The following is a 57,671-nucleotide window of genomic DNA, read 5'->3' as shown; positions in this document are numbered from 1 at the left end:
TATAACGGAATTAACGCTTGATCTTCACCTAATAAAATTTGTTCCGCTTCAACTAATGCATTCCAACGTGCTTCATAATCCGTTGCTAAATCCCCTGATTTTGCTGAATTAACTAACTCATCATATTTAGCATTTGAATATCCAATATTATTATGTCCCCCACCTGTGACGAACATATCTAAGTAAGTCATTGGATCAGCATAATCTGGGCTCCATCCTGATAACGCTAATTGATAGTCACCAGAAGAAACACGTGCTAATTTTTCTGGGAATGGAATCGGTGAAATCGTAACTGTTACACCAAATTCTCCTAAAACTTCTTGCACATCATTTTGAATCGCTGATCCCATTTTAATTGCTGAATCTGCTGATTGAATTAAAATTTCTAAATCAACTGGTCCTGTTACTCCAGTTTCTTCCATGGCCTCTTGCCATAATTTTTTAGCTTCTTCTTTATTATAAGTGTTAAATCCTTCATATGTCGTACGGAAATCTTGTCCTTCAACTGATGTTCCTTCAGGTCCGTATGCTAAGTTTTTTGGTACTAAATAATCAGCAACCATTGATCCATTAGCTAATACTTCATCTGTAATAAATGATTTATCAATCGCCATATTAAGAGCTTTACGCGCTTTAGCATTAGCTAATAATTTAGTTACTGGTGTTGCGGCACCATTTCCTTGGTTAACTTCTAAATAGAATACGCCTGGATCTCCCTCAGCCACTGCATCTGGACGTGATCCATAAGTGGCTACGTTTGTTCCACTTAGATTCGCTTCCATTACACTACCGTCTGTATATAAGCTTACCCATGTATTATTATCGATGTTTTCATTGACAACAAAATCTACACCATCTAACGCTACATTTTCAGCATCCCAGTAAGATTGGTTTTTAGTTAAATAGAAGCTTTTTGAAATTTTCCACTCTGTAAATAAGAAAGGACCGTTATATAAGAAATTATCAACTGTTGTTCCAAATTTATCTTCTGTCACTTCATTAACAAATTTTTCATTAACTGGATAGAATGATGGGAACGCCATTAATGATAAGAAATAAGGTGTTGGAGTTTCTAATTTTACCTCAAACGTATAATCATCAACTGCTTTAAATCCTAATCCATCCATTAATTGTTGCATATTTTGATCTGCTTCCTCAACAGAGGCAAATCCTAATCCTTTAATCGCCTCTTCAGCAGAAGCAATTCCCTCTTCTAATTCGGCTTTTGCTTCATCATATTGTTGTTGTGCTGTTTGAGAATCCGTATCTTTATAATCTGAAACTTTTAATGAAGAAAGATTTTTTGAGTCCGTATTATAAGTCACTAAGTTTGATGCTAATCCTAAGGCATCCCCAGCCCCTTCAATTCCGGCAGTTTCTAACATAAAGTTATACTCCGCCCCTGTATTAGGGTCAATTAATTGATTCCAAGAATAAACAAAATCGTGAGCGGTAACAGGTGCATATTCTTCCCCATTCGCTTTTACCCATTTTGCGTCTTCATTTAAATGGAACGTATACGTTAATTCATCTTCTGAGATATCCCAGCTTTTTGCTACCCCTGGCATGATTTCCCCATTTTCACCGAATGTCACTAATCCCTCTAAAATGTTACCTAACATTAAGAATGATACTGAGTCTGTAGCCTGCCAAGGTAGTAAGCTCTTGATGTTTGACGTTTCTAATAATTTTAAGACTTTGCCACCCGATTTTGCTTCCCCTGCACTCGGGTTTCCGTTACTATCTGCTGGATTTGCATCACCTGATGAACAAGCGGCTAGCCCAAAAGCACAGAAAGCAGCGGCGAAAATTCCTACTAATTTCTTATTCACGCTGTTTCCCCCTTACGTTTTTTATTACCATAATTGGTATTTTTTGTATCGCTCACGATACTTATTTACATTTTAACTTCCAAAATATAGTTTGTAAATCCTAATTTTAGTCTGTAATCGCTTTTATTATTTTTTTTGATTTTTTTTATTGACTATGACAAAAAACGTTCGTAATAAACCGTTCTGATTCTTTGAAATACGTAGAATTATTATAAATTTAGTCATTTTTTATGACAAAGTCTTATTTTAGAGACTATCTCTGCTATAATAGAGAAAATATAAGGGGGGAATCTATGATGCTAAAACAGTATCCTATCTTTTTCAAATCAATTTTATGGATAATAGGAATCACCTTTCTCTTTTTACTGAGACAAGGATTTTCCGCACTTCAATTCACGAATACACTTTTTCTCGTCTCTTTGTTTTTCTTTTGCATCTATGCTTTCAAATGGATTTTAGATCAGGGGACCTTTTATACGTTCCAATACTCGTGGCAAAAAACAAAACGATACGTCCTTTTTTTTCTTCCAAAATATTGGACAACAAAGGATGTCAAAGATAAGAAAAATGATTACGATGAAGCAACTGGGGAGAAAATTTTTCATAGTTTTGAAGAATTTTACGAGTATAAGCAATCTAAAAGATGGTTAGATATCAATCAACTGTTAAGTTCAACACTCATCCTACTGGCCTTAAGCTTTATCCTATCATTTGCTATTCTTTAAAGTATAAAAAAACTCATGCCCAAACGTAAAATGTACCCTAGAGAGTAGACAAATAAAAAAAGTCTACCTTCTAGGGCCTTTTTGTTATAATATTAACTATTAGATTTTAGGAGGATTTTAAATGAGCAAGAAGTTATTTACACCACAAGAGATTGAACAACTCAAACAAAACGAATATGTTAAGTCAGTATCTGAAAAAGGGATTACTTATACGAAAGAATTTAAGGAGAACTTTATTATGATGAGCGAGAAAGGAAAGTTTCCGCGAGAGATATTCGAATACTATGGATTTAATGTTACGGTGCTTGGCATGCAGCGTGTGAATTCTGCAGCTAAACGTTGGAAACAAGCCTTTAAAACCCAGGGCCCATTAGGATTGGATGATAGTCGTACTAAGAATTCTGGAAGGTCCCTAAAACGAGAGTTAACGCTAGAAGAACAATTATTACGCACGCAGGCTAAATTAGAAGTTTTAAAGATTGAGAACGAATTATTAAAAAAGTTGAGACTCATGAGAAAAATGCTCGAATAGTCTCTAAAGAAGTAAAGTTTCAAATGATTCATCAAGTAGTGAATCAGACATCAACTAAATTTAAATCTTTAATTTCTCATTTATGCGATAGTCTTGGTGTTTCAAGATCAGGTTATTATCGTTATTTTTCGTTATGTGCTGAAGAAGCTCGTTTAAAGCGATTAAAGGAGGAACAACATCGTTTAGAAGTTATTCAAAAGGCCATTTGTTTTAAGGGACGAAAAAACAAGGGAATTCGCCAAGTAGCGATGGTTCTTAAAGGGGAATTCAACATTATCTTTAACCTAAAATCTATTCATCGAATCATGAAAAAGTATGGACTATTGAGTCAAGTTCGTCGAAGCAATCCCTATCGTAAACTCGCTAAAGCGACACAAGCACATCGTGTCTGTCCAAATCTTGTTAATCGTCAATTTAGGCCATTAGAACCTTATAAAGTTCTATTAACCGATATCACTTATTTAAAATATGGAAAGGGTCAGACTGCCTATCTCTCGACCATCTTAGATAGTGCAACAAATGAAGTTTTAGCTTTTCAATTAAGTGAGCATTTAAAGATAGATTTTGTTCTCCAAACACTGAACCAACTTCAAGAAAATCCGACTGTCCAATTAACGAAGGAAACGATTATTCACTCCGATCAGGGCGTGCATTATACGAGTCCGCAATTTTCGAATCAATTAAAGGAATTAGGAATTCAACAATCAATGTCTAGGAAGGGGAATTGTTGGGATAACGCTCCACAAGAATCATTTTTTGGGCATCTAAAAGATGAAGCAGATATAACCAATCAACTGACATTTGATGATTTACTCATTGAAATTGAAGAATATATAGATTATCATAACAACTTTAGATATCAATGGAATTTAAAAAAGCTGACTCCTGTAGGATACAGAAATCAGCTTCAAGTTGCTTAGGTTTTTTTCTTTGTCCTTGACAAAGGGTACAGATTAGTTTTTTTTTTTATTTAATTTTTTTCATAAGACAACTCGATATTTCCATCAACGGCATCAACAATCACCGTTGTATCCATCTCAATATCGCCCGCAATTAAGGCACGAGCTAGTTTTGTTTCAATCGTACGTTGGATAAATCGTTTCAATGGACGTGCTCCGTAAACTGAATCAAATCCGGCTTCAGCGACATAGGCATGAGCAGCATCTGTTAATCGAACTGTGATTCGTTGTTCTTCTAAGCGATGATTTAATCCTGCAATAAACTTATCAACGATTTGGTAAATAATTGACTCTGATAATGGATTAAATGTAATAATTTCATCAATACGATTTAATAACTCTGGTTTAAAGTAATCGCGTAAAACTTCGAGCACTTGCTCTTGCGCTTGTTCAAAATCAGGGTTTTCAAGCAAAATATGTGACCCGATATTTGATGTCATAATAATAATTGTATTTTTAAAGTCCACCGTACGACCTTGAGAATCTGTGATACGTCCATCATCAAGGATTTGTAATAAAATATTAAAGACATCTGGATGAGCTTTTTCAATTTCATCAAGTAAGACAATTGAGTAGGGTTTACGGCGAATAGCTTCCGTTAATTGTCCACCTTCTTCATAACCTACATAACCTGGAGGCGCTCCGACTAAACGTGAAACTGCATGTTTTTCCATATACTCACTCATGTCAATTCGAACAATATGTTCCTCACTATCAAATAAAAATTCAGCTAATGCTTTCGCAATTTCAGTTTTACCAACCCCTGTAGGCCCTAAGAATAGGAACGAACCAATTGGACGATGTGGATCCTTAATTCCTGCACGAGCACGAATAATAGCATCACCAACTAAATCAATCGCATCGTCTTGTCCCATCACTCGGCGTTTTAATTCATCTTTTAAGTTTAATAGCTTTTCACGTTCCCCTTGAACAAGCTTAGCTATTGGAATTCCTGTCCAACGGGAAATAATTTCGGCAATCTCTTCTTCCGTTACATTTTCACGCAATAAGCGTCCTTCTTTTCCAGACTCGTCGTGTTGCATCGTTTCCACTTCAGCAATCTGTTTCTCTAAACTTGGAATTTTACCATATTGCAATTCAGCTGCCTTTTCATATTCCCCACGAGCTTGGGCATCCTCTAACGCACGGCGTGCTCCTTCGAGTTCTTTTTTAAGATCCGCAACTCCATGGATGGCTTGTTTTTCTTTTTCCCACTGTAATTTTAACACTTTTAATTCATCTTTTAAATTTGCTAACTCTTTTTGTAAAGTTTCAAGACGTTGTTTACTATTCTCATCTTTTTCTTTTTTCAACGCCGCTTCTTCAATTTCAAGTTGTGTCACACGACGGCTAATACGATCGACTTCTTCTGGTAATGAGTCAATTTCTGTACGAATTGTTGCACATGCCTCATCAATTAAATCAATCGCCTTATCTGGTAAGAAACGATCGGTAATATAACGATCCGATAATGTTGCTGCAGCGACAATAGCTCGGTCAGAAATACTAACGCGGTGGTGGACCTCGAAGCGATCTTTTAATCCACGTAAGATAGACACAGTGTCTTCAACGGTCGGTTCATTGACTTGTACTTTTTGGAAACGACGTTCAAGCGCAGGGTCTTTTTCAATATATTCACGATATTCTTTTAGCGTCGTTGCCCCAATACAATGCAACTCACCACGAGCTAGTAAAGGTTTTAACAAATTCCCGGCATCCATTGCACCATCTGTACGACCTGCCCCAACAATCGTATGAATCTCATCAATAAATAGAATAATGCGTCCATCACTATTTTTAACCTCATTTAATACTGCTTTTAAACGCTCTTCAAATTCCCCACGGTATTTAGCACCTGCAACAAGTGCTGCTAAATCTAACTCAAAAATCACTTTATCTTTTAAACTTTCAGGAACATCCTGTCTCACAATACGCCAAGCTAATCCCTCAACGATAGCCGTTTTACCGACCCCAGGTTCACCGATTAAAACAGGATTATTTTTAGTCTTTCTCGATAAAATTCGAATAGCACGACGAATTTCCTCATCACGCCCGATGACAGGATCAATTTTACCTGACTTAACATCCTCAACAAGGTCACGTCCATATTTTTCTAACACTTCATAAGTTGCTTCTGGATTTTGTGTCATCACTCTTGAATTCCCCCTAATCTGTGAAATAATTTCTTTTAGTTCTTTTTCCTTAATTCCATATTCTTTAATTAATTGCTTCATCTGATAATCTTTCGATTCGAGCATCGCGAGCAACACATGTTCAATCGATAAATAATCATCTTTCCATGCGCGCGCATAATCATCAGCTTTTAATAACGCTCGATTTAAATCAGCCGATACGTAAGGATCTCCTGTGGCACCTGTCACAGAGGGCTTTTTATCTAACATTTGCTTCAATGAATCTAATATATTATTTAAAGGATAACCTGCCTTTGTAAAAACACGAGCAGCTAATCCGTCATGATCTTGTAATAAAGTCGTTAACAAATGCGGGGTATCAATCTCTTGGTGATGTAACGAAGACGCAAGAGACTGTGCACCAACTAACCCCTGTTGCAACTTTTCAGTCATTTTATTAATATTCATAATCATCACTCCAATCCTTCATCATTTCTGATGATACTTTTATTATACGCCTGTTTTAGCACTCAGTCAATGAGAGTGCTAATAATTTTTAATAATAGCGTTTTTATTTATAAACTAACAATTATCTCCATAACTAATAGATTTAATAGCCTCTCAATAACTTTATTTAACTTCATAACCAACTATGATATGATAATTAAATGGAGGTGTTTCAATGGAAACTAGAAAATTAATTGTCACAGACTTAGATGGTACAGCTTTGCAGAACTGGGAAACACTCGACCCAAAAACCAAAGAAGCTTTAATGAAAGCTAAAGAAGAGGGACATATTGTCGTCATTGCAACAGGACGCCCAGCACGTGCGTCAGTCCACTTCTATAAAGAATTAGGACTTGATACCCCTATTATTAACTTTAATGGGGCATATATACATCATCCAGAAAATGAGAACTTTTCCGACATCGTTGCCCAAATTCCAACAGAAGTCATCATCACGCTCTTTGACTCAGAACTGAAAGATCTTATCGTTAATGCCTACTGCGAATACAAAGATCATCTCTATGTGTTAAATCAAGGGGATAGTGTTCGCGATTGGTTCCATATCGAATCATGCACATCTGTTAAATATGGTCCATTTAAAGAAACATTAGACGAACATCCAAATGGATTTATATTAGAAGCTAAAGAAGGATGTACCGAGAAGGTCATGTCTTTCCTTCGTGAAAACTACGGTGACATCGTAACCTGCCGAAACTGGGATGGCGATAATGCCAACATTATTGAAGTATTTAAATCAGATACGAACAAAGCAACAGCGATTGAGCAACTAGCAAAACATTTCAACATCGAACAAAAAGATATTATTGCTTTTGGAGATGGTGATAATGACATTGAGATGCTGACGTATGCTGGAACAGGTGTCGCGATGGATAATGCGATTGATAAGCTAAAAGAAGTCGCAAATGCGACCACAAAATCTAATAAAGAGAGTGGAGTTGCCCACTATATTCACGAATATATCTTAACGCAGAAGTAAAAAAAAGCTCATGGATAAAATCCATGAGCTTTTCTTCTTATTTTACAACAATATTCACTAATTTTTTAGGAACAGCAATTGTTTTAACAATTTCTTTACCCGCTACGAAATTTTGAACATTTTCATGAGCCATTGCTAATTCTAACATTTCTTCTTTTGAAATATTCGCCGCAACATCGATACGTGCACGTAATTTACCATTAACTTGAGCGATAATTGTGATTGTATCAGATACTAACTTCGCTTCATCATAAGTTGGCCATGCTTCGTAAGTCACTGTATTTTCATGACCAAGAACAGACCAAATTTCCTCCGTCATATGAGGAGCAATTGGATTTAATAATTTAACAAATCCTTCTACATACTCACGTGGAATACTTGTTGCTTTATACGCCTCATTCACAAAAATCATCATTTGTGCAATCGCCGTGTTAAAGCTTAATTTTTCATAGTCTTCTGTCACTTTTTTAACCGTTTCATGGTAAACTTTATCTAATTTTCCATCGTTATCAACCGTGATTTTTTCTGTTAATGTGTGCTCTGGTGTGACAAATAAACGCCATACGCGATCTAAGAAACGACGGCTTCCATCAAGACCCTCTGTTGACCAAGCGATTGCTGCATCAAGAGGTCCCATAAACATCTCATATAAACGCAGTGTGTCTGCGCCATGTGATTCAACGATATCGTCTGGATTTACAACGTTTCCTTTTGATTTAGACATTTTCTCGTTGTTTTCCCCTAAGATCATTCCTTGGTTAAATAAACGTTGGAATGGTTCTTTCGTCTCAACGATTCCTAAATCAAATAAAACTTTGTGCCAGAAGCGAGCGTATAATAAGTGTAATACCGCATGTTCTGCCCCACCGATATAAAGGTCAACTGGTAACCACTCTTTTAATAATTGTTTTGCTTCTTCTGTATTTAATCCAACATAATCGTTACCTTGTTTTAAAATATATCCAATGTAGTACCAGCAACTTCCGGCCCATTGTGGCATCGTATTTGTTTCACGACGCCCTTTAACTCCATCTTCACGAACAACTTCTAACCATTCTGTTGCATTAGCAAGTGGTGATTCCCCTGTTCCAGATGGCTTAATATTATCCATTACTGGTAATTCAAGTGGTAATTGGTCCGCCTCGAGTACAGACATTGTTCCGTCTTCCCATAAAATAACTGGGAATGGCTCTCCCCAATAACGTTGACGTGAGAATAACCAATCACGTAATTTGTAGTTAACTTTGCGTGATCCACAGTCGTGAGCTTCTAACCAATCAATCACGGCCGTCTTCGCCTCAGTATTATTCATCCCATTAATAAAGTCAGATTCAATGTGAGCTCCATCACCTGTGAAAGCACCTTCTGATAAGTCTCCTTCAATAACTTGCTTGATTGGTAAATCATATTTGTTTGCGAATTCATAGTCGCGCTCATCATGTGCAGGAACTGCCATTACCGCACCTGTTCCATAGCTTGCAAGGACATAGTCTCCAATCCAAACAGGAACTTTTTCACCTGTTATTGGATGAATCGCATAGGCACCCGTTGGAACTCCTGATTTCTCTTTATTTAATTCCGTACGTTCAAGATCTGATTTCGCCTTCGATGATTCTTGATAAGCATGAACAGCTTCTTGATATTCTGGGGTTGTAATTTCACTTACAAGTGGATGTTCTGGCGCTAAAACGACATAAGTGATTCCAAAAACAGTATCTGGACGTGTTGTAAAAACATCAAATGAAGCATCCGTTCCATCTACCTTGAAATTAATTAATGCCCCTTCACTTTTTCCAATCCAGTTACGTTGCATATCTTTAATGCTTTCCGTCCAATCTAGACCTTCTAAATCTTCTAATAAACGTTCAGCATAGTGAGTAATTTTAAGCACCCATTGCTTCATCGGTTTTTTAATAACAGGATGTTCTCCACGCTCTGAAACCATTTTTCCATTCACGTTTAAAACTTCCTCATTGGCAAGAACTGTTCCTAATCCTTCACACCAGTTTACTTCAATGTCCTTAATTTCAGCAAGTCCCATGTTGTAAAGTTGTGTGAAAATCCATTGTGTCCATTTATAATATTTTGGATCCGTCGTATTTAACTCTTTATCCCAATCGTAAGAGAATCCTAACGATTGAATTTGTTGACGGAACGTATTAATATTAATATCCGTAAATTCACGTGGGTCATTTCCTGTATTTAATGCATATTGTTCAGCCGGTAATCCAAACGCATCCCATCCCATTGGGTGTAAGACACGATATCCTTGCATACGTTTCATACGTGAAACAATATCTGTTGCCGTATAACCTTCTGGATGCCCGACATGAAGTCCAGCTCCTGATGGGTATGGGAACATATCTAATGCATAATATTTTGGTTTTGAAGAATCATCAGATGTCTTAAACGTCTTATTTTCTAACCAATATTTTTGCCACTTTTTTTCAATCTGTTGATGATCGAATGCCATAACATTACCTCCTATATACCCATTTAAGGGTATTCCTGTCACTTTTTAATCGGCAGTCCTTTTACACACAAAGCGATGAAGCGAGTTACCCTTTTTAAGCATAAAAAAAAGTACCTTAAAACGAGCTAAGGACGTCATCGACGCGGTACCACCTTAGTTGCAAAAGCTAACCTTAAAAAGCTTTTACCCCTTCATTGTTTTAACGCCAAACAGGCGGCAGCTCTTACTTCTTTTCACAACTGCAACTCCAAGGTGAGTTCATAAGGGACTCTATACGAATTTCCACCAACCATTCGCTCTCTTTAATAGCCTCGTCTTACTACTAATCCTTTTCATCGTTTCTATCTATCTATAAGGTTATTATAGAAAAAATTATATCAAACATTACCCAAAAAACAAGATTTTTTACAAAAAACCGTTGGAAAAAACGTCCTTAGACAATATCACGTGCCTGCCCCTCCCTTTCTATGATAAAATATAGACGTCTAAATAAGTTTTCAATCGCTTAAAAAATTAGAAAGAACGCCAAACTACAAAGAAAAGTACCCAAAATCCTAGAGAACAGATCCCGCTTCAAACAAGCGGCGCTTATGAGATTCAAGCGGTTCAAGAACGAATGACTGACCGCCTTGATCCGGAGAGCTTGAATCGTTCAGCATACCTGTTATCTTTGATATCATCAACAAGATACTAAATAAACGAAGCATTTAAAGGAGGAAAAAACGATGAATAATCCCTTTCCATATAGTTACTCTGATAAACGATACCACACCTTAAATTATCATTTACGTGAAAAATACCATCAAAAAATATTTAAAGTCATGATCAATGCAGGATTTACATGCCCAAACATTGATGGAACAGTTAAATATGGAGGATGCACATTCTGTAGTACAAAAGGAAGTGGAGACTTTGCCGGAAATCCGGAAGACAATTTAAAAACTCAATTTAACCAAGTAAAAGAAATGATGCATCAAAAATGGCCCGAAGCGGGATATATCGCCTATTTTCAAGCCTTTACGAATACTCATGCCCCGCTTGAAGTTTTACGAAAAAAATATGAAGCTGTATTAGAATGCGATGATAACATCGTCGCCCTTTCCATCGGAACCCGTCCAGACTGCCTGCCAGATGATGTCGTTGAATATTTAGGAGAGCTGAATAAAAAAGTTGACCTATGGGTAGAACTTGGGCTTCAAACGATGCACGACCAAACAGGAAAACTCATTAATCGCGGACATGACTACCAAACACTAGTTGAAGGAGTTCAAAAACTACGAGCAAAAAATATTGATGTCATCATCCATATCATTAATGGCTTACCAAATGAAACACATGACATGATGCTCGAAACTGCCAAAGCAGTTGCCCAACTCGATGTACAAGGGGTTAAAATACACCTTCTTCATGTCATCGACGGAACACCGATGCACAAAATGCTAACAAAAGGCAAACTAAAACTCATGGAAAAAGACGAATATGTAGACTTAGTCGTTGATCAACTCGAAATTCTTCCTCCTCATATGGTTATCCACCGACTAACAGGTGACGCCGTTCGTGAGGAACTCATTGGTCCGATGTGGAGCCTCAAAAAATGGGAAGTGTTAAACGCCATCGACGATCGATTAAAGGAAAGAAATACTTACCAAGGTCGCCTTTACAAAAAGGAGGAAAAGTAACATGGCTCAGACACTAGAACGTATCCTTCCCTTCTCAAAACACTTACTCGAACGGGCTCTATCTCCCGGTGATGTTGCGATTGATGGAACAGCAGGAAATGGACACGACACCTTATTCCTAGCGGAACTTGTAGGGGAAACAGGTCATGTTTACAGTTTTGATGTTCAAAAAGAGGCGATTATCAATACACAACATAAATTAGAGGCTGCCAACCTCACTCAAGTGAGTCTCATTCATGATGGACATGAAAACCTGTCTAATTATGTGACCCAACCAGTGAGTGCTGCAATCTTTAATTTAGGTTATCTTCCTGGAAGTGACCAAGCCATCACTACCCACGGGGAAACGACATGGAAAGCAGTCACTGATCTCCTCTCATTGCTCAAAAAAAACGGGATTATCATCCTTGTCATTTACCACGGGCACCTAGAAGGAAAAATCGAACGAAATCATCTGGAGTCACGTCTTCATGAATTAGATTCAAAAATGTATCAAGTGCTCACCTATCAATTCACCAATCGAAAAACGGCCCCGTTTATTATTGCCATTGAAAAACTCCATTAAAAAAGGTTACCGAAAGGTAACTTTTTTTTATCCTTATATATTAATAATGAATCTAGAGCCTTTTTATGTCCTATCTAAACCGCTAATCGTCCAAAACATTCGATTGCCAATTTCATTTTTTAGAAAAGCTCCACTTAAACAAGTAACTATACTAAAACATTATTTCATCGCGAGACTGTTTTCTCGTTGCCCAAGTTTCAGGGGGGGAGAGACGACAAAGCTCCTCTCCCCCTATTTTTAAGATCGGACGAATTTCTTTGTATGATGAAGTAAAAAGCGTGCCCTTAACCCTAAATTTTTCATGATTTTTTTTTCGAATGTTCTTAGCATTGGATTTTTCCTCAACCCTTCTGCTAAATATAGAGCAAACAATCCATCATTAATCGTTTGGTGAAACACTTTCTCCGGTAAATGCTCCACCTCGCGTTGAACTCGCCGATATAATTCAAGGATTTGATCGATTCCTTCATCGTCATTCTTATAATAAGAAAAAAAGTTTAGCTCGCCATCCGCTAAATCCTCTGGTAAATCAATTACATAATCTAACATGATATGTAGTTGCTGAACACCGGGAAACATGGACTGAAAAATACGGTCTGGAGTCACCTGATACTTTTCTTGATTCATCGCATAGGCAACCATCGTAAAAATTCCAAGCGTTGAACCACACGCCGCACCAAATTCAAACCAAGTAAGTCCTTCAGCTAACTTTTCATTTTCAACTTTTAATTGCTTCAGACGCTCTTCACGTTCGCTCACTTTTAAATGTTTATACACTTGTAAATCCACGTAAAGTCGTGCTAAACGTGAAAAATAAGGTTGGTATCTTTTATAATTATCAATCGTTCTTAAACATCTTTGACAAATTCGTACGAGTAAATTCAAATACCCCGAATCGAGTTGTTGGGTTTGATACTGATAATAATGTTGACTTGGCGGCGTCAATTTAAAAACATCTAATAACGATTGATGCAATCGTCTAAAATTTGTTTCGTTTATAATAGGAGTCTGATCCACTAGATTATCAAGATAATCGCAAATACTTTGATAGGCAGTCATAAAACATAAATAATCAGACTGTTTACTTTGTGGGACTAAGGAGGCATAAAAAGATGCCCCATAACAATGAAATGCCTTTTGTTTGAGACTGGCTAATGCTTCTTTTTTTAATTTAGGATCTGTTATTTGAGTCGCTTGCTTTTCATAAAAAATTAAGCAAGCTTTCGTTTTAGGCTGATAGAATCGATAAAAATTCATCATTAGAGCCGGATAAAACATCTTATCACCTCTTCATGCTACTTCCTATAGTTTAGGCTACCTCTTTAATATTCAAACAACATTTTATAAAAATATTCCTCATTTTAACAAAAAATATTACTCTCCCTATCAGTAACCGATTACAACCTCGCCTCTTTCATGCGAGTTTTCTATTTTTTTCCCCTTAAAGATGATATAATAAATGTGCATTTATGGAAACGGAGGAATAAATAGTGAGGGAGAGTAAATTACAAAAATTATTACATACATTAAGAAAGCATGACCAAAAAAATGACGTTTATAATTACGTGGTTCCAGATTTATGGAATGCTTGGAACTATCAAGGGGAAGAAATGGTGCGCACGAGTTGGGGAGAGCTTATCGTCAATCCATACAACTTCTACAGTGAAGTAATCGAGTCTTACATCTTACCAAAAGCAAAGGAAAACGTGAATTATAATCAGTCAATTAGTCAAATCAATCAAGCATATGAGGCTAAACCTGGCTATTTAGGGGGAGACTGGATCAAAGATTCAGTTGTTTATTCAATGATGGTACGTACATCGACGTCATGGGATCATGACCGCAGCGGTGATTTAGAAAATCATAACTTATACGATTTAAACGAAACGGGAACATTTGTTAAATCATTAGTCTTACTTCCGTTACTTAAAAAAATGGGTGTGGATACGGTTTATATGTTACCTATTTCAAAATTTTCATTAAAAGATAAAAAAGGTGAATTAGGATCTCCTTACGGAGTTTGTAATTTCTTTGAAATCGACCCAAGTTTAAAAGATAATATGACAGGTTCAGACTTAACTGTAGAAGAAGAATTCCAGGCATTCGTTGAAGCATGTCATATTTTAGATATGAAAGTCATGATTGACATCATTCCTAGAACGAATTCGGTTGAAAGTGACTTAATTTTAGAACATCCAGATTGGTTCTACTGGGTATATACCGATACGTTCCATGAATATTACCCACCACATGTACCTGGACTTGGTAATACACTTGCGCCAAAACCTGAATACTTACCACAAGTCTATTCATCACAATCTGTATGGAATCACATTCGTAAATTCTCATACGCACCAAACATCATCGATCCTCAAAAATGGGAACGTGTCGTTGAAGAATACCGTCAAACACCAGGAGCTTCTATTTTAGATATCGTTAGTCGCGAATTTGGTTTAACTGTTGCACCTGCCTTCTCAGACCATATTAACGACGTTCAACCACCTTGGACAGATGTTACTTTCTTCCGTATGTACATGGATCATCCAGTTGAGAGCCAAAAATATTTAGGTGGCCAAGATCTTCCTCCTTATATCTTATTCGATACAATTAAATCAAATTTATATAAAGGTAATATTATCAACGAAGGATTATGGGCAACTTTATCAAATATTATTCCATTCTATCAACAAAATTATGGAATCGATGGGGCTCGTATCGATATGGGACACGCCCTTCCATCTGAATTAATCCATCGCATTATTGAAAATGCGCGTACAAACGATCCAGACTTCTGCTTCATCGCTGAAGAATTACAAGATGAAAATGCAAAAGTATCACGCGATAATGGATATAACATGATCATCGGATACGGATTCTACCAACAACCTCGTACATTTGAACACCGCACACACAAATTCATGTATGAGTCACGACACTTACCATGTCCAGTATTTGCTGGAGGGGAAACACACGATACTCCTCGTTTAGCTGCTCGCGAAGGTGGACGCACGCTATCAAAAATGTTAACAGTGATGAATATGTTTATGCCTAACGGGGTTCCTTTCATTAACTCAGGGCAAGAGGTTTATGAAATTCAGCCAATGAATACAGGACTTGATTGCCGTGATTATGAACAATATATTTTACCGCACAACGATCGTTACTTCGGAAAATTAGCGTTATTTGATAAATTTGCAATTCACTACTTAAATCATATGCGTTGGGAATTACCTGATACATTAGAAGCTGTTTCACAAATTCGTAAAAACCATTTATCAACGTTTAGAAACTTAAGTAACTTCGTTCCACTTGGATTTGATAACTTAGGTGATCCTGCCATTGGATTTGGATACATTGAAGAAGGAAAACGTGGTCACTTCAACAATAACACTTTCATTATTGTAGCAAGTACAGATATGTATCGTCCAATTGACGTAACAGTACACATTGAAGATTTACGTAAAAATTCAGGAAACACATGGTGTACAGGATCATTATTATTCTCAACTCATGAATGGCAACGTGAAGTTCATGAATTTGACAATAACCATAATTTACGTCTTCACTTACAACCAGGGGAAGTTAAAATCATTAAACTATAATCCTAAGAGGGTCAATACAATCGTGTTGACCCTTCTCTTATTCCCTTTTCTTAAATTAGAAAGAGATGGAATCTGACCTAGTTTGACCCTTTTGGTTAATCAATGCTCCCCCTATTTGTTACACAAGTAGAAGAAAGCACGCTTGACTAGCATAAATATCAAATATTTTCATATAATAGGAATAGCTATACCCATATAAAGGTAATTTTCACGAGAGATTGATCATTAAGTGAGAACAAATGATCATGAGGAGGAATCTAATATGTACCGAAATGTTTTAGTCGCCGTTGACGATAGCGAAAAGTCAAAACTTGCTTTTAAATCAGCCGTTGAAACCGCACGGGCATTCAATGCAAAATTAACCATCTGTCACATTAAGAAGAATACCATTATTTATACTCCAATTGACCCTACCGGAATGTTGGCAACGACTTATATCTTTAAACAGGATTTCTCGGATTATATGGAAGACGTACTAGATAAATATAAGGAAAATGCGATTAAAGAAGGCATTCAGGACGTTGAAATCGTTCAAACCTATAGTTCTTCTCCTGGACTTGCTATTGCCGAAGTCATTGCCCCTGGTTATGAAGTCGATTTAATCGTATGTGGAGCAAGCAATAAATCTGGTTTCGATCGATTTTTACTTGGAAGTGTTTCACTTGATATCGTTAAACACGCTACATGCGACGTTAATGTGATTCGTAATGGAGGATCTCATTAATCTTAAAGATAGGGATTCTGGTCTTTAGGAATCCCTATTTTTATAATTAAGTATCAAAAAAGCAAGATTCAGCGTACCTCTAGTGTACAGTCAATCTTGCTTTTTTTCGATACGTATTATAATTCCCTGCTTACGTTCCTTTCTAATGAAATTTGCTCTATCTTCCCTTCTCTCATCAGAAATTGCTCATCGGCAATCTGGTCTAATAAAAATTTATCATGGGTAGAAATAATAATTATTTTTTTCTCTTTTCTAAATTCGATAATAAGCTCTTGAAATTTTTTTATATATTCTTCATCTAATGCATTCGTAGGTTCATCTAGCAATAAAACATCTGGATTTTCCATAAATGCTTGAACGAGTGATAATTTTTGAAGCATTCCTAAAGAATACACCTTCACCTTACGTTTATCATCGGGATTAAGCCCAAAATAACTCATATAATACTTAATATCGTCAAGAGTAGCCACCTTTTTTATATCTGCTAATAGCTTCATATTCTCGAGACCTGTTAGGTGATCAATAAATTGATGTTTCTCAATAATAATTCCGCAATTGGGTAAAAATTCGCGTTTTAATGTTTTCCCATTATAGACTAGCTTTCCCTGACTTAAGCGAACTAATCCTGCTAATGTTTTAAGTAACATCGTCTTCCCACTACCATTTGCCCCTACTAAATTGTATACTTTTCCCTCCTCAAAATGAACATTAATATCTTTAAGTAACTGTCTTTTTCTAATTACCACTTGCCCCTCATGAATGGCTAGCAAAAAAACTCCTCCTTCTAACGTATAAATTGCCGAGATAAAATAAATCGACCTACTAATACCGCACTTAATGACGTAATGAAAAGAATCATACCAGGTATCATTTTAGAAACGACACTTGAAGAATCACTTAAAAAGCATAAAATTCGAGACAAACTCCCCACTTCTGTGAGCTCATTAAAGGCTACAATGGAAATAGAGTAAGATAATCCATAAATAGGGATAAGGAGTAAATAAGTTGTCGATAAATCCAAACTAAAACTATAAATGCAAAAAGATAGACAATTCATACTTATCACAAATAAGACGCTATATACAAAATTTATCGTTGAACTAAATAACAAATCCCCTTGATTGATTAAAATAAACGTAAGATAAGCAAAAATTTCATTTAATAAGATAACCATCGTCGTAATTAATGTCTGATATTTTAACACCCATTTAATAAATGATTCAAGACTTTGATAGCGTTGTCGAATCGAAAAATGATTAATATAAACACTAAATAATAGGAGTGTTGCAAAAATAATATAGGAAATCATTTGTGTCGATACTAAAGAATAGAACACACCCCCTATATCTATCCAATGAAATACGTAACTAGTTCCATTGATCAGGTAGATAATAGAGAAAAATAGACTGAGTAATAAAAGTAGTCTCTTTAAAATAATGTTAGACATATGAATTCCCCCTTCTAATCATAATAGCTAATCCTATACTTATGACGAGATAAAGAATCGTCATTGTTATTAATTGGATTAAAGAGGTATAATTAAGTAAATGAGTCGGGATGGCTAAATGAATATATTGCGAGATAAATGATTCAATCAGATGACTAATGAGTAACGGAATCCCCATCGCAAAAAATAAATTTTTAAATTGCACCACTCTCGTAAATAAATACGTCACTAACGAAAAACTACTCAATAAACATCCATACCCTATAATCGTGCACCAATAATAACAATGATAGTTAGTTGGGGTTAACCATTCTAAAAAAAGTGAATCACTAAACACAAAAGGACTTGAGACTTGAAGAAGCTCAGAAATACTTACATACTGAGATAACTCGAGTAAAACTTCTGGCAAATTCCCACGGCCTTCGTAAAGAAAAAAATAAGTTAAACTATAATCAATGAATCCTGCAACTAACTGAATAATAATTGGAACAGAGATTACGAGCAACAACTGCCGATTAAAGTAGCGTTTTGGACATTGACGAATTAATTTTAAAGAATGAATTCCTTTTGATTGCTCATCATAAAAAATCCATGAAACTGGAATAACCGCGATAAAATAACCTAACTGATTCATTAAAAATTCAATATTAAAATAGGCTATATAATCTGAAGTAAATAATGAATATTCCATATTTAACGTTAATGTTTTTAGTATCTCTTCAACTGGTTCCGTTATCTCAATGAGTCCGCTTATCCCACTTATCCAAAAGGCAGTAACAGATGGGTTATCCACTAACTCAGAAATAGACATGGTAGGCCACTCTAATATAAAGATTAACTTATGAATAAAAAGTACTAAAAAATAGAAAGTAATGACGACAAATGTTGAATATATCCATTTTTTTGACTTAACCCTTTGATACATCTTATCTACCCTTTCTAAAAATCAAACTAACAGAAAGTGGAATTATTAATTCATACGTTAAAACTATGATTAATCCCCTGAGTGATCTGCCTCAAATTTCCCTGATAAAGTTCAATTATATGCCTCATCATTAAATACCCTTAACGACACACGATCCCCTGCATTTATATTTAAATTTTTAAATACGTATGTGGAACCATAAACTACTTTATAAGGTCCCCCCACATTTTGAGAACCATTTCGTACGATTTGAACACGTTGAGTAGAATTTAGTTGAGAAAGACCAACGGCGCGATATGCAGTAGTTTTAGTAACTGCAGATGTCGTTTTACTAGATTGTAATCCTACTGATAAGTTATACTGTGATGATGCTGCTTGACTATGTACTGTTGTTAACATAGTTAATACAAATAAAACACTAAGTTAATACAAATAAAACACTAATTATTTTCTTCATATTTTCCCTCCATATTTCTTGATACTCCAAAAATATACCATATTCTCTCAGCAGAAATATAAATTGTGTGTTAATTTTTGGTTAATAATCATTAATATTTATGCCTTCTAAAATGCATCAAAAAAGCAAGATTCAGCGTACCTCTAGTGTACAGTCAATCTTGCTTTTGTTATAATCTAAACTTCCTTGCTTATATTATCAAGAATATCTATTTGATTACAAAAATCCATAAAACACTTTATATGACTCGAAATATACTTATCTTTGTGAATGGCACTATATAATGATCGCGTAATATGGCAATCCTTTAAGCGATAAACATTAATAGAATTTGATTTTTCTTCTGGTAAAACAGACATGTAGGGCACGCAACTCACCCCGATATTTAGCTTGACATAATTTAAAATCGCCTCTATATTACTTAACTCTATATACGAATCAAAGACCATCTCTTTATTTTCCAAGAAACTCTCAAATCGTTCTCTTGTGCCGCTCCCGCCTTCTCGAATAATGAAGGTATTATTTTTTAAATCATCGAGTTCTAAAAATTCCTTCCCATTCCATTCATGATCAAGAGAGCTCACAAAAACAAGTTCATCTGTCCATATATCCCTTGATATAATCTCTTTAGAATTAATCGAACCCTCTACAAAGGCTAAATCCACCTTATTATGTAATAACAAATCTTCAATATGATCTTTATTGTCGATAATCATTGATATTTGAATATCCTTTTCTTGCTTATTAAACTTATGAATAATGTATGGCATAATATACGTACCAATGGTAGTACTTGCACCAATCACTAGTTTTCCTTTATTTGAATTTGACGTTTGAACGACATTAATCGCCTCTTCATAAATATTTAACATTCTTCGCGTATATTCATAAAAAATCTCCCCCTCATGAGTTAAATAAAGCCTCCTACCAATTCGGTCGAATAATTTTGTACCAATTTCAGATTCAATTTCTGAAATACATTGACTAATCGATGGTTGACTCACATACATCTCTTTTGCGACTTGGCTCATATTTAAACAACTTGCTGTTTTATAAAAAATGTATAATTTTCTAATATTCATTCGTAAGCGCGTAATATAAACGGTTCTTTGTCAAATAGTGTTGCTGATTAATTTGTAACCTGTTACAACGAAAATTCAAATCGAAATCCTAGTAGCTATGCTGCTAGGATTTTCGTTTTAGGCTTTGTTAGATTTTGAACCATGAGAATACGAGATTTAAAGTGATAGAAACTACGATATCCAAAGGCAATACGCTTAATGACCTTAATTTTATTATTAATTCCTTCGATGGGACCATTTGTGTAATGAGTTGAGAGTGTATTTTTAATATAGGATTGATAAGTTTTAAAGGTTTGGAAAGCCGTTTGAAACTCAGGAGAAACAAGCGGATGTTCCGTTTCGAGTAAATGATTAAATCGTTTTAAGTTTTTTGTCTGAAGAGCGAAAAGTAACTCTTGATATAAATCATAGGTTGCTTTTAATTCAGGAGATAAATCAAGTAGAAAGTTTAAGATATCAATTTCACGCATGGGTTGTTTAAAGCAGTAAACTGATCGATAAGTGGTGGTATTAAGTAAAGCGTGAGATTTTAAAAATAAGCGCCAATAACGTTTGAATTTACGACCATGCTTTTTGAACTTTTTCATGAATCGGATTCGAGTTTTGTTCAGTGCACGAGAGAGATGTTGAACGAGATGAAATTTATCAATGATAATTTGGGCATGAGGAAAAAGATCCTTAATGAGGCTGATGTAAGGAGCGTACATATCAATCACAATATTTTTTACTCGATGACGTGCTTCCTTTGTGTATCGTTTAAAATAAGCTTGAAGGGAGTTTAAACGACGATCTTCAACGATATCGATGATTTGTTTTGAGTCAGCATCGCAAAAAATAAAAGACATATGCCCCTCAGCAGACTTAACGGATTTAAATTCATCAAAACAGAGATTTTCAGGTAAATAATTAAGGTTTAAGGTTTGAGATTCATAAAAGCTATGGATGATTCGATTGACGGTTGAATGAGAGACCTGATGGCGACGTGCGATATCACATTCAGAAATTTTATTTTGGGCCTCTAAAGCAATGGCGTGTTTCGTATGATAAGAAATGTAACAGTTCTTTTCAACAATTGAAGTACTTAGTGTAAAAGTAGACTGGCAATGCCCACAATAATAACGCTGTTTTTTTAGGTCTAAGTAGGTATCGTGAAGAGAGACTTTTGGAATGACAATTCGAGAGGTTTTAAATCCATGCTTCTTAAATTTTGAATCAAATAGGGTTCCGCATTTTTGACAATGAGTCGGTTGATACGTAAGAATACCTTTAAAGATAAAGCTAGTAATTCCGTTCAACTTCACTTCCTCAAGATAATCTTCTGAAAATGTAATATTTTTATCTTTAATATTTAAAAGTTTTCTAGTAAAATATGAGTGAGACATTAAATCTTATCCTTTCAATATTGTTTTAGTCGATAACATTGTAACAGGATTGAGACTTGAAGTCTCTTTTTTTTTATCCTATGAAAAAAGTGCTGCTTAATAAGCAACACTAAATATTATAGAACCTCTTTTTTTTATGAAAACAAATCATTTTTCCACCTCTTCAAAGGCATATCGCCTTGAATGACTCATGATTTAGAGTTAAACATATCAAATTCTTCGCAGAAATCCATGAAGCATTTAATCGGCACCGAAATATACTTATCTCGATGAATCGCACAAAATAACGAACGATTAAGTTCATGGCCTTTGAGCCTATACACTTTTAGCGAGTGAAGTCGTTCCTCTCGAATCACTGACATATAAGGTACACAACTAACACCCATATTCAGTTTAACATAATTTAAGATTGCCTCTAAATGGCTTAATTCAATTGTCGAATTGACAGTAATCCCTTGGCTTTCTAAAAATTCCTCAAACCGCTCTCGTGTCCCACTCCCACTTTCTCGAATAATAAAGACATTATCCTGTAAATCTGCGACCTCTAAATACTCCTTTTCGCGCCAATTATGCTCAGTTGAGCTAATGAAGACAAGCTCATCCGTCCAGATATCTTTCGAAATAATCTCTTTTGCACCAATGCTCCCTTCAATAAAGGCGAGATCAACCTTATTCGTTAAAAGTAGCTCCTCAATATGATGCTTATTATCAATAATCATCGATATTTTAATGTCTTTTTCTCGCTTATTAAATTCGTGAATCACATACGGCATAATATAGGCCCCTATCGTTGTACTGGCCCCGATGACTATTTTACCTTGATGCGTCTTCGAATATTGAACTGCATCTACCGCCTCCTCATAAATATTCAATAACCGTCTCGTATATTCATAAAAAATCTTTCCCTCATTAGTCAAATAGAGCTTTTTTCCTATTCGATCAAATAATCGTATACCCATTTCTGACTCTAATTCTGATATGCATTGACTAATCGAAGGTTGACTAATATACATTTCTTTGGCCACTTGGCTCATATTTAAGCACGTCGCTGTTTTATAAAAAATATGTAATTTTCTAATATTCATTCTTATCTCTCCTTAACGACTAAACGAAACAAAACGAGGTGAAAATAAGTAATCACCTCGTTACACAATAATTATTTTTTATAGATTGTGTTACCCTCTTTAATCGTTTCTAACACATTAATTTCTTTGATTTTTGATGACTCTACTTCTAATGGATTACGATCTAAGATGACAAAGTCAGCTAATTTTCCTTCTTCAATCGATCCCTTTGTCTCTTCCTCAAAATATTGGTAGGCAGCGTTTAAGGTTAAAGCTTTAATGGCTTCCATCACCGTTAAACGTTGATCTTCTCCTAGGATACGACCACTCTGTGTTTGTCTATTAACCGCATTATGAATCGCTAAGATTTGATTTGGCATTTTAACAGGGGAGTCTTGATGTAAAGTAAAGTTCATATTTCTTCTTAAAGCCGATTTCGCTGGACTTAATCGATTAGCTCGCTCCGGACCGAAGACAGAATCATAATGATAATCTCCCCAGAACCAGATATGATCTAAGAAAAACGTTGGTATAATTCCTAATTCCTTCATCGCATCCAACTGATCTTCACGAACAGTTTGCGCATGAACCATAACAGGTCTTAAATCCGTTTGACTTCCCGTTTCTTCTAACGCTTTTTTATAACATCTAATAAATTGATCGGCCGCCGCGTCCCCATTACAGTGAACGTTAACTTGAATATTATTTTCAATTAATGATTTAAAATAATCAGTAACCTCTTTATCTTCTTGTGTTCCATAACCACAATAGTCTTTTGATTCTCCTTCAGGAACTTCATAATACGGTTTAGTTAACCACGCTGTTTTACCTTGTGGCGATCCATCTAACCATGTTTTACCGCCTAATAATTTATAATGGTTAACATACTCTCTTTTTGGTGTTCCCTCATTTTTCAATAATTTTAATGTCACGTGCTGAACTGCTTGTCCGACAACATCCATTATTAACTCATTTTTTTGAGCTGCTAAACTTAATAATTGATGAAGATTTTCATCAACCCCGGCATCTTGAGCAGTCGTTAATCCATACGAAGAATAGATTTCTTGTGCTTTTTTAATACATTTTAATAACGTCTCAATCGATGGGGCAGGAATAATTTTTCTTTTTTCAGGGGCTAAGCACGCATTTTCTTCTAAGACTCCATTCGGCTCATTTGATCCTTCGACTGTTCGAACAACCCCACCTTCAGGTACCTCATAGTCTGTTCCAACATACCCCAATGCTTCAAGCGCTTTGGAATTCGTTGTAGAAATATGACCTGAAGCATGACTAACGAAGATTGGAACCTCAGTTGTAACCGTATCTAAATCAAATTTAGTAGGGTGCTCCTCATTTTCAAACTTCGTATTATCATAACCGAATCCAATCACCCATTCACCAGCTTTAGGGGAATTATTTTTGACGTATTCTTTTAACATTGAAATAAATTCTTCCTTAGAATTTGCTTCGCTTAAATTAACAATCATTAACGTTTGAGCGACTGCCGTGATATGACTATGCGAATCAATAAATCCAGGCAACATCGTTTTTCCTTCTAAATCAACAAGCTCTGTCTCACTATCCTTTAACTCAAACACTTCGTCTTTAGAACCTACTTTTATAATTTTTCCATTTTCAATTAAAACGGCCTCTACAGTCGGCTGATTTTCATTCACCGTGATAATAGTTCCGTTAAAATACAATTTTCTCATTTATTTCACTCCTCGTACTGTTTATAAATAAGTCATTCACTAAGTAAAATGATTTGAACAGATAGTTTTCTCAATCATTCCTATATCAAATGAAAATATAGAATAGAAAACAAATACTTAATGACACATTTATCTATAAAGTGTCTAATAATATAATCACAAAAACCGAAAAAAATATTCAAGAAGAACATTTTTTATCGTCTAAAAAATACTCATCGTCTCTTCATTGTTTATCAAGGATATAAAAATAAGTAACTTATTGGCCTACCCTCTCAATCCTATCTATGATTTCTCTATTCGTAAAAAATTAGAGATTTTATTAAAAAATTCTCATAGAAAAAAAGATAAAAATCAATACTATAATAGATTTTATTTTAAAAAATAATGATCAGACATCCATGTTTGATTCATGAGTTTTTTTATAGATTAAGTGTGATTAATCTGATTCTTATACATTTAAATGAATCCAATAATTAGACAACTTTATGAGATGTTTCTAATGAGTCAGATAATGGCTTTCTAAAGTCATACCCTCTTCATCATCATTTTCTCAAAAATTTAACATTTTTATTATAAAATTTTTTCTCAGATTTGTTAAATACATAAATGATATAGTTCTTATAACGAAATACCTATAAGACAGTATGTATAATTAATTCTTATATTTTTCATAAAAATTTTGTATTTAACAATTAATAAATAGGTAGTTACAATTATACTTGATTAAACGAAAGGAATCTCTTTATGAAAAAAAACAAATCAAAATTTATCCAAAATATAATTGACATTATTCCCGGATTTTTAGTTTCCCTCATCGTTGCGCTCATTAGTATGTTTATTGCTACATTCATTCCAAAGTTAGGAGCCGCATCAATCGCTATCTTCCTCGGAATGTTTGTGGGAAATGTATTCCTGAATCAAAAAGTATTTCAAAAGGGATATAAGTTTTCTGAAACAGATTTACTCTCTTATTCAATCGTATTATTAGGAGCAACCTTAAGTATTTCTACCATTTCTGAAATTGGATTTTCAGGTGTTCTATTTATCGTTCTTCAAATGGCGATTACTGTTATAGGTGCTTTATTTATTGGAAAAAAACTAGGGTTTTCAGATAATTTTAGATATATGATGGCCAGTGGAAACGCCGTATGCGGTTCATCAGCCATTGCAGCAACAGCTCCTGTCATCGGAGCCAATGATAAAGAAAAAGGAATTTCCATTACAATTGTCAATGTAACTGGGATTGTTCTTATGTTCTTACTTCCTTTAATTTCCCAAATTTTATATAATAACGAAACAACTCAAACATCTGCAATGATTGGAGGAATCTTACAATCTGTAGGTCAAGTCGTTGCAAGTGGAGCAATGGTCAATGAGCACGTTAAAGATTTATCTACAATTTTCAAAATTGTTCGTATCATCTTTTTAGTCGTTGTCGTATTTGGACTTGGACATTTAAAACATAAGTCAAATAAAGAGATTCTCGAAGAAGAAGTCGAAGAAATTGAAAAAGGGAAAATAAAAATCCCTTGGTATGTTATTGGTTTCTTCATTACATGTGCTTTATTCTCTGCTCACATTATTAGCGATGATATCTCAGTTATGTGTAAGGAAATAAGTAATAAATTTGAAATTATCGCTTTAGCAGCAATTGGTCTTCGTGTTAATGTAAAAGATTTAATTAAACAAGGAAAAGCCGTCTCATTATATGGTTTATTTATCGGATTAATCCAAATATTAACTGCCATCCTTTTAATTGCCGTCTTATTATAAAATATAATTTTCTACGATATGAAAATACTAAGTCATATAGAAAGGTGAGATCGATCTTCTCTATCGATAAAACGAAAAACTCACGTACCAGTCAATCACTATTGTTATTTGATTCATGTGAAAAACAAACGAATAATAAGGTCGTCATTAATTTTCCCCCTAACAAATTTAATGACGACCTAACTAACCTTTCTAAATCTATAAAGAAAGAATGTACGATTTATGAGAAAAAAAACATTTTTCTATGGCTGGATTATCGTTTTAGCGTGTCTTTTAATCCAAGCCGTTCCTTATTCCCTCGTAGCTAATATTTTACCTACGTTTACGAATTTCGTTATCTCTGGAGAAGGGTTTACTTATACCGAATTTGCGTTTTTATTTACACTCGGAACTTTCGTCTCAGCACTCTGCTCCCCCTTTATCGGTAAACTCTACTCACGCCCTAATCCTAATATTAAACGACTTTATACAGTAGGTTGCCTTCTTGTTGGGATTGGATTTGCTGCTATGTCCCTAGCTGGAAAAAATATTATTGTCTACTACGCACTCTCTATCCTCCTTCAAATTGGGGTTTCCATCGTCTCCGCCATTGGGGTCCCAATGCTAATTAATAGTTGGTTCGTCGAAAATAAAGGAACCGCCATGGGAATTGCATTTTGCGGGGGAGGACTTGGAAACATGATTCTCCAGCAGTTAGCAAGTAAATGGCTTTCTAATCCAAGCATCGGTTATAAGGGCGCCTTCCTACGATTTGGGTTCATGGCACTCATCATTTCGTTGCCAATCGCCCTATTTGTTATGCGGCTCCCTCGCTCTAAGAAGGAACTGCAACACACGCCACTTATTCATCCTAAAAAACAGCTCATACACGACGCTAACTGGGGATACTCCTTCAGTGACGTTCAAAAAATAAAATCATTTTGGGTATTCGCTCTTTCCTTTACCTTTATCGGCCTATACGTTGGAGGGATGTCCATTGAATTTATTCCTTACCTTCAAACATTAGAAAAAACAGGTGCCTTCACGCTAGGATCAGCCCTAGTTGCCTCGTTATTTGGATTTTTCTCCATCTTCGGTAATTTATCTGGAGGTTACCTATTTGATAAACTAGGGATTAAAAAATCGCTAATACTGGCAGGAATCCTTGTTGTCACGTGTGGCCTTTCATTAATTTTTGTTCCAACCTTTAATTTTCTTGGAATTATATTTTCCATTTGTTTAGGAATTTCTATGTTTTCATATATCATCGGCCCATCCTATATGACAGGTGCTTTATTCGGTAACCGAGAGTTTGGTACCATCCTGAGCGTGGTTCAAATATTTTTCGCGATTGGATTTGGTCTAGGATCTACCCTTTTCGGAATAGTTGTCGATAAACATGGATTCCCAGTCGCTTGGATTTCAACGATTATTTATGCTATTATCGCCTACAGCGGATTACTCTATTCCACTACGGCTATCATAAAATTAAATAAAGAGGCAAATGTCATCGAAACAAAAAAAATATCATAAAAAAGGGATTCCAACGAAAGGTTGGAATCCCTTTTTTATTGATAATTAACTAAAGCTAAAAATGATTGTGGATCTAATGAGGCACCACCAACGAGCGCTCCATCAATATGTTCTTGTGCCATTAACTCTTTAATATTGTTAGGGTTAACAGAACCACCATATTGGATACGAACCGCTTCAGAAACTTCTGATCCAAATAAACGTTCAATCACTGAACGGATATAACCAATCGTTTCATTAGCCTGTTCTGCCGTTGCTGTACGCCCCGTTCCAATCGCCCAAATAGGTTCATAAGCAATAACAACTTGTTTAGCTTGCTCTTTTGTTAAACCTTCTAATGCTTTAACCGTTTGTGCCTCTACAATTTGATTTGTTTGCCCTGCTTCACGATCTTCTAATGATTCCCCTACACAAATAATTGGAATTAAACCATTTGAAAAAGAAACATGTACTTTTTTATTAATTGCCTCATCTGTTTCATTAAACATTTCACGTCGCTCACTATGTCCCAATACAACATAAGAAACACCAATTGAACTTAACATCTGTGGCGCGATTTCACCCGTATAAGCACCTTCTGATTCGAAATGCATATTTTGTGCCCCAATACGTAAAGAAGCGCCCTGACGCTTAACTAAACATCTTAAATATGGAAATGGTGCACAAATCACAGATTCTACTGTATCTGCTGAAGCTACACGATCTTTGACCGCGTAAATAAATTGCAACGATTCATCTCGTGTTTTATTCATTTTCCAGTTTCCTGCAATAATTGGTTTTCTCATTACTTTACACTCATCCTCTCTTACTTCTCAGACGCTTCCCCTACTGAAACATCCTCTTTTTGTTCCTTAACCGGAACTTGTTTCTCCTTTGTTTTTTTCAACCTAAAGAGCCCCGTCGTATTAAAGATTAACTCGATTAAAACCATCGAGATAACCAATAGAACTAGTCCGTAAAACTTAGACACCATGGTATATAAAATCGCTGTAAATGAAAACAAAGCAGCAATTCCATATAAAACGAGTACACTTTTCACATGCCCAAGATTTCGATCTAGTAATTGGTGATGGACGTGACCACGATCGGGTTCAAAAGGAGACTGCCCATTTAGTATACGACGAATAATAGCCCAAATCGTATCGAAGATTGGAACCGATAGCATAATAATTGGGATAATAAACGACACAAAGGCTGCATTTTTGTAACCTAATAGCGATAAAACCGAAACCGAAAATCCTAAAAATAACGATCCGGTATCTCCCATAAAGATTTTTGCTGGATGAAAGTTATGAACTAAAAATCCCAGCGTCGATCCGAATAGTAAGCAGGCCATCATCGCAACAAATAATTCCCCCTGATATCCAGCAAGAATCGCCATTGTTCCAAATGAAATCGCTGATATCCCCGAAGACAGTCCGTCTAACCCGTCAATTAAATTAATTGAATTCGTAATCCCGACAATCCAAATAACAGTAATAATTCCCCCGAACCAGCCTAAATCAATCACAGGTAAAAACGGTAAATAAATTTTATCAATCATAAAATTCCCGTAAAAAACCATGATTAACGCTGCTACTAATTGAGCCAACGCCTTTGGTTTAGCTGGTAATTCGAACATATCGTCTAACATTCCCGTCACAACAATTAAAAAGGAAGCGATAAAATAGGCATCTATAAAGGCAATCTCATCTTGATCGATGGCGTACCCTTTTACCCTAAAGATCATATAGCCTACTAAAAAGGCGATATAAATGGCAAGACCACCCATTCGTGGCATCACCCGACTATGAACCTTCCGTTTATTAGGTTGGTCCACAGCATCTGTAAAATACGCTAACTTCATCACATACGGTGTAATAAAGCATGCGATAAGAAAGCATAAACTAATTGCTAATAAGTAAATCATGATGGCACCTCACGGTTAAAATTTGATGTTATTATATCACATGACATTTATGAACAAAAGATGAACACTATTATTTTCTATTTTTACGAGTTATTTCTACCTTTTTTCTACATCAAATCGTCATTTTTAATATTATTTTCGGCATTCTAAACGAGCAAGCTCATCCATGACCTCGATAAATTCTTCCATGAAAATACTTAAAATTTCCTCGTAGGCCCCATCCTCTTTCAGTTCCATTTCTAATTCACGACTATATTCGTACAGTTCATCTGCTCCTATTTGACCCGCTAATCCTTTAATCGTATGGACCATACGAATAGCCTCTTCTCGATTAGAATCAATGAGCTGAGGTAACTGTTCAGTCACCATATAGAAATGCTTTCTAAAATTGTGCGCGATGCGTAAATATAATCTCGTATTTCCTGCGACTCGCTCAAGGGCATAAGAAATATTTAACATCGTAGACATCTCAATCAACTGTTCAGGTTTTACTGGTTTAACATCTGTCGATTTAGCTTGTAAAACGCGGTAAACTCCATTTGAAAGTGTATAGTGATCAACAGGTTTAGGAACGTATCCATCCACCCCATGCCTTAAAATGAAATCAAGCTCTTGACGCTGGCTAACACCTGTTAATAAAATCACTTTCGCCTCACTATTAATTAACTTAATGGCTTTAAAGGCCTCCGTTCCACTCATTCCTGGCATAATCACATCTAATAAAATACAATCATAGGTATTTTCGGCCTTGGCGTAATGTTTAAGCGCCTGTTTTGGGTTTGAAAAAGCCGTCACACTATAACCGAATCCTTCAAGGAGCGCCGCCGTAATTTCTAAATTTGATGGTTCATCATCAATTAATAAAATCTTTCCAGCTCCATGTAACACCGATTCTTCAGTCACTAACTCCTCGATTCCGTGGTTAATCGGTAAATATAACGTAAATGTTGTCCCCTTACCGACCACGGAATCCACTTCAAGGGCCCCATTATGATTACGTAACGTTTCAACAACACTCGCTAATCCCATTCCGGTTCCTTTACCGACATCCTTTGTCGTAAAGAACGGTTTAAAGATTTTAGGGAGTAAGCTTTCTTCAATCCCAGAACCTGTGTCCGAAACTTTTAAAATGGCATAATGATTCGGCGTAATCGTCGTATTTAACAAATTGCCCGGTATCTCTTCCAACTGATCATGGGTTAAAGATAAACGAATTTCTCCCTGTCCAGCAATTGCATCACGCGCGTTAATACATAAGTTTAAAATAGCATTGTTTAATTGTGATTCATCACCGAGAACATAATAATCTTCCGGCTCTACATTTAATTCGATACGAATTCGACGGTCAATCGTATGCTTTAACATATTCACTGTATCTTTCACAATTTGAACCAAATCAAGATTCATACGTTTATTTTCAGGCTTATGCGAAAAGTTAAGCAGCTGACGCGTTAATTCCGTTGAATGACGCACCGAGCGCTCAATCCCATCCATATAACGCAATAACGTTTCATCCGTTGTCATCGTCTTCATCAAAGCCACATAACCCAAAATTCCATTTAACTGGTTATTAAAATCGTGACTCACCCCGCTCGTTAACTGCCCAAGCGCCTGTAATTTTTGAAGTTGGCCATCGATTAAATCGTGTTTTTTCTTGGCAGAAGAATCGATTAATAATCCGCGGACAATCACCGAACCCTCTGATTGAATAATCTTTTCGCACTTAATCGTCAACGTCTCCCACGGTTTATGTTTATGACGAATCATCACATCTTGCGTTAACTCCACACTCGGATCCAATAAGAAATTTTCAACAATTTCATTAATCGATTCATTATTATATAAACTTTGACTCTCTTTCGAATCTTCATCAAAATCTAACAATTGCTCAACGACTTCACTCACATACCAAATTTGTTCACTCACGCGGTATTCAAAAAAGCCGCAAGCTAAATGAAGTAACTGTAAATACCAATTTGTTGCCCCTACTTCTAACTCTAATTCAGAACTAAATGTTAATTTATTTATCTCTACAACTCTCATATCTTTTATTCTGTTAAAAAACAGGTACCCCACTTTCTCTAAAGTAACTAATAAAAGTTTCCCCTAATTTAGGAAACCATATACTACAATTATCCTAATTACCTTATTTTACTACACTACACTCTATTCTATTATAGGTCTTTTAATAACAACATTCAATCTCTTCTGTATAAATGCGACATAAAATAACAAAGTTGTCTATTTTTATCCCCAACTTTCCCCCCTTGACATATACTAGATTAGATAGTGACTAACCTCGCATCGTTTAAAACTATCTCACAGTTTTAGATGGGCTCGAAAGACACTTATCCTTTTAAAAACAACACGCCTTCACTTATCCGATGACTTGCCTGCCATTGAAGCCCCCTGTCTTTTAAGACACCGTGACATGACTCATCAAAAGGAGATTGTTATGAAAAACAAACAACAAACTAAAAATAGGACCACTCCCTCTCCTAAACAAAAGGCGCCTCCACAACAACTCACCCACCAATTTATTGAACTTTTATCTGAGAAAATCGATGAAGTTCAGACTATCATTAAGGATACGCCTATTCATTTAACAGAACCAGAGGAGACGGATTCGGACTTTTTAGATGATTTTGATCCGACTGACATGCGATTTCAAACACCAGATGCAGAAACTTTAACCGGTTCAAGTAGTCGTATAGTCATTCAAAATGATGCTGCCTCAAATAGCGGACAAAGTGCGGCGGCCATTGCCCGACGAACTTCCTTTCAATATGCTCCTAAAGAAACGAAATCCTATAATTATGGTTTTACGAACAATGAATTTTTCGCTTTTATCGGATCACTTGATCCCGTTGAATATATTTTGGTCATTACTGTTATTGCTATTATTGTTGGCGTTGAATTTAACGTCTTTGAACTCCAAATTTTAGGGGGAGCACTCGTTGATATCGGGGTTACACTCGGGAATATGGTTGAACAACAACTCTTCCAACAAGCGAGAAAAAGTGAAATTTTCAATCGCGAACGTAATGAGGCCGAACAAAATGACTTTGATACACTCTATGACGATATCGATGCCTTACAGGCACAAATTAACGAACTTAAACGTCAGTTAAATAATCAACCATCTTAAAAAGGACACTCATTTATAAAATGGTGTCCTTTTAATCGCTTATATCTTCCTCATCGTCATAAAGATGAATTAATCTTCTAGTTGATAACCAAAAATAACAACTTGAACCACAACTTCTAAAACTTCTAAAATTGCTTTCATGCATAGCCTCCCTAAAACATAAATAATCGTCATCTACGGTGGTGCTCCATCCCTTTGCTCAATTTCAATGAGATAGAAATAGAACGTTTTCTACCTTTCACTCAACAACGTCGCTCGATGACCTTCCGTTTTATCCATCAGACCTTCATTGACATCGACGTTTTACTTCTTAAATTTTTTCCGGCTTTAAATCACGGATGTTCCTCAAATAGATTCAACCCATTTATTTAAAACTTCCTCCCATCTTGACCGTTGTCATCACGCCGTTCAACTAGCTAGCATCGAAAAATAGTCTCAACTGACGCAGACATCTTCATTCTAGTTCGCCTTCTGTAACGGTCACCCTTATGTTATAGAAAAAAAATCAAACTTTATTCAAATCATTTTTAAAAAAATAAAAAAAGGCGCAACGCCTTTTTTTATTCATTCGTATTTTTTACATGAGTATCAATAAATTGATAGATATGTTGGAAGTATTCTGACTCCATCTTACTATCTGCCTCACAGTGTCCGAGTCCTTCAATATACCACAACTCTTTATTCTCATGCGGAATAGCATCGTAAATATATTGACTACTTTCTGGGGGCGTCACTTTATCTTCCATCCCATGGATCAATAGAACAGGAACCGTAATATTTTTTACAGCATTCACAGGTTGGATATCGTCATACGTTAAATCTTCTTTTGCCTTTAACACGACATTTCCGGCCCATTTCGCAAAGCCAACAGGTAAAAGCGGAATATCCTCGGCAATAATTCCAAGCTCAACGGCACTTTCCATCGTATGGTAAGGGGCATCTAAAATATAAAAATCAACATTTTTGCTCTCTTCATTTAATTCAGTTTGCATCGTTGACGTGGCAGCCCCCATTGAAAATCCATGAACGCCGATGGTCCCATCTTGATACAGTGAGCGCGTGTAATCCGCAACCGCCTCTAAGTCAAAACGCTCATATAATCCAAACGTATAATTATCACCACCCGTTAATCCGGTATTTCGTTGATGATAAACGACCACATTATAGCCATTTTCTAAATAGTTGAACGCGACGTTCAACACTTCATGATAGTTACTCCCAATTCCATGAACAACAATCATCGCGTCAGATGTCTCCTGATTAGATTTGATATGAAGCGTTTCTACGTCATAATCATTGACTTCACTTTTGACAAAAACCGTCTCATGCTGATAACGATTAAGCGTGTCTAAAACCTTATCCTCACGCTCGGCATAAAAAGTTGGCATATCTTCCGCCTTTACGGATGGCTTTTTACCGACCGTTCCATCATAAACCATCCCACCAATAATCCAAGTCGCCGCACCTACAACGGTCGCCGCTGCCGTTGCCGCAATCCCAGATCCAATAATGACATTTTTCTTTTTCATAACTTCACCTCACAAAAAAGTACTTTCCTCTATTATAACAATATTTATTTTGTATTTCAAACTTTTAACCTAAATTCCTTTTCTAATCTTTAAAGGCTACTATTTCGTTGATGAAACGAAAGAATTCGTCGCTTGCTCCAACAAAAAAATGTCATTAAAACTCGATTTTTGTTTCTTAACATTATATAATAAATCCAACAAATTGAAGAACGAATACGAGGATATAACATGAATTTTAACGTACAAAATGCGGAACAATTCCGTCATACACTCCTACAACAACTGAATTTTATAAAAAAAAATGAACGTTACTGTTCACTCTATCACCATCCAAACACGAAAGACCAAGGACATCTTTTCATTTATGAACGTCCTGGATACTATTATTTCGCTATCGCGGATTATACGATTCCCCACGCCTTTTCCATTCACTTTAATAACCCCCAACGCCTGATGAGATTTGGAACCGTCTATAAAGGAACGACCCAATTTCAATTAGAAAATAAACCGGTCTCCTCCTTCACACCGTCCTCTTTCTTCGTCGTCGAAAAAAACTTAATTGGGACACAAACATGGCAACAAGGGCAACATTTTCATGGCGCTGAAATTACGATTTACGAAGCTTATTTTAATGAAGTCATCGCTCCCCTATTACAAACAACCATTAGCTTCGACTCTTTTATTGAAAACTACACGTATCATTACCTGCCGCTGGAGGTGATGAACGTGATTCAACACATGCAGACCCTTTCGCAAAAAAACAAACTTGATCCTCTAAGACTAGAAAGTTCCATTCTCGAATGTATTTCGCTTATTTTCACAAATATTGAACATTCCCCTGAAAATACGTTTACCCATCAAATTGATTATGGGAAAGTAAAAGTCGGGAATCGCTATCTTAAATTAACAGTTACCGATATAAAGAGTATCCAACGAGCACATGATTTACTGATTGAAAACTTTGCCACCCCTCCTACGATTGAAAAACTAAGCGAACTTGTTATGCTTCATCCCCAAAAATTAAAGGCCGGGTTTCAACACTATTACCACATGACCATTGGAGAATTTATTACGACTCATCGCCTCTCCATTGCAACCAACCTTCTTTGCACCACGGAGATGAGTATTGCTGATATCGCCAAGCACGTCGGCTACCCTTATCCGAGTAACTTTATTAAAACCTTTAAAAAAGCCTTTAACTGTACGCCTCTCCAATACAAAAATAAACAATAAATCCCAGTCCATTTAAATAGACTGGGATTTTTCATCTTCTTTAATTAATCGAACATTCCATCTGACCAGTAAGGTCACTAAAAAAACAAAGAACGCGGCCATAAGGATTAACAAATAAAGTTTTTGAGATAAAACCTCTAAAAGACCACCAAATAATATTTGTCCAAGTGGAATACACAACGTCGCAAACGCCGAACCAAAGGCTAAAATTTTTCCGAGGATTGCTCCATCAACAGCCTGATATAAATAAGCCGCGCTTAGCACGTTGGCAATTCCAAGCACCCCCATAATAATCATTCCACAAACTGTGAAAAGCACAACACTTGTCGCTGCATCAATAAAGCCGAAATGAAAAAGGTAAACAACTCCACCCATTAGCATCATCGAAACAGAGGTCAAATATAGAAGTTGATAAACTCGTTTAATATGAAAATGGTTTGGCCTATAAGTAATGATGAATCCTCCGACAATCATTCCAAGAGCAATCATCCCTTCAGCCCATCCATAAACCTCAGACGATAAAGCAAACGTCACCTTAATCAAGTAAGGGGTTGCCACACTAAAGACCGGAACTAAAAATAAGTTATAAAATCCAGAAAATAAGAGCATGCGACAGACAATTAAATTCTCATGTCTCAAATAATGATAACTTTCCTTCATATCGGTCATAAACGCCGCTTTAAATGATTGTTGTCCCTCCCGGCGTTGATGCGGAATTTCCAAAAATAACTCTAAGAGCGCAGAGAATAAAAAGCTAACTAAATTAATGATGACAACACCCGTAATCCCAAAAAAGCCGTATAAAAGACCTGCCAAAATAGGACCTAAAAATTGGCTTAACGAAGCGACTTGCTGAATAATGGCATTGGCTCTTACTAAATGGTCTCGGCTGACAATCAGTGGAACACACGTATTAACAACCGGTTGATAAATCGTAGAAATCGTTGACAACAAAACCATGACTGTTGCAATCACTAAAACATGGTCTTGGCCGTTAAAAACAATCCATACATAAACAAGCAATAATAAAGCACTTAAACTATCAAGCCCTATCATTAACCGTTTTTTATTCCCCCGGTCAGCTAACATTCCCGCAATCGGTGAAATCAAGACAACAGGAACCATTGAAAGGGCCAAAATAGCTGAAAAAATCCCGGCCGATCCCGTTAAATCCAGCAAATACAAAGACAAAGCAAATCGTTGAATCGAACTTCCAAACAACGAAATAACTTGCCCTAAAACTAAAATATTAAAATTTTTCTCATATAACGTTTTTCCCATGATGTCTCCTAATGAATAACTTCTATCGCGCGATATTAAAATCTACACAAATAGGATATTGCTTACTTTCATCTAATTGTAGCGTTGCCTCAATCCCATACAACGTTCTCAAATGATCCGTTGTCACTACTTCTAATGGATGTCCTGCGAAAACCACTTCTCCTTCTTTTACCCCAACCAAATAATCAGCGAATTTTGTGGCATTATTTAGTTCGTGTAAAACCATGACAATCGTCCGATTAGCTTCCTGATTTAATTTCTTTAGTAATAATAAAATTTCAAGCTGATGCGCCATATCTAAATACGTCGTCGGTTCATCTAAGACTAAAATTTCCGTATCTTGTGCTAATGCCATCGCAATCCATGCGCGCTGACGCTGTCCACCCGATAAACGATCGACCGGACGATTCGCGAAATCAGAAATGCCGGTCACTTCCATCGCCCAATTGATGAGTTCAATATCTTTTTGCTTTAAACCACCCATCGCACTTTGATAAGGAAAGCGACCATACGACACTAATTCCTCCACCAAAAGTCCTGATGGAACCGATGGACTTTGTGGCAAGACGGCCATTTTTTTCGCAATTTCCTTTGGAGCCTGCTCTTTTAACGCGACACCATTTAATAAAATATCCCCTTTTTTCGGCGTAATAATACGTGCAATCGATTTTAATAAGGTCGACTTTCCACACCCATTCGATCCAATAATCATCGTTATCTTTCCCTTAGGAATTTCAAGATTCATATTTTTAATAATGTATTTATCATCATAGGCTACGTCTAACTGTGAAACTTTAATAGCTTCCATTCTAACACCTCCCACAACACTATTCTTTTAACATTAAATAGATAAAATAAGGAACACCAACAATTGAAATGGTAATTCCGACTGGAATCTCAATCGGCGAAAACATATTTCTTGAAATCGAATCCGCTATTAAAATAATAACACCACTCACCAACCAGGCAATCGGCAACTGTCTTCGATGAACTGGACCGACTAATCGTTTTGCCAGTTGGGGCCCCAACAACCCTAAAAAGGCAATATTACCTGCAACAGCTGTTGCTAACGCAGATAACACAATCGCAAAAAAGAATAAACGTTTACGTTCCGCCTCAACCTTAACTCCAAGCCCTGTTGAAATTTCATCGCCTAAGTCCAAAACATCTAAAATCTTTGATTTATACAGGGTGAGTCCTAAAAATAAAAGAGCAGGCGGTAAAATTAAAAAGAAGAATTTCCAACTACTTCCCCAAAGGCTCCCACTCGTCCACGTCAACACTTGGTTATAATCGCCCTGTGACATCTTTAACTGATAAAGAGAAATAAAGGCATTAATTCCAACATTTACTCCAATCCCCGTTAAAATTAATCGAGTCGGTACAATTCCTTTTTTATAACTTAACCGATAAATGAGAACCCCACTCACAAAGCTCCCGATGATTGCGACGATTGGCATGATAAAGAGTGAAAGATTTCCAATCTCACTATAATACGTCCGTTGTCCCGAAGAGATAAGCAACACAACCGCAAGGGCGGCACCTGCATTAATCCCAATCATCCCCGGTTCAGCTAACTCATTTCTTGTGACACTTTGTAACACACAACCCGATGTGGCTAAACAAACAGCGACCACAAGGGCGACACAAAGACGTGGGAGGCGAATATCAAAAATAGTGGCGTTTTGAAGCTTCGATCCATTCCCCATGAGCGTCGCTATCACCTCGTAAACAGACATCTGATAACTTCCAAGACTAATAGCGACTAAAAAAATGGCCACTAACAGAAGACTTAAACTTAAACTGATGACAATCAATCGTTTATTCACTAAGCGCCCTCCTTTCTCACCATCCAAATAAATAAAGGAACTCCGACTAATGAAGTAAATAAACCAATCGGTGTTTCGTAAGGCTGATTAACTAACCGTGCTAAAACGTCCGCCCAAATAACAAGCGTTGATCCAAATAGGAAAGAAAGAGGCATAATCACCCGATAATCTTGTCCCACCCATCGTCGAATAATATGAGGAACAATCAGTCCAACAAATGCGATATTTCCGGCGACTGCCACACAAACTGCACACATCGGAATAATTAAGAGTAACGTTTGCATGCGAATTCGATTAGGATTTTCCCCTAATCCAATACAAACCTCTTCTCCTAAATTAACGACATTAATTTTAGGTGCCAAAAACAAAGCGAGAATCGTCGTCAACACACCCACGATTAACACGAGTTGGACGCTCGCCCATGTCGTCGCGCGGAATCCACCCGCTAACCAAAACGCTAGATTCTGAGATTTATTCGTTAATAGGGCAATAACAGTTGCCATGGAAATAAAAAAAGTACTCAAGGCAGTTCCTGCAAGTAATAGCTTTGACATATTCATATGACGCGCACTCTTCATACTAAAAAGTAAAACGAGGGTTCCACTCACTAACGCTCCGATAAATGCCGCAAACATATAACCAAAAAGACCTAATAACCCTGAACTTGCCCCCATCAAAGCGATGGCGAATGTCGCCCCTTGAGTAATCCCCATAAGTGACGGTTCCGCAACAGGATTCCTTGTCACCCCTTGCATCATTGCACCCGTAATACCAAGAAGACCGCCTATAAAGGCGGTACAAATAGCTCTTGGTATCCGAACATCTCTAACTAACTGCATATCTAAAATATCTTCATAATGAAAAATACTATCGATCACTGTCTGCAACGGGATACTTTTCGCACCCGCACAAATCGCAACAATTAGCCCGATTATTGCGAATAAACTGCATAACGTAACTAAAAGGGTTACTTTCTTATTCATGCATACCCGCTAATAAACTTTGTACTTCATCAACAAATGCTAAACGTCCAATTGGGCTATAACCTTGATTAAAATATGGACTTGCCGGTAAAATCACAACATTCCCTTCTTTTACTGCCTTTGTTCCTTTCCAAATGCTGCTCTCTTCTAACGTTTTTAAATCCTCATCTGTTCCCACTGCAAAAATATAATCTGCCTCAATAGATGCTAATCCATCTAAAGAAACAACTGGTAAACTAATATCTTCTTGCTCTGGCATTCCGACTGGTTTTAATAATCCCATATCATTATATAAAATCGATCCAAGTCCCGCTTGATCAAAAATGAATAAACTTCCCGCACTCGCTAAAAATGAAAGATACGTACTATCCGCTCCATAAGTCGCTTTAATTTGTTCACCGACTTCTTTTGCTTTCGCTAAATAATTATCAATCCAAGCTTGTGCCTCGGCCTCTTTTCCAAATACCCCTGCCACATGTAAGAAATCCTCTTTCCAATCCACTTGTTTCATCTCAACCATCACAACAGGCGCGATTTTTGATAACTGATCATACATCTTCTCTTGCACCGTAGAAATAATAATTAAATCCGGATTAAGCGCCATAATCGCCTCAACATCCATCTCCGCTAACATACTATATCCTAAAATTTGAGCATCAGCTAACGTCTCTTCTAAATAGGTAGGTAAGATTGTGTAATCATATCCATCACTATTAGCTGTCCCGATAACCTCATATCCGATTAACGATAAAATATCACTAGCTCCACTAATATCAACAATACGTTTTGGGTCCTTTGGAATTTCAACGTCACCCTTCACATCTGTGACTGTTACCATTTCAACCGTCTCTTGTTGATCCGGTTCCTTTGGTGACTTAGAACATCCAACAAGTAATCCAACTAAAACAAAAAAACTCATAAAAGATAAAAATGCTTTTTTCATGTTTGACTCGTCCTCCTTTAAATTTAACCATCTCGCATCAAATGGTTAGCATAAGCTAACTTATAGGATGATTATACAAAATTAACCTCTTGGACACAAGAATTGCATCTTATTTCATTATTTTATCATCCGATTCCATTATCCTTCCTTTACACAAATCTACCTATCTGTCATTCCCTCCCTTTAATCTCAACTATGTTTAATATGTAAAAAAAACACCTATCTTATTCCAAATCTCTAAGTCTCGCTCAAATTTTTAGGCTAAAAAATGAAAAAGAGCCGGAGCCGACTCTTTAACAGTCTTTCATTTAATCCATCGCTCGGCCAAAAGAAGTTGAATTACTCAATTCCAAATTCTTTGGCATACTTGATCGTTCCACACACCTTCGGTACCTCTTCTTTTAGTGGATACGCCATAAAATTCTCGCTTGGCACCTCAAAAGGTGGCTTAATTCCAAAGGTAGCTGCTGGTAAATAACCGGCCTTTGGGTAGTAAGTTTCACTGCCTAAGACAACCGAATAATCATAACCTAATTCACGCGCCCTGTTATGTCCCTCGTTGATTAAGGCAAGCCCAATGCCCGACCTTTGATAATCAGGAAGCACCGCTAACGGGGCTAGTGCTAACACCGTTTCGCGTCCCACCTTAGCCTCGGTAAACAAAATATAACCTACAATTTTCCCATCTATCTCGGCAACGAGAGATAAATCTTTAATAAACGCCTCTCCCTTCTTTAATGCCTTGACGAGCTCATGTTCATTCCCATCCGTGTGTTCTGCCTGCTCAAACGCCGCTTTAATCACTGTATGGATGATTTCATCATCCTTCGTCGTCTGTTTTCTTATCAACAACATAATCCCTCCATCACATTTAATTCATTTAAACTAAGTATACCGTTGTAGCGTTAAGGCCTCAAGCTTCTTCTCCTCCCATCGTTTAAATACTCCCTCATCAAACGGCACCATAAAAAATTGCCTACGAGCCGAAGCTAACGTAGGCAACCAACATCCTCTTATTTTCGTTTTAATGGTTTGTTTTTACGAACAAGACGTACGACACATTCCACGTGAGACGTTTGAGGGAACATATCAATCGGTTGAATGTAATCAACGCGATACTTTTTCGTTAATTCTTTTAAATTTTTCGCCATCGTTGAAGGATTACATGACACATAGACAATCGTTTGCGGTTGAACGCGTTTTAACATTTCAATTAATTCTTCCCCTAATCCTGTACGTGGAGGATCCACAATCACAACATCCGGTTTGAATCCGTCATTCGCCCACTTTGGAACAATTTGCTCAGCCTTTCCAACTGCGTAATACGTATTAGTTAATCCGTTTAACTTCGCATTTTCCTTCGCATCATTAATCGCTTGACGCGTAATATCAACCCCGCGAACCTCGCTTGCTTTATCCGCAACCCATTGACCAATCGTTCCAACCCCACAATAAGCATCAACGACTTTCTCTGTTCCCTTTAAAGCCGCCGCATACTTCACTTGATTGTATAATTTAACCGTTTGTTCTGGGTTTAACTGATAAAAGGCACGTGGTGATAAATTAAATTTAAATCGTCCTAACTCATCTGAAATAAATTTCTCACCCGCTACATGTTGCAACTCTTTTCCTAAAATCTCGTGCGTATCTTCTCCATTAATGCTCACATACACTGATTTAACATCAGGGCAGTATTTCATTAAATCTTTCGCCAACGAATACATCTTTTTAAAATCATTATTCGCAAACACGAACGTCACCTGAACCTCACCCGTTTTAAACCCGCGGCGAACCACAATATAGCGCGCCGTTCCTTTACGCGTCTTCGGTGCATACGCAAATACCTTATAATCATCTAATAAATCAACCGCATGATTAATAACCTTATTAATTTCCTCATACTGAACATCACAATCCGTCACATTTACTAACTCGCGTGAGTTCATACTATAAAATCCGACCATAATTCCATCTTCATCATAACCGACCGGCATTTGCGCGCGATTACGATAATTATAAGGGTCATTCATTCCCATCGTCGGACGAATATCACACTCATCTGAATCTAAACTTGTATAGCGCTCAATGGCCTGAGACACAGCATCACGTTTAATACGTAATTGCTCTTGATAAGACATATGTTGTAATTGACATCCACCACATTGCCCATAAACTTCGCACGCCGGTTGAACGCGATGCTTTGATTTACGCTTAATACGAACAACTTCAGCCTCTGCATAACCATTTGCCACGCGTGTACACGTCGCGACAACCTCTTCGCCTACTAGTGTTCCTGGAATAAACACGGCTTGCTTTTTATAATAGCCGATTCCTTCACCGTTAATACCGATACGTTTAATGGTAACTAAAAATTCTTGACCAACCTTTAAAGGAGACATCTTCATTTATTTAAACCTCCAACTGTATTTTTTCATTTATCTTTTAATCTTACCACATTCGCTCACATTTTACACTGAAATCTCTACATTTTACGACAACCCTTTCTCTTCCCTAAAAAAAATTAAATAGTAATACTTGACTATCTTTTAAAAGGTGCTACAATAGGCTTAATTGAATACGTTGCTTGTTCTCTTTGATGAGTTAGAGGCGCATGGCCAATGAGTAGGAATTTCGAGAGTGACGTCCATGACAAATTCCAAAAGGTGTCCATGCCGAAGTCTTGTTTGTGTCAATCAAACTTGTGCTGGTGTTACGTTAAATAGGCTTAACACTGTCACTACGAAAGTAGTGGAGGACTAATGATCGGAGAGTTAAATGATACCTGTCATCTGACGTCTACTTCTCGTAGGCCTGAAGAGTCATGTTAGAGTTTAACTCGACATGACTCTTTTTTTTATCAAAAGGACAGTTACTTATTCAAATTAAACAAAGGGAGAGGATTTTATATGACTGGAACAATCTATTCTTTAATTCCCGCGTTACTGACCATTGCCCTTGTCATCTTAACGCGTCGTGTTGTTTTATCACTTGGGGTCGGGGCACTATCAGCCGCCTTTATTTTGGCCAACTTTAACCCGCTTCAAACATTAGAAATCTTAATGAGGTCATTTAGCGGACTCATCGTTGAAGAAAATGGACTCTTCGGATTCTTAAATGACTGGAACATGTCCATTATTTTCTTCTTACTTGCCCTTGGGGTCATCACCGCTTATATTGTTTTATCCGGGGGAGCCTCAGCCTTCACCAATGCCATTATTAAACGTGTTAAATCACGTGAGGGTGTTCAATATACGGCAGCCCTCTTAGGAATTATTATCTTTGTCGATGATTACTTTAACGCCCTTGTTGTTGGAAATGTCTCTAAACCATTAGCAAAAGAACAACGTGTCTCACGGGCACGATTATCTTATATCGTCGATTCAACCTCAGCACCTGTTTGTGTCATTTCACCTATTTCAAGCTGGTCAACAGGAATCATGGGATCGATGGCGGTTATTTTTGCAAGCACAGGAGCGACTTATAATACGTTTTCTGCCTTTTTAACAACAATCCCTTACCACTTCTATGTTCTTGTAACGGTCATCATGGTCTTCATCGTCATTAAATATAACTTCAATATTGGATTAATGAAAACCTATGAAGAAAGTGCCCTCAATCAGCAAGACGCCTCACTCACTCATGCTGAGGCGACCGCTCAAGAAATGGATGCTCAATCATCAAAAGGATCCGTATGGGATTTAATCGCCCCAATCTTAACTTTAATTATCGTGACCGTTTGTACCATGGCGTATACGGGATACACAGGAGCAATCAACTCAGAATCAGACTTCAATCTCTTCTTTGCCATCCTAGAAAACATTAGTTTAGCGACTTCACTCCGCATCGGAGGATTAGCTGGACTCGTTGTTTCAATGGCACTGACTTACCGCCACATCATGGCACGCGAAATTTCATTCGCTCAATATACAAAAGCATTTTTCCTAGGGATGAAATCAATGGTTGGAGCCATCGTCATCTTATTATTAGCTTGGGCAATTTGTGACCTCGTTGGTACACTTGATGCGGGTGGATATCTTGCTTCACTCATTACACAGGCTAATATTGCACCAGGACTCATTCCAATGGTCATGTTTATGGTCGCTAGTTTCATGGCATTTGCGACGGGAACCTCTTGGGGATCATTCGGTATCTTACTTCCAATTGCGGGTTCAGTCGCTGCTGCCCTAGACATGGACCTAATGATTCCGATTATGGCCGCTGTCTTATCAGGAGCAATCTTCGGAGATCACGCCTCACCCATTTCAGATACGACATTGCTTTCTGCAACAGGAGCGGGATGTGACCTCGGCGCACACTTTAACTCTCAACTTCCTTACGCCCTACTATCAGCAACGATTGCTGCCATCGGGTATTTAGTATTTGGATTGAGCCAAAGCTTACTCATCGCCTACGGAGTCATGGCCGTTTGCTTAATCGCGGTTATCTTCTATGCGAAACGAAACAGAAAATCAGGAGAAGAAAATTCAAAATAAATCAAAAAGGAACCGATCGCAGGGGGGAAACTGCAAGTCGGTTCCTTTTTATATTAAAGAGAGGTTGAGAGAATTGGAGAAAAAATATTTATAATTATCAGAAAAGGATAATTATAAATGACTTATCTTTGAAATAGAGAACTTTAAACCATCATTTAAAGTATAGCCGGACGACTATTAACTTGGGGGGAGTCATCTCTACTCACCCCTATTATGGGGCGAAGCTTTTATTTTTAAACAACTCGCCTTTCTTTTTTTAAAAAAATAAAAAAACCTTAAGAGGGGGAACTCTTAAGGTTGGTAAACGGTCGTGGGGGAACACGATCCGTTTAGGGAGTGAGAAAACATAATGAATAAGAAAATCAAAGGGGAGAAAATTTATTATCATTTTCATCCTCAGTTATTATTACATAAGGTTATGTTCAAAAAATGATTGAAATGTGTCTATTTTGTGTTCTTTTTTCCTACTAATTAATAGATAATCCAAACATGACCTTATCGCGTTAACATTCTCTTTTTTCCACATTTTTACTCAAATGGGACAGGGGCATCCTCAGTCATTAAATATTGAATAGACTTAAATTCATAACCTTCCTTTTGAAGTTCGGGAATTAACTTATCAAGACATTCGGCGTTATCACTTGAAATACTATGCATCAAAATAATGGCCCCCGGATGAATGCGTGCCAGAATTTGATTGTACGCATAGTCCGCGCCTTTTTGTTGGTCAACATTCCAATCCATATAAGCTAATGACCATAAAATCGTGTAATAGCCGCGCTCTTTCGCAAAATCTAACATTTGTTGATTAAAGTGACCTTCTGGGGGTCTGAGATAACGAACCATCTCTTGGCCCGTAATCTCTTTATATTTATCCTCAACAAGTTGGAGCTCCTCATTAAATTTTTCTTTTGTTACTTTTGCTAAATCGGGATGATGCCACGTATGATTTCCAACGATATGTCCCTCATTCGCCATTCGTTTGACGAGATCGGCATTTTCATCAAGGAAATGACCGGTCACAAAAAATAATGCAGGAACTTCATGTTTTTTCAAAACATCTAAAATTAATGGGGTATTCCCATTCTCATAACCGCAATCAAAGGTTAAATAAATGACCTTTTCATCGGCTGAGCCAATATAATAGGCATCATTTTGACGGACGATTTCATCAAACTCTTTACCTGGCCACGGTTGTTCATGATTCTCTCCTTTTGGAATACCCCAGCCAATATCTTTCGCCTCGGCGTGATAAACTGAGATAAAGCATAAGAGGAACGTTAGAACCGTCAACTTCAAGAACCTAAAGTTAAGCGTTAGTTTCATGTTGTTCACCTCTCATCATAAAAATTATCATTAATAATTTGTCGTTTTTTTGTACAAAATATACATTAATAAACAAAAACGATCGATGTCTCAAGGCATTTCTTAACAAAAAGTATCATAGGATGAAGTAATTACTCTATTTGGGAGGAAACAGTATGAAACATATTTTTAGCATAGAATTTATAAAAAAAATTCAAGAACAATTATCCCATCGTGAAATTAAAGGTCTACCTGAACAGATTGCCTTCAACTTAATCATGGCTATCGTCCCGCTCCTCGTTGTCATCGTCCAACTCGGGACTTATTTTTCGTTAAACACCGATGCCGTTAAATACTTTATTACCGCCTACGCCCCACAAGAAGTTCAACAACTACTCCTTTACTTATTCGATACATCCGCTGCTCCTCAATCTAGCACCTTTTTTGTCATTGCAACGGCCCTCTCCTTTTGTTGGATTATCTCAAAAGGGTTTTACGGAATTTCAACAGCTTCAAATACCACCTACCAAGTCCCCCTTTTAAAATTCGCCTTTTTAGAACGCATCTTTTCTTTTATCATGCTTTGCCTAATGGTTGTCCTCCTTCTTGTTGCCATCATCCTTGTTTTCTTCGGGCAGGCCATTATCACCGCCATCTTCCACCTCTTAAACATCACCCTGAGCCCACACCTCATGATTATCATTACCGTTCTCAGAACAAGCATCAGTTTCTTTGCCTACCTCACCTTCTTTCTACTCCTATTTTACCTCTCTCCCACCATCAAAATCAAAATACACGAAATTATTCCCGGTGCCCTCGTCACCTCAATTGGTTGGAGCGTCGCTTCCATCGCCTTTAGTTTTTACGCGAACAAAATCGCAAACTACAATAAATTTTACGGAAGCCTCTCCGTCATCATCATCCTCCTCTTTTGGCTCTACATCCTCGGCTACGCCATCACCGTTGGTCTCCAAGTCAACTACGTCCTAAAACGCGATTACTTCGGCGGAGTCGAATACACCCCACGCCTATCCTTTATTCAAAGATTTAAATTTCTATCCAAATGGGTGAATTTTTCAGATAATGGCGAACAAAACTTGAAAGAAAAGCACTAACTTTTCGTATGAATCAAACCTCTACTGAATACAATGAACCATACTTACAATTGAGGTGAATATTATGAAAAGAGTATGTCTAATAGCTGGATTAGCGGTGACTTTAGCAGGTTGCGCCAACAATAACGAGACAGCAAAAAGTATTTCCACACCTCAAACCCTTCAAAATTTATCTGTTGCACCTAACACGACCGCACCTGCTACAAGTGATCAAACAAGCGCATCAACTGAACAAACAACAAACGATTCTTCAAATGCCTCAGATACTCAAACTGAGTCAGGGACAGAAAAAACATTTTCCACACAACAAGAATTCGTTGATTGTATGTATGAAAAAGTAAAAGCGCTAGAAGATACGATTTCTTTACTCGACTCAAACTTAACACAAGTTTACTCCGTAACAGGAACAGATGAGGAAGCTGCTCAACTTTCTATTCGAAAAAACCTCATCAAACAAACGACAAGTGAAATGGAAGCCATCGAAAAATTATTGACGCCAACAGAAGAGGTCGATAAACTTCACGACTATGTCGTTAAAGCCTATGAATACAACATCGACTACAAGTCAGAGGAGTACGAAGTCTTTAAAGCTGAGAGCTTAGAAGACCGCCAAGTGTTACTCGATGCCAATGCAGAAAAGGAACAATTGGCTAAACAGTACATCACCTTAGCATGGGCAGAAATCGATCGTCTATCAGAAACAACGTACGATCGTAAATAAAAAAACTGAGGCTCTATTTATGAGCCTCAGTTTTTAATTGTTTCACATGATTGTGATATTTAAATTCACTTAGCATCCAGACGATAGAAGGAATCACTAATTGAAAGATAGGGAGTAAGTTTTTAGGGTGATTAAGAATTGCCTGATAAATATCCTCAACTCCGCCTGTTGTTAAATGCATGGCTATAAAGATGATTAAAACACTAAACGGAAAGGCTAATTGACGATAACTAAATCGACGAATCAGTTTTTCAATACAACTTAATCCCGCATAAAAATAAAGACTTAATTTAAAAAAACACGTCATCATGACAATGATAATCGCTAACGGATCAAGCCGTTCAAATAAAACGTTAACCCCTACCATTTTCATGGCATTGAAGAATGGATAAATAAAATTCTTCATTAATCCCACACCTAAAATTCCCACACACATCACATCGGCGGCGAGTAAAATAATCGTTGCTAACACAATAGCCCAATAACTATATCTTAAAATTTTCCCTTTTCCCTCCTTCGGTAAGAGCGGAAAAATCGTCAGAAAGACAATGGACTCTCCATAAGGAAACAGCGTCATCGTATAAATATTTTGTTTCAATGGGGAAAATCCTTTTTCCAACACAGGTAAAAAGCGATCAAAACTAAAAATATCAGAAGTAAATACTGCAATGACGAGGGGAATAAAACAAAGAATTACCACATAAAAAAGCAACTCCGATGAACGTCCAATTGCATTGACCCCAAGGATTAATCCGTAAACAATCGGAACCATCAATAATAGCATAATTAATATCATATTTGCATCGACCATTAAGGTCACCTCAATGACGTCTGCTGTGCTTTTTAAAAGACTTGCCGTCATCAATAAAAAGTAACCACTATAAGCGATTAAAATAAGACTTCCGAAAAACTTCCCAAATAAATCGGTCAAAATGCCCGACAAGCTATCAAACTGATGCAACTTTCCAATCCGGTAATACATCGTAAACAATAGCGTCCCAAGAACCGCACTGATTAATAACGAAATCCAAACATCGGCCCCAGAAAAGCGACCCACATTAACGAGCGTAGCGCTACTAGATAAGAACAAGACTAATAATGAAGAAAATTGATTTAAACTAAGGCGTGACGTTTTCAAAAAATCACCTACTTTCTACTCCTGTAAATTAGCCACATCACCAACAGATGTAATCTCTAATTTAACTTTCACGTCAAACTCTAACTTCGGATAGATGTCTTCCCAGTATCCACTCACTTCCGCCCATTTCTTTGGATTTTTCTGATGAACCTTTCCACCCACGCCTAAAATATCTGACGCTAACTCGTTTTGAGTCTTATCAATAAAGGACTGAATATCTTGTTTCAGTTGGTTCCCCAATGCTGCTTCTAAATCACTCACATTGACAGGATTCATTAAATCTGAAGGATAGCCATTCTCCATTAAAATTCCTTTAACTTCACAACCTACCGTTACCTTATTTGTCTCTAGATTTGGCTTCACATCCACTTTTGATTCACGCACCTCATAAGAAAGCTTATATTCATCATCAAGTACTGTTGTCACAACATAACGCTTACTCGTTCCAACTAATAAATTATAATATTGAGCCTCTTTACTCGTTAAGTATCCAACCAATTGATCCCCTTGAAATGCAGCTAATGAATCAATTTTGAGTTGAGAAGGCGCCTCCATCTGTAAAACATTTTGAATATCTCCCTCCTCGCTCTTTTCCTTAGAATCAATTGATACACTATTTAATACAATATTAGAGCTTGGATCATTAACCATTCCACTGACCTGATAGAGGTTATAATTGACTTCTCGTCCCGTACACGTCAAACAGAGATTAGATAACGAATTGAGTTGATTAATCGGAATTTGTTCACTTGGAGTAAGAACATTCAATACCTCACGGGCCGTCGTATGATTCGCAACGACTAACGTAATATTGGGGCGAATCATCACATTACGTAAGACAAAATCAACAACGGGATCAATTCCCGATTGCGCTATATCTTCATTAACCACAATCACACTTAAATGCGGCAAGTACAACACCTTAGCTGTTAGTGAATTTAGTGATCGATAAGCATCGAATAACGTCTCACCTTCACCCGAGATTGAAAAAACGGATAACGTATCATGCTGATTCCCGGCAATAGAAGAGGGATTAACAACTTGGGCCGTCATTAAATACCCATTTTCCGTTTGATCAATCCCAAGACCCGCTACAATTCCAATTTGGCTCATCTCCACTTTATGGCCACATCCACTTAAACTAATGGCCATTAACATGACCATGACATACATCAAACGTCTCACGCCTACTCCTCCTTCCTTTTTTCCTGATTAAGATTATGACGGACCCGATTCGTCGTTTTATAAATTTTTGGACGATACTTCATCCAAGAAAGGGGCAAGCGTAAAAATTGATCTTCCTGATCATGTAAGTTTAATGGCGCCATCGGAGCTAAGTAAGGTTGATCGAGCGTCGTTAAAGAAGACAAGTGTAAAATCAATAAAATAACACCAATCGTTATTCCGTAAAGTCCAAAAGCAGCTCCTAAAAATAAGAAGGCAAACGTTAAAACACGCATCGCATTCGACAAACGGGTACTTGATAAAATAAATCCTGCAATCGATGTAATCGAAACAATAATAATGACAATATACGAAACTAATCCTGCTTGAACAATCGTCTGTCCGATAATCAACGATCCTACAATCGTCATCGAATCCCCAACTACACTAGGCTTACGAAGCGCCGCTTCCCGGATAATTTCAAACAAAATTAACATAATTAATGTTTCAATATATGTTGGAAACGGGTTAGCACTCCGTTGATTAATAATCGTAATCAATAACACCGTTGGAATCATCTCCTGATGATACGTCGAAATAGCCACGTACAAGCCGGGAACGAGGAGAACGATAAAAAAGGCCGCGTATCGTAATAAACGAGTGACCGTTGCAATAAAAGGTCGCGAATAATAATCATCCGTCACCTGAAACATCGAAGCAAAATAAGCTGGCCCCGTGGTCACAAAAGGTGAACCATCAACAAAAATCGCAATTTCTCCCTGCATAAGAGCGGCCGCCGTTTTATCCGGACGCTCCGTTTGAATCAACCGCGGAAATAACGTGATATGATGATCCTCAATTAACTGCATGAGCTCACTCGAATCCACAATCCCATCAATATCTAAACTCTCAATCCGTTTATTCACCGTATGAACCAACTCTTTATTCGCAATTCCCTCAATATACGCCACAAAAACATCCGTCTGAGTCACCGTTCCCACCACATGAGCATCAAATCGCAAATTCGGATCCTTAATTCGCCGACGAAGCGTCGCCGTATTCGTACGAATCGTTTCAACAAAACAATCTTTCGGACCATAAAGCGACTGTTCCGTCTGTGGCTCGCTAATCGAACGCATTTGCCATCCCTTACAGTCAAACATCATAAATTGGTCGACACCGTCGACAAGAACAATAATATGGCCGTTAATAAGATTCGTGTAAAGATCCTCGTACGACTGTCCACATTTCGCATCTAACATACTGATTCGAGACTCAAAAATCGTCTGGAAAACGCCACAACTTCGAGTATTCGATTCCTTAACTAAAGAAAGATCAATACTTAACACATGAACAATAAACTGTTCAGCTTGGTTCGTATCGATAATACCGTCGATTCCTAAAATGGCGACCGAAACATCTTCAGCACCCTTTAATGTCAGCGTGCGAACTAACAAATCGTTGGCGTTTCCTAACCTCGTTTTAATCGTCTGTAAATTTTCATCTAATGCGTGATGAATTCGATGTGGCGTCGGTTCTGAAACAGGCTTTTTAGTTCCTTTCTTACCCTTAAATACCTTAAAAATATCCATGAATGACCCACCTACCTTTCTACTATTATCCGTAAACTTAAAAAAGTTATACGTCCATACAGAGGATAAATTTCCTCATCCTCCCTGATAGGGGGCCCCCCTTTTTTATAAAGAACAAACCATTTAATTTCACTTAAGGAGGAGTATGATGTCATCATTAAAAACACCGTTATCTTACTTAAAACAACTTAAACTTAAATTAGCTTTTGAGGGAATCCTCATCGGCCTCATCTCAGGTCTTGTCGTCGTCTTTTACCGCCTCATTTTGCAGTATGCGGAGCAGCTAAGACAATGGGTTACCAATCAACCGACGCCCTTCGCGTTTTTTGGTTGGTTCATCATCCTCATCCTAGCGGCTCTTTCCGTCGGTCGCCTCATGGTCAAAGAACCAATGATCTGTGGGAGCGGAATCCCTCAAGTAGAAGGCGCCTTAGCCAATAAAATTAAAATGAATCCCCTCTCCGTCTTAATGAACAAATTCATTGGAGGAACGATTTGTATCGGAGCGGGATTATCCGTCGGACGTGAGGGTCCTTCTATTCAACTCGGTGCCGTCGCCGCCCAATGGGTTAGCCGTCTAACCAAACGAACTAAGCTAGAAGAAAAGTATCTCTTCTCAAGCGGGGCGAGTGCTGGACTAGCCGCCGCCTTTAATGCTCCACTCGCTGGGGTCATGTTCGCGCTTGAAGAGGTGCACAAACACTTCTCACCCCTCGTTTTAGTCGGTGCCATGTCCGCCGCGCTAACAGCTGATTTTGTCTCAAAAAACTTTTTTGGTTTAAAACCGGTCTTCCGCTTTGACCTCATCCATAACTTGCCCCTCCATCACTATGGATGGATTGTCGCCTTAGGACTTTTAACCGGAATTTTAGGCGTCCTGTATAATAAAACACTCGCCTCTACGTTAAACGGGTATGATAAACTAACCTTCTTAAAAAAACAGTATCATCCCCTTATCCCCTTCCTCCTTGCGGGGATCCTCCTTTGGATCTTACCGGATGTATTAGGGGGCGGGCACGGATTGATTGAAAAATTAACAGCGGATCTCTTTTCAATGAAGACCTTACTTCTTTTATTGACTGTCAAATTCGCTTTCTCCATGGTGAGCTTCGCGTCTGGTGTTCCAGGAGGAATCTTTTTTCCGCTCCTCGTCCTCGGGGCGCTCACCGGTTCAATTTTTGGCCATCTTCTCGCAAGCCTCCATCTTGTCGATGAAATCTTCATTCAAAACTTTATTATTTTGGCGATGGCCGGCTATTTCAGCGCCATCGTCCGTGCCCCAATTACCGGAAGCATTCTCATTGCCGAAATGACGGGATCATTAACAAACCTTCTCCCGCTCTCTCTCACCTGCCTTATCGCCTACACCGTGGCGGAAGGACTGAGAAATGAACCAGTCTACGATTTCCTATTACACCGATTACTGCGTGGAAAAAGCAGCCTAACCGTCGGTCAAAAAAATATCCTCGTTGAAATTCCAGTCTTCGCCGATTCTAGCATGGATGGATGCCTCGTTCGCTCCCTTGACCTGCCAACCGATTGCCTACTCATCGCCATCAAACGCGGAAATGACGAGCTTATCCCACGGGGAAATACCCAACTGATGGCGGGTGACGACCTCATTATTTTAATGAAAGAAAACTTGGCGGCCACCCTTCAAGAGCACCTAAAAAGTACCTCTCAAAAAGTTCCCATGTACTAGCCCCCTTCCTCGATTTATGTGATATAATAGCCTTAAATTGATCGTAAAAAATGGAGGGTTAACACTTTATGAAAGAACTAATGCACCTTTTAGGGTTTAAAGATAAAGAAATGGCGACCGATATCTTAGTATCGATTGAAAACCAAACATTCTTCCCTATGACATCACACGAAGAATTGCAACAACTCGCACTTCAACCAAACGCTGTCGATTGTGTTTATTTACAATCCTCACAAAAACAAGTGTACGAATTAGAAGAATCACACGTATATACGATCGCCCACTGTACACCGGCGCAACAAACCATGTATACGAACGTGAAAAAAGAAGACGTCATCCACTTTATTAAGCAACATCTTGAAGACTATGAACAAAATAACATTGCAATCTACGTCGCAAACGACTGCCTTCCGTTCACGGACTATATCAAACAATGTGGGATCTATATCGCCAAAGAAGATTTACTCATTATTGAAAACCAAGCGATTTGGACGGTTGATCAAGGGGAAAACTTAGAACCAGCAGACTTTACAAAAAATGCCTTTATCGGGGCCTATCCACTTGAAAAAAACATGAATATTGACCAACTAACACCATCTGAAAAATACTGTATGGTCATTAATGCTTACGAGTTAGGCGTTGTCGATGCGTTTAGTAACCTTGACATGATGGAAGTTTTAAAATTGGTCAATCAATACATTAAAGAATACGCAGCAGGAAACTTATTCATCTTTCGTGAAAACGACCGCTTAGTCTACACTGATTTATTTAATCAAGTGAAAGAAGAACCACGTTATCCATCATTCAGCCAAGTATTAAACTTCCTGTTCGCAAACCCAACAGTAAATGAAGAACACTTAATGCAAAAAGTAAATGCCTATATTAAAGCACGCCAACAACAGTTCGCGGCTCAAGATCAAGCCAATAAATCAGAAACACTTGCCTTAAAAGGTGAAGAAGATTTTGAATTGGCGCAATTACTTGCACCGGTTTTCAATGCTCACCGTGACGTTAAAGAATGTACATTAACAACGATCAACCAGACACCTGTCTTTAAAATTGACTACGTTGCGTAAGTTTCACAGCAAAAAAACACCGATTCTTCGGTGTTTTTCTTTAGTCTTGATCAAACCCTTTTGTTAGGAAAGAAAAATCTCGTATCATAAAACCAATCAGAAAAAAGGAGAATGAAACATGATTGATAAACTTAAAACCAATCCAAAACTAGCTGAATTTATCCGCTTTATCATCGTTGGGGTTTTGGCAACTGCCCTCCATTACGGAATTTACCTCGCCCTTGAATACGGAATCGGACTGAATTACAACATGGCCTACACGATCGGCTATCTCTTAAGCTTTATTTTTAACTTCTTTGCTTCAACCTTCTTTACTTTCCAATCCGAGGCAAACGCCCAAAATGGAATTAAATTTGCCGGCGCACACCTCATCAACTACTTCGTTCATATGTTTTTACTCAACTTCTTTATCTTCATCGGTATTCCTGGAGGAATCGCCCCAGTCTTTGTCTTCCCAATCGCCATCATCATTAACTTCTTCATGGTACGATTCGCCTTAAAAAAATAACCCTACAAAAAAAAGTGCACCTATCCGAAATGATAGCTGCACTTTTTTTGATTAGTCAACTTCATTAATAAATTCCTCGACAATAAAGCGAGGGCGTTGTTTAGATTCTAAATAAATTTTTCCGATATATTCACCAATCACACCAATACAAAGAATTTGCAATCCACCTAGCGTCCAAATCGATAAAATTAACGTCGTCCATCCTTTAATCGTATTCCCATTCATCCATTGGACGAGAGAGTATAGCAATGGAATTAAACTAATAACAAAAACGCTAATCCCAAGTGTGGTGACTAAACGAATCGGCTTCACACTAAGCGAAGTAATCCCTTCAATCGCAAAGGCAATCATTTTCTTTAACGGATACTTCGATTCCCCTGCAAAACGCTCATGTCGCTCATAATACACAACATCCGATTTATACCCAACAAGTGGCACTAATCCTCGTAAGAATAAATTAACTTCTTTAAATTCGGATAATCCATTTAACGCCCGACGACTTAACAATCGATAATCCGCATGATTATAAACGATGTCGGCCCCTAATTGATTCATTATTTTATAAAACATTTGTGCCGTATGTCGTTTAAATCCCGTATCTGTTGTCCGATCGTTTCGCACACCATAAACCACATCACATGATTCATTTAAAAACTTATCAATAAATTGGTCAATAACATCAATATCATCTTGTAAATCAGCATCTAAAGAAATCGTTGCATCACATAAATCTTTAACCGTCATAAGACCGGCTAATAATGCATTTTGGTGACCCCGATTGCGTGATAACTTGACCCCGCTGATTAAGTGATGAGTCGTTGATAACTCTTTGATCATTGGCCACGTTTGATCTTTACTTCCATCATCAACAAAAGTAATTCGACTTTTAGGAGAAATCACGTCCCGCTGAATTAACGACTCCACTTTCTCCATTAACTTTTGTGCCGTCACTTCTAAAACGGCCTCCTCATTATAACAAGGAACAACAAAGTAAATGATATTAGACATGTTCTCTACTCCCCTTCATCGAATTTTTATTTAAAGATGCCATGGCATACGTGCAAAGCATCATCATTAACGGTAAATAGAGCACCAAATACCGTGAGCGGGTTTCCCAAATGAGTAAAAATAAGAAATTTCCGAAAATAGCAATAGCTGCTACATAAATAAAAGAATTTCTATTTTTAAATAAATAGAATCCTGATAAAGTTGTTAATCCAAGAATGACTAAATGAACCGCTTGTGCCAAATAAATATAGACACTGTTCTTCCCACCAAAAATATAGGTTTGATATGGATTCGAATCGATTGGCTGACGGCTTAACTTTTCAGGAATAAAATAGGTCCCCTCGGCCCATGTATAATTAATTTTTTGATGAAGATGGCCTAAAAATCCTTTTACTCCATACCCGGATAAACAATTCTTTATTTTATTGATGTGAACCTCTTTAATTTCATTATTAGTTAAACCTTGATGCTTTAAATCATCACTAAACTCTACAGCCTTACTAGAATATCCACCATTTCCGTCTAACCCCATCATTACCCAATGCGTCATTGGAAATCCAAGTTCTGATTTCTCTGTCGGATAAAGGGGCGAGATTCGTGACTGATAGATTGTATTCACGATAAAAAATGGAAGTGCAATACCGATCAACAACTGAATCCATCTTTTCATTGGATTCATCATCAAATAATGAATCAGGATGGCAACTACTAAAATAATCGCATTTGTCTTCACTAATACACCAATCGATAAGACAAGCCCTAATAAAATTAAGTAGACATAACGGCGCCTATCCGTCGAATGATAAAATAAATCATAAAGGATAAGCCCTAGAATTGGGAAAATCATGACCAATGTATCGGTATAGACGATAGGAACGTACATATATAATGGCGTCATAAATAACATCAATAA

The 57,671-nt window shown here is 37.2% G+C and carries 45 protein-coding genes, 1 riboswitch and 1 other annotated feature (2 of these 47 cut by a window edge); of the genes, 17 read left to right on the top strand and 28 right to left on the bottom strand.

Annotated features, from left to right (window positions below; genetic code table 11):
• On the bottom strand, nucleotides 1–1,832 hold the 5' portion of the coding sequence (locus VXM77_RS03120; protein ID WP_338507073.1) for a peptide ABC transporter substrate-binding protein. The gene continues 103 nt to the left of window position 1, outside the view; the window shows 1,832 of its 1,935 coding nt (coding positions 1–1,832); it begins with the start codon at nucleotides 1,830–1,832; its stop codon lies off the left edge, out of view.
• A 296-nt stretch (nucleotides 1,833–2,128) separates the two neighbouring features.
• Between VXM77_RS03120 and VXM77_RS03115 the strand changes: the two genes are divergently transcribed.
• Together VXM77_RS03115 and VXM77_RS03110 are read left to right on the top strand one after the other, a co-directional pair.
• Nucleotides 2,129–2,557 (top strand): DUF3899 domain-containing protein, encoded by a 429-nt coding sequence (locus tag VXM77_RS03115; protein ID WP_161832166.1) that lies wholly within the window; start codon nucleotides 2,129–2,131, stop codon nucleotides 2,555–2,557.
• Between the two features lie 121 nt (nucleotides 2,558–2,678).
• Nucleotides 2,679–4,009, top strand: a protein-coding gene (locus tag VXM77_RS03110) for an IS3 family transposase (RefSeq protein WP_338505737.1) whose coding sequence is annotated in 2 segments (ribosomal slippage) — nucleotides 2,679–3,060 and nucleotides 3,060–4,009 — 1,332 coding nt in all. Because the reading frame shifts where the segments join, the coding sequence is not laid out codon by codon here.
• Nucleotides 4,010–4,059: 50 nt separating this feature from the next.
• Here the strand turns inward: VXM77_RS03110 and clpB are convergent.
• Nucleotides 4,060–6,648 carry an ATP-dependent chaperone ClpB gene (gene clpB / locus VXM77_RS03105; protein WP_161832167.1) on the bottom strand — a complete coding sequence of 863 codons (2,589 nt, stop codon included), beginning with the start codon at nucleotides 6,646–6,648 and terminating at the stop codon, nucleotides 4,060–4,062.
• A 214-nt stretch (nucleotides 6,649–6,862) separates the two neighbouring features.
• On the opposite strand from clpB, the gene VXM77_RS03100 reads away from it, so the two are divergent.
• Nucleotides 6,863–7,684: a Cof-type HAD-IIB family hydrolase gene (locus VXM77_RS03100; RefSeq protein ID WP_161832168.1), complete on the top strand. Its 822-nt coding sequence runs from the start codon at nucleotides 6,863–6,865 to the stop codon at nucleotides 7,682–7,684.
• A gap of 37 nt (nucleotides 7,685–7,721) precedes the next feature.
• Here the strand turns inward: VXM77_RS03100 and leuS are convergent, their stop codons facing one another.
• Nucleotides 7,722–10,157 carry a leucine--tRNA ligase gene (leuS, locus tag VXM77_RS03095; protein ID WP_262950287.1) on the bottom strand — a complete coding sequence of 812 codons (2,436 nt, stop codon included), beginning with the start codon at nucleotides 10,155–10,157 and terminating at the stop codon, nucleotides 7,722–7,724.
• Nucleotides 10,158–10,281: 124 nt separating this feature from the next.
• Nucleotides 10,282–10,502 (bottom strand) — a binding site (T-box leader).
• A gap of 380 nt (nucleotides 10,503–10,882) precedes the next feature.
• On the opposite strand from leuS, the gene VXM77_RS03090 reads away from it, so the two are divergent.
• Both VXM77_RS03090 and VXM77_RS03085 read left to right on the top strand, forming a co-directional pair.
• The gene (locus VXM77_RS03090) at nucleotides 10,883–11,836 is read left to right on the top strand and encodes a TIGR01212 family radical SAM protein (protein ID WP_161832170.1); all 954 of its coding nucleotides are present in this window, start codon (nucleotides 10,883–10,885) and stop codon (nucleotides 11,834–11,836) included.
• Nucleotide 11,837: 1 nt separating this feature from the next.
• Entirely contained in the window at nucleotides 11,838–12,401 is a 564-nt protein-coding gene (locus VXM77_RS03085; protein ID WP_161832171.1) for a class I SAM-dependent methyltransferase, read from the top strand.
• 237 nt (nucleotides 12,402–12,638) lie between these two features.
• On the opposite strand, the gene VXM77_RS03080 is transcribed toward VXM77_RS03085, so the two are convergent.
• Nucleotides 12,639–13,679 carry a DUF2600 family protein gene (locus VXM77_RS03080; RefSeq protein WP_161832172.1) on the bottom strand — a complete coding sequence of 347 codons (1,041 nt, stop codon included), beginning with the start codon at nucleotides 13,677–13,679 and terminating at the stop codon, nucleotides 12,639–12,641.
• Between the two features lie 212 nt (nucleotides 13,680–13,891).
• Between VXM77_RS03080 and VXM77_RS03075 the strand changes: the two genes are divergently transcribed.
• Nucleotides 13,892–16,003: an alpha-amylase family glycosyl hydrolase gene (locus tag VXM77_RS03075; RefSeq protein WP_262950290.1), complete on the top strand. Its 2,112-nt coding sequence runs from the start codon at nucleotides 13,892–13,894 to the stop codon at nucleotides 16,001–16,003.
• Nucleotides 16,004–16,265: 262 nt separating this feature from the next.
• Entirely contained in the window at nucleotides 16,266–16,727 is a 462-nt protein-coding gene (locus VXM77_RS03070; RefSeq protein WP_320100849.1) for a universal stress protein, read from the top strand.
• Nucleotides 16,728–16,843: 116 nt separating this feature from the next.
• Here the strand turns inward: VXM77_RS03070 and VXM77_RS03065 are convergent, their stop codons facing one another.
• From VXM77_RS03065 to VXM77_RS03035, 7 genes are all read right to left on the bottom strand, one after another.
• A complete protein-coding gene (locus tag VXM77_RS03065) occupies nucleotides 16,844–17,497 on the bottom strand; it encodes an ABC transporter ATP-binding protein (RefSeq protein WP_338507055.1) in 654 nt (217 codons plus the stop codon).
• A 14-nt stretch (nucleotides 17,498–17,511) separates the two neighbouring features.
• On the bottom strand, nucleotides 17,512–18,174 hold the full coding sequence (locus VXM77_RS03060; RefSeq protein ID WP_338507053.1) for a hypothetical protein: 663 nt from the start codon (nucleotides 18,172–18,174) through the stop codon (nucleotides 17,512–17,514).
• Entirely contained in the window at nucleotides 18,167–19,099 is a 933-nt protein-coding gene (locus VXM77_RS03055) for a hypothetical protein (protein ID WP_338507050.1), read from the bottom strand. The genes VXM77_RS03060 and VXM77_RS03055 overlap by 8 nt, the downstream gene beginning before the upstream one ends.
• Nucleotides 19,100–19,732: 633 nt before the next feature.
• Nucleotides 19,733–20,638, bottom strand: coding sequence for a LysR family transcriptional regulator (locus VXM77_RS03050; protein ID WP_338507047.1), 906 nt, complete (start codon nucleotides 20,636–20,638; stop codon nucleotides 19,733–19,735).
• 95 nt (nucleotides 20,639–20,733) lie between these two features.
• On the bottom strand, nucleotides 20,734–22,020 hold the full coding sequence (locus VXM77_RS03045; RefSeq protein ID WP_289461271.1) for an ISL3 family transposase: 1,287 nt from the start codon (nucleotides 22,018–22,020) through the stop codon (nucleotides 20,734–20,736).
• Nucleotides 22,021–22,208: 188 nt separating this feature from the next.
• The gene (locus tag VXM77_RS03040; RefSeq protein WP_161832808.1) at nucleotides 22,209–23,105 is read right to left on the bottom strand and encodes a LysR family transcriptional regulator; all 897 of its coding nucleotides are present in this window, start codon (nucleotides 23,103–23,105) and stop codon (nucleotides 22,209–22,211) included.
• A gap of 71 nt (nucleotides 23,106–23,176) precedes the next feature.
• Nucleotides 23,177–24,796, bottom strand: a complete 1,620-nt coding sequence (locus tag VXM77_RS03035; RefSeq protein ID WP_161832809.1) for an amidohydrolase — start codon at nucleotides 24,794–24,796, stop codon at nucleotides 23,177–23,179.
• 744 nt (nucleotides 24,797–25,540) lie between these two features.
• Between VXM77_RS03035 and VXM77_RS03030 the strand changes: the two genes are divergently transcribed.
• The gene (locus VXM77_RS03030) at nucleotides 25,541–26,569 is read left to right on the top strand and encodes a putative sulfate exporter family transporter (protein ID WP_161832810.1); all 1,029 of its coding nucleotides are present in this window, start codon (nucleotides 25,541–25,543) and stop codon (nucleotides 26,567–26,569) included.
• Between the two features lie 222 nt (nucleotides 26,570–26,791).
• Nucleotides 26,792–28,081 carry a conjugated bile salt MFS transporter gene (locus VXM77_RS03025; RefSeq protein ID WP_161832811.1) on the top strand — a complete coding sequence of 430 codons (1,290 nt, stop codon included), beginning with the start codon at nucleotides 26,792–26,794 and terminating at the stop codon, nucleotides 28,079–28,081.
• Between the two features lie 35 nt (nucleotides 28,082–28,116).
• On the opposite strand, the gene tpiA is transcribed toward VXM77_RS03025, so the two are convergent.
• The 3 genes from tpiA to VXM77_RS03010 form a co-directional block, all read right to left on the bottom strand.
• On the bottom strand, nucleotides 28,117–28,866 hold the full coding sequence (tpiA, locus tag VXM77_RS03020; RefSeq protein ID WP_161832812.1) for a triose-phosphate isomerase: 750 nt from the start codon (nucleotides 28,864–28,866) through the stop codon (nucleotides 28,117–28,119).
• Between the two features lie 20 nt (nucleotides 28,867–28,886).
• On the bottom strand, nucleotides 28,887–29,990 hold the full coding sequence (locus VXM77_RS03015) for an MraY family glycosyltransferase (protein WP_161832813.1): 1,104 nt from the start codon (nucleotides 29,988–29,990) through the stop codon (nucleotides 28,887–28,889).
• A gap of 132 nt (nucleotides 29,991–30,122) precedes the next feature.
• On the bottom strand, nucleotides 30,123–32,033 hold the full coding sequence (locus tag VXM77_RS03010; RefSeq protein ID WP_161832814.1) for a response regulator: 1,911 nt from the start codon (nucleotides 32,031–32,033) through the stop codon (nucleotides 30,123–30,125).
• A gap of 412 nt (nucleotides 32,034–32,445) precedes the next feature.
• Here VXM77_RS03010 and VXM77_RS03005 point away from each other — a divergent pair, with 412 nt between their 5' ends.
• A complete protein-coding gene (locus VXM77_RS03005) occupies nucleotides 32,446–33,138 on the top strand; it encodes a hypothetical protein (protein WP_161832815.1) in 693 nt (230 codons plus the stop codon).
• A 560-nt stretch (nucleotides 33,139–33,698) separates the two neighbouring features.
• Here the strand turns inward: VXM77_RS03005 and VXM77_RS03000 are convergent.
• Nucleotides 33,699–34,667, bottom strand: coding sequence for an alpha/beta fold hydrolase (locus VXM77_RS03000; protein ID WP_338507037.1), 969 nt, complete (start codon nucleotides 34,665–34,667; stop codon nucleotides 33,699–33,701).
• Between the two features lie 228 nt (nucleotides 34,668–34,895).
• Between VXM77_RS03000 and VXM77_RS02995 the strand changes: the two genes are divergently transcribed.
• The gene (locus tag VXM77_RS02995) at nucleotides 34,896–35,900 is read left to right on the top strand and encodes an AraC family transcriptional regulator (RefSeq protein WP_161832121.1); all 1,005 of its coding nucleotides are present in this window, start codon (nucleotides 34,896–34,898) and stop codon (nucleotides 35,898–35,900) included.
• 12 nt (nucleotides 35,901–35,912) lie between these two features.
• Here the strand turns inward: VXM77_RS02995 and VXM77_RS02990 are convergent, their stop codons facing one another.
• The 7 genes from VXM77_RS02990 to rlmD form a co-directional block, all read right to left on the bottom strand.
• The gene (locus VXM77_RS02990) at nucleotides 35,913–37,181 is read right to left on the bottom strand and encodes an MFS transporter (protein WP_161832120.1); all 1,269 of its coding nucleotides are present in this window, start codon (nucleotides 37,179–37,181) and stop codon (nucleotides 35,913–35,915) included.
• Nucleotides 37,182–37,203: 22 nt separating this feature from the next.
• Nucleotides 37,204–37,989, bottom strand: coding sequence for an ABC transporter ATP-binding protein (locus tag VXM77_RS02985; RefSeq protein WP_338507032.1), 786 nt, complete (start codon nucleotides 37,987–37,989; stop codon nucleotides 37,204–37,206).
• Between the two features lie 19 nt (nucleotides 37,990–38,008).
• Entirely contained in the window at nucleotides 38,009–39,010 is a 1,002-nt protein-coding gene (locus VXM77_RS02980) for an iron ABC transporter permease (protein ID WP_161832118.1), read from the bottom strand.
• A complete protein-coding gene (locus VXM77_RS02975) occupies nucleotides 39,010–39,993 on the bottom strand; it encodes an iron ABC transporter permease (protein WP_338507027.1) in 984 nt (327 codons plus the stop codon). The genes VXM77_RS02980 and VXM77_RS02975 overlap by 1 nt, the downstream gene beginning before the upstream one ends.
• Nucleotides 39,986–40,936 carry an ABC transporter substrate-binding protein gene (locus VXM77_RS02970; protein ID WP_161832116.1) on the bottom strand — a complete coding sequence of 317 codons (951 nt, stop codon included), beginning with the start codon at nucleotides 40,934–40,936 and terminating at the stop codon, nucleotides 39,986–39,988. Before VXM77_RS02970 ends, VXM77_RS02975 begins: the two co-directional genes overlap by 8 nt.
• A 339-nt stretch (nucleotides 40,937–41,275) precedes the next feature.
• Nucleotides 41,276–41,788 (bottom strand): N-acetyltransferase, encoded by a 513-nt coding sequence (locus tag VXM77_RS02965; RefSeq protein WP_161832115.1) that lies wholly within the window; start codon nucleotides 41,786–41,788, stop codon nucleotides 41,276–41,278.
• A 161-nt stretch (nucleotides 41,789–41,949) separates the two neighbouring features.
• Nucleotides 41,950–43,341 carry a 23S rRNA (uracil(1939)-C(5))-methyltransferase RlmD gene (gene rlmD / locus VXM77_RS02960; protein ID WP_338507020.1) on the bottom strand — a complete coding sequence of 464 codons (1,392 nt, stop codon included), beginning with the start codon at nucleotides 43,339–43,341 and terminating at the stop codon, nucleotides 41,950–41,952.
• Between the two features lie 189 nt (nucleotides 43,342–43,530).
• Nucleotides 43,531–43,703: riboswitch (Lysine riboswitch) on the top strand.
• Between the two features lie 139 nt (nucleotides 43,704–43,842).
• On the opposite strand from rlmD, the gene VXM77_RS02955 reads away from it, so the two are divergent.
• Nucleotides 43,843–45,429: a Na+/H+ antiporter NhaC family protein gene (locus VXM77_RS02955; RefSeq protein ID WP_338507017.1), complete on the top strand. Its 1,587-nt coding sequence runs from the start codon at nucleotides 43,843–43,845 to the stop codon at nucleotides 45,427–45,429.
• A 528-nt stretch (nucleotides 45,430–45,957) separates the two neighbouring features.
• On the opposite strand, the gene pdaA is transcribed toward VXM77_RS02955, so the two are convergent.
• A complete protein-coding gene (pdaA, locus tag VXM77_RS02950; RefSeq protein WP_161832112.1) occupies nucleotides 45,958–46,755 on the bottom strand; it encodes a delta-lactam-biosynthetic de-N-acetylase in 798 nt (265 codons plus the stop codon).
• 155 nt (nucleotides 46,756–46,910) lie between these two features.
• Here pdaA and VXM77_RS02945 point away from each other — a divergent pair, with 155 nt between their 5' ends.
• Nucleotides 46,911–47,849, top strand: coding sequence for a YihY/virulence factor BrkB family protein (locus VXM77_RS02945; RefSeq protein ID WP_262950161.1), 939 nt, complete (start codon nucleotides 46,911–46,913; stop codon nucleotides 47,847–47,849).
• A 64-nt stretch (nucleotides 47,850–47,913) separates the two neighbouring features.
• Complete coding sequence (locus VXM77_RS02940; protein ID WP_262950160.1) at nucleotides 47,914–48,570, top strand: hypothetical protein; 657 nt, start codon at nucleotides 47,914–47,916, stop codon at nucleotides 48,568–48,570.
• 13 nt (nucleotides 48,571–48,583) lie between these two features.
• Here the strand turns inward: VXM77_RS02940 and VXM77_RS02935 are convergent, their stop codons facing one another.
• Genes VXM77_RS02935 through VXM77_RS02925 form a run of 3 tightly spaced genes read right to left on the bottom strand, consistent with a single transcriptional unit; the run spans nucleotide 48,584 to nucleotide 52,464 of the window.
• Nucleotides 48,584–49,708, bottom strand: coding sequence for a spore germination protein (locus VXM77_RS02935; protein WP_262950159.1), 1,125 nt, complete (start codon nucleotides 49,706–49,708; stop codon nucleotides 48,584–48,586).
• A 15-nt stretch (nucleotides 49,709–49,723) separates the two neighbouring features.
• Nucleotides 49,724–50,893 carry a Ger(x)C family spore germination protein gene (locus VXM77_RS02930; RefSeq protein WP_262950158.1) on the bottom strand — a complete coding sequence of 390 codons (1,170 nt, stop codon included), beginning with the start codon at nucleotides 50,891–50,893 and terminating at the stop codon, nucleotides 49,724–49,726.
• Between the two features lie 2 nt (nucleotides 50,894–50,895).
• Nucleotides 50,896–52,464: a spore germination protein gene (locus VXM77_RS02925; RefSeq protein WP_262950157.1), complete on the bottom strand. Its 1,569-nt coding sequence runs from the start codon at nucleotides 52,462–52,464 to the stop codon at nucleotides 50,896–50,898.
• Between the two features lie 148 nt (nucleotides 52,465–52,612).
• Between VXM77_RS02925 and VXM77_RS02920 the strand changes: the two genes are divergently transcribed.
• From VXM77_RS02920 to VXM77_RS02910, 3 genes are all read left to right on the top strand, one after another.
• Nucleotides 52,613–54,166: a ClC family H(+)/Cl(-) exchange transporter gene (locus VXM77_RS02920; RefSeq protein WP_338507006.1), complete on the top strand. Its 1,554-nt coding sequence runs from the start codon at nucleotides 52,613–52,615 to the stop codon at nucleotides 54,164–54,166.
• Between the two features lie 68 nt (nucleotides 54,167–54,234).
• Nucleotides 54,235–55,242, top strand: coding sequence for a hypothetical protein (locus VXM77_RS02915; RefSeq protein ID WP_262950155.1), 1,008 nt, complete (start codon nucleotides 54,235–54,237; stop codon nucleotides 55,240–55,242).
• Between the two features lie 118 nt (nucleotides 55,243–55,360).
• Nucleotides 55,361–55,750, top strand: a complete 390-nt coding sequence (locus VXM77_RS02910; protein ID WP_161832105.1) for a GtrA family protein — start codon at nucleotides 55,361–55,363, stop codon at nucleotides 55,748–55,750.
• 51 nt (nucleotides 55,751–55,801) lie between these two features.
• On the opposite strand, the gene VXM77_RS02905 is transcribed toward VXM77_RS02910, so the two are convergent.
• The gene (locus VXM77_RS02905) at nucleotides 55,802–56,758 is read right to left on the bottom strand and encodes a glycosyltransferase family 2 protein (protein ID WP_161832104.1); all 957 of its coding nucleotides are present in this window, start codon (nucleotides 56,756–56,758) and stop codon (nucleotides 55,802–55,804) included.
• Nucleotides 56,751–57,671 carry the 3' portion of a glycosyltransferase family 39 protein gene (locus VXM77_RS02900; protein WP_338507001.1) on the bottom strand. 558 nt of this gene lie beyond the right edge of the window, so 921 of the gene's 1,479 nt are visible here — the last part of the coding sequence; its start codon lies off the right edge, out of view — the gene reads right to left on this strand; its stop codon occupies nucleotides 56,751–56,753. Before VXM77_RS02900 ends, VXM77_RS02905 begins: the two co-directional genes overlap by 8 nt.

The organism is Turicibacter sp. KK003 (genome assembly GCF_037014675.1).
Lineage (GTDB): Bacteria > Bacillota_I > Bacilli_A > MOL361 > Turicibacteraceae > Turicibacter > Turicibacter faecis.
This window is presented reverse-complemented; position numbering and strand designations above follow the sequence as displayed.

Excerpts from the sequence above, each read along its gene's own strand:
- VXM77_RS03080 (WP_161832172.1), bottom strand. The coding sequence starts at position 13,679 with ATGTTTTATCCGGCTCTAATGATGAATTTTTATCGATTCTATCAGCCT.
- VXM77_RS03005 (WP_161832815.1), top strand. The coding sequence starts at position 32,446 with ATGAAAAACAAACAACAAACTAAAAATAGGACCACTCCCTCTCCTAAA.
- VXM77_RS03090 (WP_161832170.1), top strand. The coding sequence starts at position 10,883 with ATGAATAATCCCTTTCCATATAGTTACTCTGATAAACGATACCACACC.
- VXM77_RS02925 (WP_262950157.1), bottom strand. The coding sequence starts at position 52,464 with ATGGATATTTTTAAGGTATTTAAGGGTAAGAAAGGAACTAAAAAGCCT.
- VXM77_RS03085 (WP_161832171.1), top strand. The coding sequence starts at position 11,838 with ATGGCTCAGACACTAGAACGTATCCTTCCCTTCTCAAAACACTTACTC.
- VXM77_RS03015 (WP_161832813.1), bottom strand. The coding sequence starts at position 29,990 with ATGATTTACTTATTAGCAATTAGTTTATGCTTTCTTATCGCATGCTTT.
- VXM77_RS03115 (WP_161832166.1), top strand. The coding sequence starts at position 2,129 with ATGCTAAAACAGTATCCTATCTTTTTCAAATCAATTTTATGGATAATA.
- VXM77_RS02905 (WP_161832104.1), bottom strand. The coding sequence starts at position 56,758 with ATGTCTAATATCATTTACTTTGTTGTTCCTTGTTATAATGAGGAGGCC.
- VXM77_RS03025 (WP_161832811.1), top strand. The coding sequence starts at position 26,792 with ATGAGAAAAAAAACATTTTTCTATGGCTGGATTATCGTTTTAGCGTGT.
- leuS (WP_262950287.1), bottom strand. The coding sequence starts at position 10,157 with ATGGCATTCGATCATCAACAGATTGAAAAAAAGTGGCAAAAATATTGG.
- VXM77_RS03100 (WP_161832168.1), top strand. The coding sequence starts at position 6,863 with ATGGAAACTAGAAAATTAATTGTCACAGACTTAGATGGTACAGCTTTG.
- tpiA (WP_161832812.1), bottom strand. The coding sequence starts at position 28,866 with ATGAGAAAACCAATTATTGCAGGAAACTGGAAAATGAATAAAACACGA.
- VXM77_RS03060 (WP_338507053.1), bottom strand. The coding sequence starts at position 18,174 with ATGTCTAACATTATTTTAAAGAGACTACTTTTATTACTCAGTCTATTT.
- VXM77_RS03030 (WP_161832810.1), top strand. The coding sequence starts at position 25,541 with ATGAAAAAAAACAAATCAAAATTTATCCAAAATATAATTGACATTATT.
- VXM77_RS02920 (WP_338507006.1), top strand. The coding sequence starts at position 52,613 with ATGTCATCATTAAAAACACCGTTATCTTACTTAAAACAACTTAAACTT.
- VXM77_RS03045 (WP_289461271.1), bottom strand. The coding sequence starts at position 22,020 with ATGTCTCACTCATATTTTACTAGAAAACTTTTAAATATTAAAGATAAA.
- VXM77_RS03070 (WP_320100849.1), top strand. The coding sequence starts at position 16,266 with ATGTACCGAAATGTTTTAGTCGCCGTTGACGATAGCGAAAAGTCAAAA.
- VXM77_RS03050 (WP_338507047.1), bottom strand. The coding sequence starts at position 20,638 with ATGAATATTAGAAAATTATACATTTTTTATAAAACAGCAAGTTGTTTA.
- VXM77_RS03040 (WP_161832808.1), bottom strand. The coding sequence starts at position 23,105 with ATGAATATTAGAAAATTACATATTTTTTATAAAACAGCGACGTGCTTA.
- VXM77_RS03055 (WP_338507050.1), bottom strand. The coding sequence starts at position 19,099 with ATGTATCAAAGGGTTAAGTCAAAAAAATGGATATATTCAACATTTGTC.
- clpB (WP_161832167.1), bottom strand. The coding sequence starts at position 6,648 with ATGAATATTAATAAAATGACTGAAAAGTTGCAACAGGGGTTAGTTGGT.
- VXM77_RS03035 (WP_161832809.1), bottom strand. The coding sequence starts at position 24,796 with ATGAGAAAATTGTATTTTAACGGAACTATTATCACGGTGAATGAAAAT.
- VXM77_RS02915 (WP_262950155.1), top strand. The coding sequence starts at position 54,235 with ATGAAAGAACTAATGCACCTTTTAGGGTTTAAAGATAAAGAAATGGCG.
- VXM77_RS02975 (WP_338507027.1), bottom strand. The coding sequence starts at position 39,993 with ATGAATAAGAAAGTAACCCTTTTAGTTACGTTATGCAGTTTATTCGCA.
- VXM77_RS02985 (WP_338507032.1), bottom strand. The coding sequence starts at position 37,989 with ATGGAAGCTATTAAAGTTTCACAGTTAGACGTAGCCTATGATGATAAA.
- VXM77_RS02970 (WP_161832116.1), bottom strand. The coding sequence starts at position 40,936 with ATGAAAAAAGCATTTTTATCTTTTATGAGTTTTTTTGTTTTAGTTGGA.
- VXM77_RS02995 (WP_161832121.1), top strand. The coding sequence starts at position 34,896 with ATGAATTTTAACGTACAAAATGCGGAACAATTCCGTCATACACTCCTA.
- VXM77_RS03010 (WP_161832814.1), bottom strand. The coding sequence starts at position 32,033 with ATGAGAGTTGTAGAGATAAATAAATTAACATTTAGTTCTGAATTAGAG.
- pdaA (WP_161832112.1), bottom strand. The coding sequence starts at position 46,755 with ATGAAACTAACGCTTAACTTTAGGTTCTTGAAGTTGACGGTTCTAACG.
- VXM77_RS02910 (WP_161832105.1), top strand. The coding sequence starts at position 55,361 with ATGATTGATAAACTTAAAACCAATCCAAAACTAGCTGAATTTATCCGC.
- VXM77_RS03000 (WP_338507037.1), bottom strand. The coding sequence starts at position 34,667 with ATGAAAAAGAAAAATGTCATTATTGGATCTGGGATTGCGGCAACGGCA.
- VXM77_RS02955 (WP_338507017.1), top strand. The coding sequence starts at position 43,843 with ATGACTGGAACAATCTATTCTTTAATTCCCGCGTTACTGACCATTGCC.
- VXM77_RS02945 (WP_262950161.1), top strand. The coding sequence starts at position 46,911 with ATGAAACATATTTTTAGCATAGAATTTATAAAAAAAATTCAAGAACAA.
- VXM77_RS02990 (WP_161832120.1), bottom strand. The coding sequence starts at position 37,181 with ATGGGAAAAACGTTATATGAGAAAAATTTTAATATTTTAGTTTTAGGG.
- VXM77_RS02940 (WP_262950160.1), top strand. The coding sequence starts at position 47,914 with ATGAAAAGAGTATGTCTAATAGCTGGATTAGCGGTGACTTTAGCAGGT.
- rlmD (WP_338507020.1), bottom strand. The coding sequence starts at position 43,341 with ATGAAGATGTCTCCTTTAAAGGTTGGTCAAGAATTTTTAGTTACCATT.